Raw genomic sequence first — 42,746 nt, 5'->3', positions numbered from 1 at the left:
CTGTCCAAAACGCTTATTCCTTACAGTTAAGTGCAACTGTTAAAAACTTGTATTTACTGGAAAACTTTTACGATTGGTTCCCTCAGTGGAAGAGAGATATAATATATGATGAGACTAAGGTTGATAACGGACATGTAAAAATTCCTGAGAAACCTGGAATAGGTGTCTCTATAAATGAAAAAGCGATCGAGAGTATGCAAGTAGAGCCTAGAGAATTGGATGTTGTAGATGAACCAGTTTGGGTAGTGAAAGGTACATGGAAGCATTTCAGCTATGCTTTGTGGGCTACTTCAGAATTATACAAAAATTTATAAAAAATAATTACGAGTATTACTCATGGGAAAGAGTAAGTACAAGAGGGATTGGCACAAGTACGACGAGAACGTTATAATGAGATACAAGCTAATGTTCCCCTTCTACGTCTTCGAACACTGGTGGGATTTACTAGCAGAGGAGAATAGACATGCAAAGAAAACCTACAAGGCACCAAAGGAGTTCAACGAATTCCTAGCATTCCTCCACTTGTTCTTACCTTATAGGGCCATAGAAGGAGTATTGAGAGCACTAGAGAGACTGAAAATCATCCCAACAAGCCTGGACTACTCAACAATATGGGAAAGAGTAAGAAACATGAACATAAAATTCCCAGAAGCAAACGACGAGCTGGAAGTAATAGCAGACGCAACGGGAATAAGCACAAACAAGGGAGGACAATACATCATAGCAAAGTGGGGTAAAACCAAGGACTCAAAATTCCTCAAGATCGAAATAGTAATGGATAAAGACCAATTCAACATAATAAACGCCGAAGTAACCACCAACGAGGTTGAGACAGCAGTTAAGACAGTTAAGGATTTACAAGACAAGGGAAAGAAAGTCAAGAAATTTTACGGAGATAAAGCTTATGATGCCAATGAGGTTTACAAGACCGGGGTTGAGGTCGTTGTCCCACCTAGGAAGAACGCTTCTACTAGGCGTGGCCATCCTACTAGGAGAAAGACCGTAAGGGAGTTCAAGAGATTGGGCTATAATCGTTGGAGGGAGGAAAAGGGTTACGGTGTTAGGTGGAGAATTGAATCCTTATTCTCAGCTGTGAAGCGTACTTTTGGGGAATCCGTCAGGGCTACAAGCTTTTTGGGACAAGTGGTTGAGGCTAAGCTCAAGTTCTGGGCTTATGCACGGATGCTCCGCTTGGCTAATTCCTTAGTTGGTAGAGCTCCGGGTATTAGAGTGTAAGCTTGCGAATAACGTTGAAATAAATATTAATTACTGAAAAATTCTCAGTGTATCATATCATGCTTATGAAATAAATTGAAGAGATCAACAAAGCATTTCAGCTAAAAATGTTTTTAAGCTAAAACTGATTTTTCATTTCTTTTACAGTCCGTTTAGTTCATAAATTGTTTTATCCTGACCTATAAATATTCTTTTTATTTCATCTCCATTTATATACAATATTCCCGCAGACTGACCGTGGTATACGCTAGAGAACACTGTTATTATCTTTTTATCTATATCGATCCTAAATCCGTCTACAGCCTCGTGCCCTCTTATAATCCCCTTAAGACCTGTTTGTGACAGGAACTGGTCCACTACTTTTTTCCCGAAGTAGTAAATTCCCTCACCTCTTATGTTTGGCACAAATGTGAGCTCTTCTAATCCTTCTCTTGGATCATTCCAAAGCAACTGCATTGCTATAGTATCCGAAGGTTCAGTATCTGGGTAAGGCAATTTTTTAATATCATCTACGCTATTAATACCTAAGACTAGATTTCCGTCACTATCGACTTTAGACGGTAAACCTCCATGAACACAAAAATATCCGTTAACTACGGCTGCGTAAGGCATGTAAGAGAAGAAGTCTTTGAATTTTTCGTACACATTCTCGTCACCAAACTTTTGCTTCACTTCATCATAGAAGCCGTAATAATAGTTTGTAATTGGGCTCTCGTGATTTCCGCGTAAAACCAGAACCTTTTTACCATCCGTTTGAACCATTTTTTCTAATATAAGTTGTAAATTTTCAACACCTAGAGGCGGGTATCTATCTACATAATCGCCTAGGAATACCATTAGATCTACTTTATCGTAAAAGTTGTCAAAGGCGTATTTAGTAATATCAATTGCACCGTGTGTGTCACCTATGAATACAACTTTTTGTGCTTTAAACTCTCCTAAGAATGTTCCATACTGCTTGAATATGTCCTTAGCTTTTTCAAGCAATTCGAAAATGTTCTCTTGTTCTTCCACTTTTTGTTGTTCGTTTGACATACTATATGATTTGTATTAAGTGTATTTTAAAGGTTTAAGGAGTCTTATTATAGATGGAATAAAAGTCGAAAAATTAATATTTTCCTCAGAAAAACCTTAAGCTATTCTTGCAGTTTGTTTGTATCTCTTTAAGTACTCATCGATTGTCATCAATTCGTTATTATCATCTACTACCAACGTTCCAGGCTTACCGTATCTACCTTTTAAGATATACCATAGTGTTGCTACCGATAGGATAGTTATTAGTGTTGTTGTTTGGAATGTATCAGGTACCTGAACTGATAGACCTATGCCGATCAAGTTAATCAAAGATGAGACCACCGGAATAACAGCTGTAGCTATATTTAGTCTTCCTATGAACCAGTATAGAAGAGGGACACCAAGACCGTCAATTATCCTTCCGCTTAGCCAGAATATACTTGATATAACACTTATTTCGGTGAACGCGTTTTCTGGTGAACCTGTAACAACCAACGGGATTAATGTGAATAAGGCTGATATCAGCCCAACGATCATTATTGCGACAATAGGTTCATTTTCTTTATTGACTTTTTCGAAAACTTTAGGCATTACTTTTTCTCTAGCTAAGTTGAATAGTACTCTAGCTGCTCCTACAGTTGTTCCTATGTTAGATGCTAGCAAGCTGTTTACTGACAACGCAAGTCCAAGCATAACAATAGGTAGTCCGAATCTGAAGAGTTCGTATAAAAGTGGCTGAGGATAATTTGATAGTGAAGAAAAAGAGCCGTTCCATAATGCTACCAAACCATAAGTTCCAGCTAATATTGCTCCTCCTCCTAGTATCAAGGCTAACCATATACCGGCTGTTATGTTCTTTCTGGGTGTCTTAGTTTCTTCTCCCAGATAAGTAGCAGCCCCAGCTCCAGATATACTTACAATAGATAATATCATTGCGGTTCCTATTGTGCCGAACGAAGTACCTGGAGCGGGAATGAAATATGCAGGATTAAATCCTTTCGTAGCTATTGCGTAGGCAAAGAGAGCGTAAAGGAAAATGACCTCTAATGTCGCACTCACACTAACAATATAACTTAGTAACCTTCTGATGTGAATAAGATATGAGGCTATTGTAGGATAAGCTAAACCCACAAATATTGCCAAACCTAGCGCGTAAGGAGGTAAAGTTATGTTTAATAGTTGGAGAATTATGTCAAGAACGAGATATATAGTTAAAGCATTAACTGCGTTTAGACTAGAGTAAGCTATTACCTCAAATATAGCTTCATAATAAGCTACTGTTTTTCGTCTCCACGCTGCCGCTCCATATGTGTAGAAACCACCAGCTGAAGCTAACTGGGTTGAATATCTAGTGAGTGTATAAACCCATAATGCGCTTCCTATTAAAGCGAGGATTGTCGCAAATACTACTGCTTGTCCAGCATACGCTATTGCAGCAGTAGTTGTGGAAACTACACTACCCAATGGTGCTGTAACTGCCATAGCTTGACCGTAAGCTTCTCTAATCGATAGACTTGCCTTAGAAAGGCCCATAAGACTTCCCTATAAGCTTTACTGTCCTAAACTATTTTTAAAATTATCTAATTTTCATCCCTCCCGGATCAGCAAAGCTTATAAGACAATACGTTGAAGAAATGTTTAGTTAGCTTATAGGGGAATTAAAAAAATTTGATATTATTTGGGAATTGATAAGAGACTTTTTTTGTCAAAAGTTAAATAAAACTAAATTATTCCTATTGTTATTTCCCTAGTTCTTCTATTACTTTCTTTATATTTTGCTTAACTTCCTCAAATCTGACTTTAGTGTCAGGTGGAAAAGGCTTCTTAGGATTTATGGAATTTAATAGGTTTAAGGATTCATTAAGTAATTTTACTGCGATATCTGTAGCAGTTAGTTTTTTGTAAGCCTCCTTGACCTTTTTTACCGCCTCATTCCATACCTTAAGGTCTTCTTCCGTGATTGTACCGTCTTTTAATAAATATGTTCTAAAATCGTCATCAGAAAGAGGTATATCGTTATCTATCAGTCTCCACAAGATGTCCTTAGCACTCATTAAACCTAAATAAATATTATGTGATTAAAGAATTAACTGGAGGTACTTTAGGCAATATGATTAGCTAGCATAAAGACTAACTGGGGGTCTGTTGTGAATATCATAATATTACTAATAATAAAGTGTTGAAAACATTTTATATTGTGAGCTAAACAAATTGATTTCGAATGGAAAAACAAGGGAATACCGAGAAAGGTAGAGTAAGACTGGTTTATACTGGGCTGGTCAACTTAAGTCTGAGGTTATTTATGTCACCTTTATCATTCGTTTTCATGTATTTAGTAGCCCACTATTTAAGTAGTCTAAGGAACGGAGTACTGCTCTTCGCTACATGGCAATCAATATTTGTTTTAGTGACGGGCTATTTTACAATTCCGTCTGATATATTTTCCCTTCTAACATCAAGATATACTGCTGAAAATAGACCGGTTGGTGGAGCAATAATAGTAAATTTAGTATCTGGTATTATAGCAACAGCAGTCTATATTCTTCTTATTCCTTATTTCATGTCTACATTAGGGTATTATGATCCTTTTGCTTTCTTAATTTCTTCTCTAGTAATTATTACGTTCTATGTTAATAAAGTGGTCATAGCTATAGCAAGAGGTAGGAAACCTATAGCAATAGGTATAGGCTATAGTTTGTTTCAAATCTCTAGGCTTGGCTTCGTAATTCTAGCTTTTTACTTTTTGCACTTGACAATTATAGGAGTAGCACTAGCATACGTTATAGGATATGTTGCACAAACTTTATATAACATTTCATACGTTGATGCTAACTTAAAAATAGATCTTAAAACGACATTGGTTATAATAAAGAAGTCACTAATTACTATTATTTATTACATCCAGTTAATAGTGGAGGCATCATTAGTTTGGTTGGCTTTAATAATTACTAGAGATGCCGAAATAGTATCTTATTTTGAATCAGCCTTAATTATAGCAAATATTGTAGGATGGTCACAATCAGTTTACGACGGTCTGATAGCAAAACTAGGCGAAACTAAATCTAAAGATGTTGTAGAGACCTCATTAAAGCTTTACTTTGTTACATCTGCGCTTTTTATGGTCTTTACTATTGTCGAGGCTCATGCACTTCTGTATCATATAAGACCTGAGTATGTTATGTCTATCTATACCATCGTACTCCTGTCAATATCTAATTTCGCAAGGAATCTATACACGATCTTTTACTATTCCGTGTTCATGATCGATAAAAGTATGGGAGTCGATGACGATCTTTCATTTAAGGGATATACGGCATCATTAAATAAATCGAATCTTACGTTTTCAATAATTGGAATTGCGGTGTCAACAGCTCTTGTATACTTATTCAAAGGAACTAAACCTTACGAGATCTCGGCTATGATGACGATAGGTCTTCTTATAAACTCCCTCTGGATGCTATTTTCCTCATACAAATTAAGCAAAAGATTATATAACTTCAGCGTTCCCTACAAGGAAATTACGTCCTCAGTTTCGGCGATGGTGATAGTGGTTTTGGCTATGTTGGAATTATCGAAAAACGTGAGTTATGAGTGGATGTTGCTGAATGCCGTGATTTCGACATTTATGTTCATAGGATTACTTTATCTGTTCAACCCTTATGCCCGTTATTTAGTTAAAGCTTCCCTTAGGGAGATAAGAAAAATTCTTATGTCGAGAATTTAATTAAGTGCTATGACCGGTCTTGAAATTAGGATGAGAAAGCTCTTCGAGAAGAACAGAGCTTTTGTGGTAGCGTTAGATCACGGTCTTGTTATGGGTCCCCTAAAAGGCTTGGAAAGAATTGCGGAGACCGTGAGAAAAATATCGGATAAAGGACCTGACGCTCTTCAAATGACGCCAGCTATGGTAAGGATCCTTAAGGAGAACTTTTTCTCGAGATCTTCTCCGATGTTGATAGCAAGGCTTGATACTGCTAACGTTTGGAGACAAAAATACAGAAAATATGAAAGTGGTTATTATTCAGCTGTTTATACTATTAGGGACGCTATAGAGGCGGGAGCAGATGCTGTAGTGACTTACTTAGTTGTAGGATACGGTGAAGATCAAGTTGAGGGTGTAAATGTCGATTATTTGGCGGCTCTGAGGAGAGAGTCTAATGACTACGGGCTGCCATTTATAATTGAGCCTTTATTTGTTGCACCGGATAACCCTGACTCTATAAAAGAGCCTGAGTTGGTAAAATATGTGACGAGACTAGCATCAGAGATAGGTGCCGATATACTGAAAGTGGACTATACGGGGAGCAAGGAATCTTTTAGGGAGGTAGTAAGTTATGCTTTTGCGCCAATCCTTATAAGGGGAGGTCCAAAAACTAATTCTGATGAGGAATTCTTGAAAATGTTAAAGGAAGCATTAGATGCGGGGGCTAAAGGAATTACTGTAGGAAGGAACTTGTGGCAATCTGATAATCCTGATAAACTAGCTCGAGCAATTTCCTACCTAGTTCATGATAACAAAGATCTTGGAGAAATCTTAAAAATGTTAAAATAGACATTTTGCTTAATGCTAAAAGAGTTTATTATAAAGAAATCTAAGTTGCTATCAGAAATCGCCTTAGCGGTAATGATCTTTTTGTATACGTATTTTACCGTAATCACCTTTGCCCCGATTAACGGTTATGTTGGAGATGAAGTGTGGTATCCTTCTGCTGCTTATAATATCCTGAAGTTTATATTTCACATAACTCCTCCTATGTATTATCCTTATCCTCAGGAGTCTAACATTCAGACTTATATTAACCCCGAACATCCTCCTTTAGCGAAGTATATAATGGCGATTTTCATAGGCTTGTTTGGTTATAAACCTTTAGCATGGAGACTAGGAAGTTGGATAATAGGTGACTTAATGATTATAGTCGGCTTCTTATTAGCTAGGAAACTTGTAGGAGGAGAGTTAGGCAATATAGCGGGTCTAGTAGCCGCTATGCTAATAATACTATCCCCTAATTTATGGTTACTGCATGGTATAGCAATGCTAGATATTTACGTAAGCTTCTTCATATTATTATCCATTTACTTTTTGCTCAGTGATAATCTATTACTAGCCTCTATTACTTTAGGTTTAGCATTTGCATCTAAGGAAAGTGCGTTTCCTCTAATCTTTCCCTTTCTCTACTATATTGGAGAATTTAAGAAAAGTCCTATACAGAGGGCCGTATACAGCATGGGAATTCCAGCTACTGTATTTGCAATACTATCAATTCCCATAATGATTTATTTCGATGGTATATCGGGGTGGATTCATAATTCCTTTTTATATATGCTAGGCTGGGATGCTACAAACGGGCATATATCTCTTACAGCTATAGACCAGATATCGACTCCCTGGGATTGGTTTTTGGATATACATCCCTTTTACGCTGGCTATAACTTCTACGCGAGTACTAATCCATTTATAATGTGGGCGTGGGTGGTTACTACACCCCTCGCGTTCATAATACGAGACCTGAAAAGTATTATACTTACGATATCTGCATGGGCAATATGGCTATCGTTTTGTGTTGTATATATTCTAGGTAATCATACGTTGTTTAGTTTTTATGTTACTGACTTCGCCGCAATAATAAATGTTTATGTCCCAGTCTCAATTTTTAAATTCTATAGATGGATCTCTACGAGGAGGTCGGAGAAAGTTAATAATTTTGTAAAACAAGACAATCCTGGGAGTCCTTCTAATGTCAGTTAAGAAAGCTGTAATTACAGCAGCAGGTAAAGGTAGTAGAATGAAATATATAACCTCGGTTTTACCCAAAGCATTATTACCTTTATTTAAAGCCGAGGATGGAAAAATAGTTATGAGACCTATAATAGACTTAATAATGGATTCTCTTCACGCTGCTAGTGTAGAGAAATTCTGTATAGTAGTTGGTAAACATGGTAAACTACTGATGGATTACTTATTCGAGAGGGAGGTGACTTTTGTATTTCAAAAGGAGCCTAAGGGTTTCGGGGATGCAGTTTTAAAGGCCGAAGATTTTGCTGGTCCTGATCCCTTTTTCGTTCACGCAGATGACGGTGTATTAACTGGAGGGTATAAGGAGGCTACTTCACTTTTCAGTGAGATTAGACCTGAAGTTGTTCTCTTACTGAGAGAGGTTAAGAATCCTAAGAGATATGGAGTTGTTACTGTACAAGATAAAGGTATATACATGAATCACAAGTTATTCAAAGTATTAGAAGCAGAAGAAAAGCCAGAAAACCCTAAGTCTAATATAGCTATATCAGCTGTATATATTTTAACTCCTAAAGTGTTCAGGGCGTTGAAGTCTATTACCGTTGAAGAGGGAAAAGAACTGGAATTAACTTACGGAATTCAGGGAGTTATTAATGATGGTGGAGAAGTTTACGGAATACTACTAAAAGATGAGAAGTGGCTTAACGTAGGAGATCCAACAAGTTATTATGAGGCGTTGAGTAGGACTTTTACTTCTTCCACTTAGTTTTAGGAGGAATTACGTGTCTATATCTCTCTAACCTTTCTTTGTAAGGTAGTAAGTCTTTTATCATAATTTTAACTTCTTCAGGTAACCTCTTCTTAGGATAGAAACCTAGTGACGGAAGGATTTTGATCTCTGGGTTATAGTAATGCTCTTCAGCCTCTACTCTGGGATTAGGATAGTTGCCTATCTGAACATTTAAGCCAAGTTCCTCTCCTGCTTTTTTCACAATCTGAGCAATCTGACTAACAGAGTAAACCTCAGCAAACTGGTTAACGAGCCTATATTCTCCTTGTTTAGGAGGATGTTCCAGAAGTAGTGTTAAAGCTTGCATACTATCTTCAAGAGACAGGAAACCTCTGGTTTGACCTCCTTTCCCGTAAACTGTTAGTGGTTGCCCTATTATGGCTTCTACACAAAATCTGTTTACAACAGTCCCCCAAACTTCATCGAAGTCAAAACGTGTCCTTAATGTCTCTTCTATTATCTCTTCAGTCCTTGTACCGTATACTGGTCCCTGCATTATATCTGTTACGGTAAGTTCTCCACTGATCTCGTTAAAGTAAAGGATAAAGTCAGTATCGTGTATCTTAGTAATGTGATATATTGAACCTCCTTTTCTAGGAACTATTATTCTGTCTTTCATTCCGTTCACTATGGCGTCCACGTATATACTTTCTGGTATGTTAAATGAAGGCGTACCGTACTCGCCCATTGTTCCCATTTTAAGGAGATGTATAGTAGGGTCTACTTCGAAAATCGCCTGAATAACCCTAAGGGTTCCGATCTCATTGTTAATTACGGTAAAAACTGAGTGATCCATATCTATCATCGAGTATGGGGCCGACCTCTGCTCGGCGAAATGAACAATAGCGTCAGGCTTATGTTTACTAACTATTTCCTTAAGGAAAGGATAGTCCGTGACGTCTCCTTTATAAAATGTTATATCGATGCCAAGATGTTTCTTCGCTTCTTTAACTCTTTCTTCAGGCTCGGGCAACGGAAAAGCGGAATCTGCCCCTACCTCTTGTGAGAACTTTCTTGTGAAAAGATTATCTATACCTATGACTTCATGACCCCTTCTAGCTAATCGTAAGGCTAATGGCCAACCCAGATATCCATCTATTCCTAGTATTAGAACCTTCATTTACATAATCTTTATGAATAACGTATAATAAGATTATTTCTAATGATAATAGTAGGAGTCGATGCTGGAGGTACTAAGACTAAGGCAGTAGCTTATGACGAGGAAGGTAATCTAATAGGTGAAGGAAATTCTGGCTCAGGAAATTATCACAACGTAGGTTTATCCAAGGCTATTGCCCACATTAAAGAATCAATCTACCAATCCACCCAGGGTAAAGAGCCGGACGTTGTTACAATGGGCGTAGCCGGTCTTGACTCTAGGTATGACTGGGAGAACTTTTCACCCTTAGCTATGAACATAGCTAAGAAAGTAATTATAAAGCACGATGGTGTTATAGCATTATTTGCTGAAACCCTAGGACAACCAGGCGTTGTAGTAATTGCAGGGACTGGAAGTGTAGTAGAAGGATATGATGGAAAGGATTTTTACAGACTGGGTGGAAGAGGTTGGTTCTTATCAGATGATGGGTCTGCGTATTGGGTATCAAGAGAAGCATTAAGAAAGATAATGCGTATGATGGACGGATTAGAAGACAAAACCCCTCTTTTTGACTACGTGACATCGAAAATCGGGGTAAGAGATCTTGACGATTTGGTTCTTTGGGCATACACGAGTAGCTGCCATATAGACATAGTGTCATCGGTTGCGGAGGCAGTAGATAAAGCAGCTAAGGAAGGAGATCATGTAGCGATATCTATCCTAAAACAAGGTGCAGAAATCCTAGCTCATCAGGCAGTGACTCTTGCTAAGAAACTGAGGGTAGACAAGGTTTATCTAAAGGGTGGAATGTTTAAGTCGCCAATCTATTTGTCAGTTTTCAAAAGCTATCTTTCTCTATACAATATTTCTGGGGATATAGGAACTAGATCCCCAGAACTAGGCGCTGTAATATTAGCATTTAAAGAACTCGGCTTAAATCCTTCCAAGTTAGTTAGCAGGTAAGGCTATTCCCTCGCTTCTGGGGTCAGCTACACCTATATATATGTCTTTTTTTCTCTTCAGGGCTTGCACTACCCCTACTTCGTTAGTAAAGAAGTCAAGCTCTTGAAATGGTAGGTTAATTCTTTTTTCATGAGCTATTCTGTCTCCTAAGAATGCGAACCGCGGATAATACACAGCATCATCAATTTCCAATCCGTAGTCTACATAATATTGCAATACCTGCGTGTGGATTTGCGGTCTTAAGTCACCCCCAGCACAACCTATTATTAAACTTTCATCGTCTTTCTCAGCCCTAAGAATAGAGAGTGTGTGAAGGGGCCTCTTTCTAGGCTCAGGTTTGTTGTGCCCTTCAGTGAATCCGTAACCTCTGTTGTTGAACACAATATTTTTGACTGTTATTCCAGAGCCAAATGGAAAGAACAAGCTCTGTATGAACCCGACTTCATTTTCACCATCCGAAACTGCAAAGAAAGTGGTGTCTTTTGTGTTCATTTCCATTCCTGATAACGAGTAACTGGAAAGTCTTCTTTTCAATCTTTCTTCAGATAATAAGTCTTCTTCAGGATAGTAGAACCTCGGATCCGTAACGAACTTGTTTCTATCTTCATAAGCTAATATGAAGATATTAACGAGTTCTTTAACTCTTTTAGGGTCATCAAATCTTAACTTCCACGTTTCTTGAATTTCAGCCATTTTTAATGACTCAAGTGTAGTAATCCCTTGGCTATTAGGAGGTAATTCGTAAAGAGTGTAACCTCTATATGAGGACTTTAAGGGCTTTACAACTTTCCCTCTAAAGTCAACGAAGTCAGACAGTTCAACATTTACACCCTGAGAGTTTAAACCCTCCACTATCTCGTCTGTGAGTTTACTCTCGTAGAAATCTCTTGGGTCTTTTGATATTATCTTTAACACTCCACTAAGTTCGTTGAGTTTTAAAATATCTCCCATTCTTTTTCCTTCAAAAATTTCGCTCCAACTTCTCGGCATATTATTTGATTTTGATATAACTTTAGCTAACTCTCTTCCCACGTAAAACCCATTAGCAGCTAAAGATATTGCGGGTCGTAAGACCTCTGATAAGTCCATCGTCATATATCGTCTGTATACAAAATCCCATAGGTCAACTAAACCTGGTATTACTACTGTAGAAGGATCCCTAACTGAGGGTATCTTTTCGACGTTAAGTCTTTTAGGAGACCAACCTGACGCGTTATAAGCTATTATCCCTTCAGGGGTTTTAGCTAAGAGGAAACCGTCACCTCCTAATCCGCTGGTATGGGGCATAACGACCGATAAGACAGCACTAATGCCGATAGCTGCATCAAAGGCGTTACCACCTTGCTCTAGAATCTTAACCCCTACATGTGTTGCTATATAATTTTGAGTTGAAACAATTTTTTCTCCGAGAGCTGTTTTCATGTTATATTTAATTTTTTTAAATGAGGAAAATAAGACAATAGGTTAATATTGAAATGGATTTGCCTGAGGAAATAAAGAAACAACTTAACGAAGGAGTTTGTATAGTGTGTTATGAAAACGTAGTCATATGTATGAGTAAAGATGTACCTAGACGTTTGGATGTAGAGATAGACCTTGAAGTGGATAGGGAGAGCGGAAGTGTGGTTTTAAGGCATATAATTAAAGACGATCCCGAAAATCCCCTTACATTAGAGTATTCTGTTGATAAGGAGTTTGTTGAGGCTGTAACTCAAAAGAATGGTGAAGTAGTTGTGTATTTTGTAGATGAGCAGTTTAGGGAGGAGATGAATTTTAAAATAAAGATAGACAAAGAAGATCTAAAACTCATTAGGAGGGAAATAGGTCTTGGAAATTAAGTACGTTCAAGAAAAAATGAAGGAAATGTACTTTGAGAAAGACAAGCTGAGAGGTACTTATGGTACTTTTACATGGTTAGTTGAGGAGGTAGGAGAGTTGGCTGAGGCATTATTAAGCGGAAATAGAGATGCAATAGAGGAAGAAATTGCTGACGTTATTGCTTGGACAGTTTCTGTAGCAAATCTTCTAGGTGTAGATGTAGAAGAAGCTTTAAGGAAGAAATATAACATTTAACCGCCGTGGAAAAAGAGCAGTTCTTTCAACTCCTTAAGGAGTCTATAGAGGACAGTAGGGAGAGGTATTACAGAAACCTTGTTTATATTGAAGACGCTGAGAAATACCTCGATTTGGTTAAAGAAGTTCTATTGCTTTACTTGTCGATAAATCCTGAAGCTCAAGTTGCTTATGCATTTCACCCTTGGGTTAAGGGAGCTAAAGACAGAATGAAAGAGATGAGATCGCTATGTAAAAATTTTGTAGATATTGATTACTCAGCTTCAGAGAGGTATTTGGGAGCGACATTTGATGTTGTGATTCTAGATCTAGTGGACAACTTCGAACCAAATTATATAGGAAGGTTGGTGGATTTAGTTAGAGGAGGAGGTATAATAATTCTTTATACTAATTCCTTGACAGAAGGGAAACTTTTCAGAAATTCACTTATTAAGAACGGAAAAGTCAGGGATGTTTACGAGAAAAGATTCAAGAGAAAATTGGAGGAGCATGAAGGTATATTTACAATCGTTAACTCGGTTTATAATGCGAAACCGTTTAAGGGTAAAATCGGAGATAAGCCTAGACCACTCATACCGCCTAATCCAATAATGCCCGAGGCACTTCATAGCTTGTGCTTGAGCCCTGATCAAAATAAGGTCTTAGACTCATTTGTAAACCTTAGAGGATCCAACAGAAGAGTTTTAGTAATTACAGCATCCAGAGGGAGGGGAAAAAGTGCAGTGACAGGTTTAGGTTTAGCTGGCTACCTTTATAGAATCGCAGAGAGAGAAAGAGGGAAAAAGCTTAAAATAGTTATAACCGCTCCCTCGATTTCGAGTACTTCTCAGACGATGGAATTTTTAAAGAAAGGTTTGGAAGTACTAGGTATAAAGCATAGAGAGAAAAGGTCTAACTTGGGTTTTCTTAACTCGATAGAGGGAGAATTCTTTAGAGTTTTCTTTGAAGCACCTGAGGCGATACTTGAGACAGAAGGAGACATATTGGTAGTCGATGAAGCTGCTGCGGTTGGCGTAGGGATTATAGATTCAGCACTTAAGATATGGAGGAAAGTGGTTTTAGTTACTACTGTTCACGGGTATGAAGGATCTGGAAAGGCATTTCTCAGATATTTAACTAGAGTCCTAAAGCAAAGGAAGTCTACCGTTTACTGGCAGGAGATGAGAAGACCGCTAAGATACAGTGAGGGAGATCCCATAGAGAAGTGGTTATACGATGCTCTCTTGTTAGATGCTGAGCCTAAAGAACCGGAAAAAGATAAGTTTACTGTGCTTCAGTTCGAAACGTTAAACCAAGAAGAGTTATTTGCTGATGACGAGAAGTTAAGACAAGTATACGGTATTCTAGTTACTGCTCATTATAGAAATAACCCTAACGACCTGATGATAATGGGAGACGGACTACACCATAGATTAGTATCGTTGAATACTTCCGATGGAATACCCATAGGAGTAGTCCAAATTGCTGAGGAAGGAGGGCTCTCAGAGGAAATGATAGAGTCAGCCCTAAAGGGGGTTACATTCGATGGTGACCTCATCCCTGATAGGCTCATTAAACACGCTAGGTTGAAAGAATTTGGAAGGATGAAAGGTTGGAGAATAGTTAGAATAGCTATAATGCAGGAACTTCAGGGTAAAGGTTTCGGTAGTGAAATGCTAAAGATGGTAATAGAAAGCGGGCAATCTCATGGATTGGACTGGATAGGCTCAGCTTTCATGGGTGATGTAAAAGTAATAAATTTCTGGATCAAGAACGGCTTTAGAATAGTGCATGTATCGCCTAAGAGAAATGAAAAACTTGGCGATTTCCCTGTAGTTGTTATGTATCCTTTAACCGAAGTAGCTGAGAAAGTGGTTGAAATTGCGTCCTACATTTTGAAGGATAAATTGCTGAATACTATCCATGACGTATATTTCGGAATGGATCCTGAAGTTGCTAGACTAGTAATCTATGGGACAAGGGCTCATAAAGACGTAGATATAAACAAGATCTATATAGACAAAGCTGTGGCCTTCATACAAGGAGTTAGCCCTTACGAGTCTTCAGCTGACGGAATTCACATGTTAACTCTCAAGTATTTTTGGGATGCCAGAAGGAATTGGAGCTTAACTCCGGAAGAAGAAATGTTATTAATTGCCAAGGTCCTACAAGGGAGACCGTGGAGGTTTACATCAGCGTCTCTAAGGTCTAACAGAACGCATGTTAATGAAATGTTATATGAAATAGTAGCTCAACTTCTTTACAAGTACTACGGGATAACAGCTGATGTTAAAACTGGGGTCGAACTTAAAGATATAAGTTAATGATGAATTTCACAACTCGGAATCGATGAAGAAGTGCACCTCGACTGATCGATCTTGTATCTAATTTTTTTAATTCTTGCTTAAAAACAATAAGAATGGGAAAAACTATATATCTCGTTATGTAAAAGTTCATGTGAAAAGTAATGCAACTACTACAGCCAGTGAGAATAGCTGGTGAAGCCCTATTAAAATTCCAGGTTTTTCAGGGTTCTTATTTATAGCCTTATAGGTTAATATTCCTATAATGGCTTCAGCAACTCCAAATACTAAAGCTATCCACATCTGGAGGTAAATCAGGGCTACGAAGAATATTAATGCGGCAATACCGTGTATAGCCCAAGCCCACTGAAGTTTATTCTTAGGCCTTCTGACATCTCCGATACTTAATCTCATTCTTCTAGTGCCGGTGACTACTCCTCCCATGAATATGACGAAATATAGAAAGTGAGGTGGTATTATAGCATCTTCTAGGAAGCTTATGAATTGTGAAGCTGGAAATTGGGTAGCTAATAAGAGATAACTTACAAACGTCGTGTAAGCTGCTATGTCATGGAGTCCTTGAAATATAGACGGTAATTTTCCAGCAAGCACATACAAGGTTGCCATGCCTAGAAGTGCCGTAAATATGACGCTGACGAAGCCTATTAGAGTTATCATGTTAAAATCTAGGACCAATAATGTGAGGGAGATCAAACCTACTAATGTTGCTGAAATCCTGTGTATAGCTTCAGGATCTCCTTTTATTGCTACTGACATAATATCTCTGGTGTAAGGCCAATTAGTACCTAAGGACAGACCGTAACCATATCCCTCTACTATTCCGCCCAGTATTATTGTAGTAGCTGCCAAGCCCGAGCCTATATAAGCTAATGTCGGAAAGGTAAAAGCGGGTATCATAGGTAAAAATTTCACATTTAGTTTAAAAAACCTTGCACTGTTAATTAAAACGTCAAGACATTTTCATTATTAGATTTTTGATAAAATGTTAAATATAAGAGAAAAATTATTCAAGATTTTCAAACATATCATCTACAGCTCTAGCTATATCACGTATGGAAATTATACCGGTAAGCTCGCCCTTGTCGTTTACTACCGGTAAATGTCTTATGTTAAATTGTCTCATTAATGCTAATGCTCCAGTAACTGGTGAATCTTCCTTAATTGTTATCAGGGAAGCGGTCATGAACTCCTCAGCTTTTGTGTCTAGCTTTTTTCCTTTACCTATTGCCCTTACAATATCACGTTCAGTAATAATGCCTACTGGTTTACCGTTTTCGACCACGATGACAGATCCTATATTCTTTTCAGTCATTATCTTTGCGATTTCATAAAGAATAGTGTTCTTATCAACTGTGATAACTGAACTTTTCATATATTCTCTTACAATTTCCTCTGCCATAATAATCTCTATCTCTATAGAGATTAATAAAGCTTCTCAGCTTAACTCTCAGTTAAATGTCTTTAATGATAAATTTAAATGATTATAAGTTTAGATAAGAACTATGATATTCTATAGAAAATTTTCGCACTTTATTTTCATAATATCCGTAAGGGATCTCATTTTTGCATAAGGTTTTTAAAAGATTAGACGGATAATAAACGTATGATAAAAGAGTTAACAAAGTTTAGATTAGGGATGATAACTGCAGTAATTGGTACAGTAGTATTAGGTTTTCTACTACTTCTTGGGATTTTAGGCTATTTCTTAGGATTTGGAGAATTTCCTTACATAATGACTGGAGCACTATCAGTTCTTACAGCCATCACATTATTACAGTGGCTTTTTAGCCCCCTTCTCATAAAATCACTCTACAAATTACACGAGGTTACTCCATCAGACCCTAATTATAATTGGCTATATAATATAGTACAAGAGGTTTCTATCTACAATAGGATATCCATTCCTAAAGTTTACATTGCAGATGTTCCTTTTCCGAATGCATTTGCGTTCAGCAGTCCGCTTTACGGTAAGAACGTTGCGGTGACTTTGCCGTTACTTAAAATATTAACTCCTGAAGAAATTAAGGCTGTAGTGGGGCATGAACTTGGTCATCTTAAGCATAGGGACACTGAGCTCTTACTTGCCGTAGGTCTGATACCAACGCTACTTTACTGGCTCGGTTACTCTCTGTGGTGGAGCGGAATTTTAGGAGGAGGAAATGGGAGGAATAATAATGGAGGTTCTCTATTCCTAATAGGTATTGTAATGATCGCTCTGAGTTACCTTTTCAATTTTCTAGTCCTTTTCCTAAATAGGATGAGGGAATCTTATGCGGATGTGAACGCAGCTTTAACAATTCCTCAAGGAGCTAGGAACCTTCAAACAGCATTGGCTAAAATCGTATTATATACTGACCCAAGAGTATTAGAAAAGGCTAAGAAAACAGCAGGAGGCAGTGTAGGTAAGATGCTATTCTTCTCCTCTTTGGAAAGGCCTGAGATAAGCTCATCAGACGTAGAGGAACTGGTACAGCTATGGAAGATGCAGAAAGTAAGTAGACTTAGTGATATATTCAGTGACCATCCTCATCCTGCAAAAAGAATTAAAATGCTGGACAAATTCATAAGCTAAAATAAAAGTTTTTTATCAAAAAGGTATTATTCAAATTCTATTGTAGCAGGAGGCTTAGTAGTTATGTCATAAACCACTTCTTTTATATTCTTGCTAAGTGAAGAGATTTCAGATGCTATCTTCTCGAGGAGCTCCCAGTCAATTTTTGCAAATTCTGCAGTCATAAAATCTTGTGTTAAAACCGCCCTTATGCCTATAGTGTACTTCCCCTCAGGATAACCCTCACCTACTTTTACTGTAACGTGAGTTATATCGTATGAGGTAATTTTTTCCATAACCCTTCTCAATTTTTCATAATCCTTATTATTACACTCAACTTTGGCTATTCTACCATAAGCCCTTACATCTCCCTTTACTCCGGTAGCTTTACTGGTGTAGGTATATACGTCGCAACCAACTCCTTTAGACATTTCAGGTTCGTAACTCGAAGTCGATTCAAAAATAACTGCAAAATATTGAGAGTAATCCATGCTATCTAAGTACTTCTCTACTACCTTTGTTGCTTTCCTCACTAATTCTAGCTTTTCTCTCGTAACTTTCCCTACTACTCTCACTAACAAACCTGGACCTGGGAACGGTTGTCTGTTATAAATTTCCTTAGGTAACCCTAAATACCTAGCTAGGTCTCTCACTTCATTTTTATACAAGTCGGCTAAAGGTTCAACTATTTTAAATCCCCACATTCTTTCAGTGTCTATACCCAATTGAACTAGGACGTTGTGTTGCGTTTTTATTCCTCCTTGGGTTTCCACCCAGTCGGCTGCAATGGTACCTTGGATTAAGTATTTAGCATTGTACTTCTTAACAAGTTCTGATAATGTATTATAGAAAAGTTGTCTAAATTTTTTCCTCTTCTCCTCAGCGTCTGACATTCCTTCTAGTTCAGATATGAAGTTTTCGCTCACATCAACTACCTGTAAAGGCATAAGGTTTTCCACCATCAACTTTACCTTTTCCGCTTCTTTCTCTCTTAGGAATCCGGTATCTATCATTACGGGAATAACCTTATCGCCAAGAATTCTATAGGCCAATGCAGCTGCAGTGGTACTGTCGACTCCGCCACTTACAGCAGCTATAGTTTTTCCATCTACTATTTGTTCTAATTGTGGTTTTACTTCCTCAATGAACTTGACAGGATCAAACAGCATTTATATAAATGAGTAAAATACTTCCTATTAAAACCTACTATTTATTTACTTGCCTAAGTAAATATCCCTTATTTCGTCAAAATGTAAGTATTTTTTCATGACAATAGTCAATTTTTCGACCTCGTCTTTTACTGCGTCTTCGAAACTTTTCGTGTTAATTTTTACGCCGAATTTTTCCCTAAGGAGCTTTTTACCCCCCTCTGAGAACATCGACCCGTGTATGCTGTAACCTAAGTAATTATCTTTTTCAGCTCCGTCCGGTATATTTACCTCCTTCAAACCCCTTTTAGTTATAATAAACAAGGGTTTTCCATAGTCCAAATACTTGATTCTGCCCCTTCTTATTTCGTAACCGTTTACCGACAAGTCGGTTTCTGATAAAGATACGATCTTATCCCTCTCATAAATCGTTTCCACATCAAGTAGTCCGAGCCCATTTACCTCTCCTTCGCTAATCTCCACGTTATATGGGTCTTTCAGCTTCCTTCCCATGATCTGAAATCCACCGCAAATTCCAAGGACTTGTTTTTTCTTGAGGACTTCGACGAAGCCTTTATCCACTAGATACTTTAAGCTTTCTAACGTGTTTTTACTCCCCGGTAAAATTACTAAATCACTTTTAGCAATTTCAGATGGTCTTTTAATGAACCTAACTGTCGCGTTTGAGTCCTTAAGTGCGTAGAATTCGTTGAAATTACTCATATAGGGATAAGATACTATCACAACATCGAGTTCTCCTTCACCTAAATTTCGGACGTTCATAGAATCCTCAGGCATTATAAGGGGCTCATCAAATAACGGGAGGTAGCCCAAATACCTCATTCCAGTTTTTTCTTCCAACCACTTTATAGCAGGTTCGAGGTATTTTTCTTCCCCTCTGAACTTGTTTATAATGAACCCCTTAACCTTTTTTCTTACTTCTTGAGGTAAAGTCAGATAAGCCCCTAATGCTGAGGTAAAAGCTCCTCCTCTATCTATATCTAAGGTTAATATAATTGGGATCTGTAGTTCTTTCGAAAGTTTTACAGCAGTTATGTCCTTTTCGACAAAGTTTGGTTCGATGCCCCCTGCGGATTCAATTACCATCTCATCCCTAACTAACTCCTTCACTTGAATCCAAGCTTTAGGTAGAAAATGTTCGTAATAATAGGACGCGGAGAAGCTACCCAAAGGTTGGCCCATAAAAACTATTTCTATTCCTCTCCCGTCCGGTTTCAGGAGGATGGGGTTCATATATCGTTTGGGACTTAATCCAGAGCCTATAGCTTGGTAAGCTTGAATAAATGCTATTTCCCCGTAGTCTAATGTAGGATAACTGTTCAATGACATATTTTGGGCTTTAAAAGGGATAGCGGAAAACAGTCTTACTAGACCTGCGGTTATAGTAGATTTTCCCGAGTCACTCATCGTAGAAGCAATTATAATAGCCATACTTATCAGATAATCAGGATGAAGGTATTTAAGGCGATTCTGGCTCAACTTTCCTTTTTCACAATTATCCCTTCTATTTCAGCTCCCTTGGAAGAGATCGCGGGGTTTTCATTTACCGCACCACTAATTGTAGGGGCATTCACTGGTATTCTGGACTTTATATTTCTCTACATTTCCCATTTCTTTTTGGGAAATACGGCGTTCCTTCTCCTGATACCCTTTGTAGAGATAATAAGGGGTTTTCATCATCTTGACGGGCTCTTGGATTACGGCGATGCTCTAATGGTTAAAGACTACCAAAAGAAACTCAAGGTGTTACATGACGTTCAAACTGGATCCGGAGCAATAGGTCTTCTTTTAGTTTATGTGACAATCTTTGTAGTAGCCACATTAAACCTAAAACTTTCTGTTTTTACCCTTTTATCAGCAGAAGTCCTAAGTAGAGCGTCTGCTATATCCATTTTAGCGTTATTACCACCAATTGAAGGCAGCTTTTTAGCTAAGGTCTTTTACGATAAGTTAAACGGTAAATGGTGGAAGTTTATACTCATTCAATTAGAGGCTTTACTCTTTTCCTCTTTACCTCTACTCCTTGCTTATTTATTATTGACAGTCTTCTTCTTCGTTCTGTGTAAGAGGACACTGAAAGGGTCTTCTGGTGATTACGTGGGTTTCGTTATAACTTTATCTTTTCCCATTTACTTATTAGTTGCGGAGAAGATTTGTTGCCAATTCTCTATCTTGCAATTGCTCTTGATCTTGCACTAGGTGAACCGCCCCTTTGGCTTCATCCCGTAGTATGGAGTGGAAAAATTTCTGAAAGATTAATCGTTCCTTATAAAGGTAAAGCTTACGGAATTTTACTTTGGTTCGTATCAGTAATGCCAATACTTGTTATGCTTTCCTTGGTTTTTTTAATTCCAATACCGAGTGTAAAGTTAATTTTGGCTATAATCTTCTTAAAGACTACTTTTTCTATTAAAATGCTCTACACACTTGTCAAAAAGTCAGCTCCAGTCAACGAGGAGTCCAGAAAATATACACAGCAGTTAGTAAGAAGAAATGTATACGAGCTCGATGACGGACACGTTATTTCAGCCGCGATAGAGTCCCTATTTGAAAGCCTTGTAGATGGAATAACTTCTCCCCTATTCTGGTTTCTTTTTCTGGGATTCCCGGGTGCATTGTTACAGCGACTTTCTAATACTATGGATTCTATGGTTGGATATAAAACGCCTGAACTGATTAAACAAGGTTGGTTCTCAGCTAAGGTCGATACATTGCTCAACTACATACCTGCCAGACTTACGTCTCTATTCATGGTTATCTCGGCGTATCTCATGGGGATCAAAGTCAATGGAGTTTTTAAGGAAATCAGAAGAAGTGAAATAGAGAGTATTAATGCCAAATATCCAATAACAGCAGCCGCAATAATCCTGGGCGTAAAACTAGAGAAACCCGGACATTATACAGTGGGAAAGGGTAACTTGCCTACTGAGAACGATCTAAAAAGGGCTCTTAAATTGTTCAAGTTGACTTTGTCTCTTTATCTCTTGATTATCTCAATCGTATATTATTATCTTTACGGCCTCGCCCTCTTTAGCTATCCTTACGGCCTCGTTGAACTGATCAAGTGGTAATCTATGAGTGATCAGTTTCGTCACATCAACTTTCTTTTGGGCTATTAACTCTAACGCTTTCTTCGTATCCTCTTCTACTGCTGCGTTACTTGATATTATTGAGATCTCGCTGTTTAACAATTCACTTATATCGTAATTCAGAACCGTCCCCTTATAAGGAACACCGAAGAGTAGTACGTATCCCCCTTTTCTTACGGCAAAGAGACCGGTAAGTATGGCCTGAGGTGCTCCAGAGGCTATTATAGCGATGTCAGCACCTCTTCCGTCAGTCAACTTCTTGACTTCAGAGACCACATCACCTTTCCTAGAATTTAGTGAATAATCTGCCCCCACTTTACTTGCATACTCGACTCTATAATCGCTTATGTCAGAAGCTATCACTGTTCCTGCCCCTTGTGCCTTAGCCATCATTACGTGAAGTAATCCCATGGGTCCCGCTCCTATCACCAGTACGCTATCTCCCTTGTTAATCCTTACTCTGTTCTGAGCCCTTACCACTGTAGCTAACGGCTCTATAAACGCCCCTTCATCAAAGCTCACATTATCTGGTAAGACTAATATTCCCCCCCTTACTACGTTCCATGCAGGGACTCTGAAGAACTCTGCAAATCCACCGGGATCGAGGTTTGTCTTTCTGTAATAGGGGCACATGGTGGGGCTTCCGTGCGTGCAATAGTAACATTCATAACAAGGGACGTGGTGATGTGCAAAAACCCTCTGTCCCTTACGTAAAAAATCTACGGAAGATTCCTCTATTATTCCTGAAGGTTCGTGTCCCAAAATGGGCTGGGAAGCGGTGTATTGCCCGCATATTTTTTCCACGTCTGTCCCGCAAAGACCGCAAGCTTTCATCTCTACTATGACGTCTCCCTTCTCCTTTATCGTAGGTTTCGGTAGTTCTTTTATTACAGCTTTTCCGTTTTCGAGGACTACAGCCTTCATTAATGATGCTATCGTAAAAGAGATATTAAACCCATCGTTTAGATTTAGTCAAGTTGCAACATAATTCTGAAATTTTCATATATGTAAAAATATTAATAGTAATACCGCGGATCAAAGGTTAAAAATGATTATTTTCGCTTTACTCCCTCTGTTATTATTGTCAGAGAGATTACCGTTACTGGGTTCCAAGTACGTATTTACTGTTAGTGGAATTAAGGTGTATGTAAAAAACTCCGACCTGATAAACGCGTTTATCTTAGGTAAAGATAAGCTAGTAATAACGTCTAAAATTCTAGAAATAGCTCCAAATGAGATAAGAGCGGTACTAGCGCATGAACTCGCACACATGGAGTTGAGGCATTACTTAATAAATAGGGTTTTGTTAGTAGTAACAGTCACAGGAGGGACTATACTAGGCATTTTAAACCAATTTCCCCTTCTCGTGATTTTCCTAATGAGTAGTTTATTAATACAAAGGTATGTACAAAGGAAATTAGAACTACAAGCTGACAAGTTGGCAAGTAAAGTTGTGGGAGTTAACGAGATGAGGAGTCTTCTCCTAAGATACGGAGATAAGTCTTCTAATATATTTTCTACTCATCCATCCGTTGTTGCAAGGGTTTCTAACTTGTCTAGTTAGGCAATAGGTTTTCCGAATAATTCGTCGTTTTTCTCCTCTAAGCTTTCTTCAGTTATCGTCTTTATTAACCTAAAGGACTTCCTCCTCGATAAAACCTTATTGTTGTTTCCGCAAAACGGGCTGTAAATGCATTTAGGACAACCGTCCTCGCAATCGCAACTACCCGTAATATCTTTAGCCACTGAGTACGCCTCTTCTAGCCTTTCGAATAGTAGCTTAGCTACACCACTTCCTCCAACTACAGAGTCGTAAATGACTACGTGACCACTAGGGTAACTTATTCCCGATAAGTCCGTCATACCAGCTCCAGCTACGACTTTAGCAGCTGATATCAGAACGTGCTCTGTTGCGTGGAATGCTTCCATGGCGTCAATTTCATTGAATTCTGGTAGGATAGGGTGTTTTATTAGTAGTCCTTTAGTCTCGTAAGTGAAAGTTATAGGTTCCTTATAATAGATCTCCTCTCTAGGTTTATCCTTCCTTCCCATTAGGTCGTAGATGGCGTAGCCCTCAACTATTTCCATGATCCTTACATTCCCGTACTTTACGGGTAAACCGTATACTTTCCGTTCCTCAAGAGTCTCGATGGACATTAGGTGAGAAGAATAGATAGGCTTAGTATAATAGTCTAAGTCATCTCTTACTCTTTTAACCACAGCCTTGAGCTTATCTAAATCAATTGACTCTACTACATAGTTATGCTTGGAAATTAAGTAGATCGCTCTTGGATAAAGGTCGAATAATGCGACCGGTAATTCTCTCTCTCCGATAGCTTTTCCGCTCTCGTCGTAGATTCTTATGATAGGTCCGGTAGTCCTTATACGTGAAGATCTCACGAAGGGAAGAAGCCTTTGGGTAGGTAAAATAACCTCTCCTTTAATTATCAATACACCCTCCCTTTCCAATAGTTTGAACGCTTTAAGCCAGTTAGACGGTATGGAGCTCACTGATAATTTACCCTTCTCGAGTAGATATGCTGCCGCGTGGACTTTCAGTACTTCGATATTTGTAGGGTCGAAAGTGAGTGGTATTAATTTTCTCTCGAAGAACTCTTTAGGTCTTCTCAAGTAATAGGAGTCTATCGGGTCATCACCAAGTAAGGTAAAAATGTAACCTATTCTGTTTCTTCTACCTGCCCTACCAGCTCTCTGCAAGTATTTTGTGTAACTGGGAGGATTTTGTGCCATAATAACAGCATCAAGGTCTCCTATATCTATTCCTAACTCCAACGTGGAAGTAGCTACAATTCCCTTAATTCTTCCCTTCTTGATTCCGTCCTCTACAGCTCTCCTTTCCTCCTTACTGATTCCAGCCCTGTGAACCATTATGTCAGCACCGAACCTAGACGCTATCTTTGCGACCAGCTCAGCCATTTGTTGGGAATCTGTAAAAACTAAAACCTTTAATCCTTCTTTTATTAGAAATGAAGCTAAGAATGCTGAGATCGTCCACCTGCTTGCTGAACCTATGTTAAGTAAAGCGTGGATCGCTACCCCCTTTCTCCTGAGGGTTCCCTTTACTATTTCCCCTTCTATCCCAAACAACTCAGAAAACAGATATGGAGAAGCGTCAATAGTCCCGCTAGAACTTACAATCTGAATATCGCCGAACTCTCTCAACCTATCGCTTATCATCCTTATATGTGCTCCTAATACCCCTTCGTAAGCATGTACCTCGTCGAATACGAGCAAGTCCGCACCTCTTACCAAGCTTCTAAACCTATAACTCAAGGAAAGTCCAATGTGTATCATGTCTGGGTTTGTAATTAGTATATCAGGAGGGTCTGTATACATCTTGTCCCTCTCTTTATCGGTAGTGTCTCCGTCGAATACCCCTACATTAATTCCCAAGTCTTTTGAAAACTTCATAATCCTATCTAGTTGGTCTCTCGCTAACGCCTTTGTAGGGTAGATAAAGACGCTTCGCTTACCGTTTAGTGCGAACTGTAACGCTGGGATAAGGAAAGATTCGGTTTTACCCGTTCCAGTCCCAGAAATAATTAAGATACTCTTTCCCTCTAGGATCTTTTTTATCGCTTCCTCTTGAAATTTGTAAAGTTTCTTTATTCCTTTTTTCTTCAGTTCTTCTATTAGTTGGGTGTCTAAGTAAGTTAATTGTTCTACTTCGCTTCCCAAGTCGGGCTCTAGAGCTGTTTCTGTATATACGTGTGCAATTTTTATGTTGAAGTAACTAAGCCTTTCCTCGACACGTGATAATAAATAGTCTTGTGACATTTTTCTCACTAACTTTATAAATACCTATAAGCTAAGTGCCTTTAATGTGTAGTGTATCAGGAGTACTTATACTTAAACATGAGAACTACAAGGAGATCGAAGCTAAGCTTATAGAGATTTTGAAGAAAGCTGAAGATAGAGGAAGGGATAGTTTCGGAGTTGCAGTAATTCAGATTGACGGTAAGACTAAGGTAGTAAAGTCAGTCGGAAGACCTTCGTTAAATGAGGAGAAGTTAAAAGGGGTTTTAGATGAAAACAGCAGAGTTGTCATAGCAAATAATAGGGCTGAACCCACAACCGAATATGTAAAGGATAAGAACTATAACGAGATTCAGCCATTTGAAGGAGAACGGTATATCGTTACTCATAACGGCATAATTGCTAATGACTCAGAACTCGAAAAGAAGTACAAAGTCAGGAAGCAAAGTAAGATAGATAGCAGTGTTATTCCTCCCATCTTGGATAAGGCATGGAACGGAGACCTTGAAGTCTTGAAAACGATTCTTCAAGATGTAAAGGGCAGCTTTGCTTTCATAATAGGTGACAAGTCAGATCCCAACACGATTTACGTCGCTCAAAACTTTAAACCTGTTTATATGATGTACGATAAAGAATTAGGGGCTATATTCTTTACCTCTTTAGACGAATATTTCAGTATTAGGCCCTTAGACAGTGTCTTTGTCAGGAAGCTAAATCCCTACTCGATTGTTAAAGTATCAAACAATATGGGAATAAAGGAAATCCCGTTGTTAGATGAGAAACCAAGGAAGAAGGCTTTAGTGATAGCTAGTGGAGGGCTTGACTCGACTGTTGCAGCTACCTATTTACTTAAGAATGGATATGAGGTGACTTTACTCCACTTCAATTACCACCACAAAGCCGAGGAAAAAGAGAAAGAGGCAGTGAAGAAGATCGCTGAATTTTTGCAAGTCCCTTACATGATGATAGACACGGATCTTTTCAAGATTGTTGGACACTCGACACTTCTTAAGGGTGGAGGAGAAATAGTGAAGGACAGAAGAGGTGAAGAAGGAGCAGAGTTCGCACACGAGTGGGTTCCCGCTAGAAACCTAGTATTCTTTTCCGTAGCATTGGCTATTGCTGAGGCACATGGATATGATGCAATAGCCTCGGGAATAAATCTCGAGGAAGCAGGAGCTTATCCTGATAACGAGATGGAATTCGTGAGACTTTTCGCTAAACTATCACCTTATGCTACTGGTCCTAACAAGAAAGTTGACGTGTTAATGCCCGTAGGGAATTTAGTAAAACATGAAATAGTTAAGTTAGGTGTAGAGATAGGTGCACCGTTACATTTAACGTGGAGTTGTTATGAGGGTGGCGAAAAACATTGCGGTAGATGTGGCCCATGTTACATGAGGAAAAAAGCGTTCGAAATTAACGGATTAAAAGACCCAGTAGAATATGAGGGTTAAGTGACGGGATTTTTTCTCTTTATAAGAAACATAGTTATGTAGGTTAGGGGAAACACGTAAAATGACAACACCATTAAGATGTCTAAAATAGACAAGTATAATGTTGTGCCAAACTCGTTCAGTGCTCTCAAATGAACTGGATCAGTAGAATTACCTAGAATTTGAATTATACTTAAGACAAATCCCAGAACATCCGAATATTTTATGCCCTTATAAATTAGGTAAGCGGCAATGGTAAGCAAAACTATGTCTATTATACTACCAACAGTGATTAAAAAAGGGACTTTATTGAGCAAGAGTATTGTACCTAAAATTATTGTTACGTCTGAAGCCAGTATAGGAAAATAGAGCTTCATAATTGTTTAACATCTATGCAAGCTCTGTTTTATGTGTATTTTTTAACTGTTGTTACTTCTTTAGCTTAGCATGAGTTCAGTGAAAGATGAAGTGGAGAGACTAATGAAAGAGAAGGGGTGGATAACCTTTAACGAGCTACTGAAGTTAGTGAACAGACCAGCACCAGAGGTAAACGATGCCCTAATACAGTTAATGAAGGAAAATAAAATAACCAGACATGGTAGGTACTTTCATTATGTTCAAAATTCTTTGAATTAATCGCACTTTCGTTAACTTACTTTAATGCTAGAGTTTTTAATTTACTGACATTTAAAAATATGATATGTACGTTGGTAAACCAATAAAGAGAGTTGAAGATGTAAGGTTAATTACGGGTAAAGGAGTCTACGTAGATGATATCGAATTTCCAGGGATGTTATTTGTTGCCTTTCTTAGGAGCACAGTCCCTCATGCTAGGATAAGGGTTAGGAAAACTCAAGGTGTGTATACTGGTGAGGACATAAATCCTGGAAAGGACTTTCCGATAGCTTCACAAGAGGTTACTTACGTGGGTCAGCCTATTGCGGCAGTAATTGCTAAGGACAGATATGAAGCATATGACATGTTGGAGAGTATTGAAGTTGAGTATGAGCCTCTTCAATATGTCTTGGATCCAGAAGAGGCTTTAAAGGATCATGTAAAAGTGTACTCTAAGTTAGAGAGTAACATTGCTTATAAAGAAACATGGAAAGGTGGAGATGTTGAGAAAGCCTTTAGGGAGGCTGACAAGGTAATATCTGGAAGACTTTACAATCAGAGGGTAATCGCTTCTCCTTTAGAAACAAGGGGTGCCGTAGCATATTATGACGGTACCAAGTTAACCTTCTACTCTTCTACACAATCTGCTCATTACTTGAGGCGTAATTTAGTAAGCTTCTTAGGAATGGAAAACATCCGAGTTATCCAACCTGACGTCGGAGGTGCTTTCGGAAGCAAGATCATTGCTCATCCAGAAGAATATGCTTTAGCCAAGTTAGCGATCATTACTAGAAAACCCTTAAAGTGGATCCCTACAAGGACTGAGGAAATGATATCTGCAGGTCATGGGAGAGACAAGTTCCTTGATTTCCAAGTTGCCGTTAAGAAGGATGGAACAATCTTAGGTATAAAGGGAAGATTAGTAGGAAACCTAGGTGCACCGTATTATGATGCGAACGACGATGAGCTAGGTAATGTAAAGAGCTCAGTTAGAATGCTTCCGGGTTTATATAAGCTGATCGGAGCCGAGATTGACGCTTACGCGGTTCACACAAACATAACTCCCACTCAGTCTTACCGCGGTGCAGGTAGACCCGAAGGTACTTACTTTATAGAGAGAATAGTGAATATAGTTGCAAACGAACTCGGAATAGACCAATACGAAATCAGGTTAAAGAACGTAATAGACTCGTTGCCTTACAAAAACGTTTTCGGCATTACTTACGATAGTGGTGATGTTAAGAAACTTCTTGAGATTGGAAAGAGTTATTACGAAAAGTTGAAGAATGAGGGCGATGGATGTGTAGGTGTTTCTACATATGTTGAAATCACGGCTTTCGGGCCTTGGGAAGTAGCAAGAATATATGTCAAGAGTGATGGCAAAGTGACTCTTGTAACTGGAACCGGTCCTCATGGTCAAGGAGATCCTACCGCTTTTGTTCAGATTGCCGCAGATGTCCTTCAGTTACCTATGGAAAAAATAGAGATAAGATGGGGTGATACAGAGATTATTGAAGACGGAATAGGTACTTGGGGAAGCAGAACGGTGACAATTGGCGGTTCGGCAGTTATTTTAGCTAGTGAAAAGTTGAAGGCTAAACTAATTGAAATAGGGTCCAAACTTCTCAACGCGGATGTAGAAGAGGTAGAATACACTGAAGGGAAAGTTAGACATAAGAAAGACGGTAGAGAGGTTAAATTTAATGATATAGTCCGGAACGCGTATTCAATGGGTGAAAGTCTCGACTTTACAGCTGTATATAAAGTTAACACACCACCTACAACGCCTTATGGTGTCCATTTAGCTAAGGTAACCGTTGACGAGACGGGTAAGGTAAAGATAACAAAGTATATAGCTATTGATGATGTAGGTGTGGTAATAAATCCCTTGCTAGCAGAGGGTCAGGCTATTGGTGGTATATTGCAAGGAATTTCTCAGGCTATACTTGAAGGGGTTGTGTTTAACGATAATGGGGTTCAGATAAACTCTAACTTTACAGAGTATCCTTTACCTACAGCCGTGGAAGTCCCTGAGATTGAGTGGCATTATATTACCTTCGGTAAGTCTCCGCATCCAACTGGTAGTAAAGGAATAGGTGAGGCTGGAGCGGTAGCTGCGACTCCAGCAATTATTAATGCAATTGAACAATGTATAGGCAAGTATATATACAAAATGCCCGTAAAATTTGAGGATCTGGTGAAGTAAGTCTTGCAGAAGCATATGTTGTCTGAAAAGGATAAGAGGGAGTTTTTATCTAGGGTCAAAGAAAAGTATGGTTGGGAATTGGACGGTAAAGTGGAAATAGGTAAGGAAAAAAAGGAAGTATATTATTTCATAGATGGTTTACTATCTTTCTTCTCAGAGGAACTCATTCCTACAATATGTTTGATACAGAAGTTTAAGTTGAATATATCTTCTGTGACTATTGACGAAGGAGCGGTGAAGCATGTGGTTAAAGGTGCTGACTTGTTTGCCCCTGGAATTGTAAGTTACGATTGTGAATGTAAAGAGGGGGATATAGTCTTGGTAAAGACAAAAACCGGTTTACCCGTATCCATAATAAAAGTGGTAATGTCAAAGGAGAAAGCTATGGCTGAAAGGAAAGGAAAGTTTGGAATAAATTTACATTATGTAAGTGACAAAATATGGGAAATGTGTAATGTACGGAGTAGTAGTCCCAACGTATAATGAAGCTGACAACATTAAGGTGTTGATAAAGGAAATCAGGGAGAGGGTAAAGGATGTAGTAGTAATTGTAGTTGATGATAATAGTGGGGATAATACTGCAGAAATAGCTAAGCAGATGGGTGCAGTAGTGTTTGTAAGAACGAACGAGAGAGGTCTAGGAAGTGCCTTGAGGTTTGGGTTAAGAAAGGCTGTTGAGATGGGGCTGTCACATATCGCTACTATGGACGCAGACCTCAGTCACGATCCCTCTTTCTTACCTTCAATGTTTAACGCCAGTTTGAACACTGATCTAGTTATAGGCTCTAGGTACATACAAGGCGGAAAGATCGAAAACTGGCCTTTGAAAAGAAAAATCATAAGTAAGGGGGCGAATTTGATCACTAGGATACTTCTTCGTTCTCCAGTTCAGGATAACACTTCGGGTTATAGAGTCTATAGTGCTAAAGCTGTTGAAGTCGTTTCATCTTGCCAGAACGCTGGTGGTTATGAGTTTCAAATTTGTGCTATATACAAAGTGTTGAGGAATAATTTACGGATTGTTGAAGTTCCGATAATATTCCGAGATAGAGAAAAAGGGAATAGTAAGCTTGATAACGGAAAAATGTTAAGATGGCTTTCTTATGTCATGAAACTATCCTTAGGGCTTACTTCTTAGGGGCTTTTTTAAGTCTTGTTATTTCCTCTTTTAGTTGTTCAATTTCTTTCTTGAGTAAAGCTATTTCATTATCGTGGATCTCGACAGTCTTCTTTAGATGTTCTACACTATCAGGGTTCTCGTTCTTCAACTTTAGGTTATCATTTTCATCTATTTCTACAAAACCAAGCCGATACAATTCCCTTGCGTAACCCTTAGCTGTCTTTGGAGATATTTTAAGTTCTAGGGCTAGATCTTTTAGATTTACGGTTCCCCTTTCTTTTAAAATTGAGATAATATCTTGTAACCTCGGGGTTAATTCCATAATTGAAAAATTATATTAGTTTTACTTTTAAGCAGAAAGGCATAAGATAATAGGGACTAAATGGCATTACTGCTCCGAGAGAATGACGTTGAAAAGGTGTTAAACTATAGGGAAGTTTATGATTCACTAGTCAGAGCTTTTAAACAATTGAATTCTGGTCTCGCCGCTAATACGAAAAGGGTGAGAACGTCGTATCACGGTAGTGTACTAACTTATCAAGCGGGTGGCATAGACAGTTATTTAGGCTTTAAAGTATTTCTCAAAGGTTCTTTCATTTCTATGCTCTTTGACGAGAACGGGGAGTTATTGTTAATAACTGAGGCGGATCTTCTGACCAGAATTAGAACGGGAGTTATTTCAGTAATTGCAGCTGACTATCTAGCAAAACCAAGTTATTCTCACATTACGGTTATAGGTCTCGGGAGACAAGGTCAATTCCAAGTTAGAGCATTTCATGAACTGAAGAAAGGTGTTACTATTAAAGTGTTTAGCAAAGAGAAGCTAGAGTTAGAAGTGAAACAGTTGCTTAAGGACGGCTTTAACGTGATAAAAGCCAAGGATTACAAAGATGCGTGTAAAGATGCAGAAGTGATAGTCACCGTGACGAATTCAAAGGATCCTTTTCTCAAATCTGAATTTCTAGAGAAAGGTGTTCACATTAACGCAATGGGATCTAATTTACCAGAAAGGGTGGAATTGTTTCCAGAAGTCCTCAAAGTAGCATCTTTGATAGTTGTTGAAGATCTACAACAAGCTAAGGAAGAGGCGGGAGACCTAATTTTAGCAGATAAAATGAAGATGTTAGACTGGGATAAAGTTGTACCGATTTCTTCCGTTATAGATGGGCAAATAAAGAGGAAAAGCGAGGACGAAATAACAGTTTTTAAATCCTTAGGGATAGGGCTGGAAGACGTAGCGGTTATGAAAGTATTATATGAAAAAGCTAAGAAAATAGGCTTGGGTACAGAAATAGTGGTGAGGGGTAGATGGTCTCCAGAATCGGAAAAGAAATAGAATTGTCGCCGGTAGAATTAGGCTCACAAACAGCTAAGAAGGTTGAAATAAACTTAGCTAGTGGGACGCCAGATCCAAGAGTTATGCCTCTGAAGGAAATAAAGGAAGCTTATGAAGAAGTAATTGATGAATACGGAAGTAAAGTTCTCTTTTACCCTGGTGCTGGTGGTCAAGAGGAGTTAATAAAGGAAATAAAAAACATCTTATTACCGTCTCTCGACTTATCAGCCAAAGAAAGCGAAATAGTAGTTACGAGCGGAGCTCAACATGCTATGGAGTTATTAGCTAAGTACTTCCTCGAAAACGACACAATAGCTGTAGAAAACCCTACTTTTGTCGAAACCTTTACTCCTCTTAAGCTGAGAAGTAATGTAGTAGTTCCAATTTCTTTAGACTCAAACGGAATTAATGTCGATGAACTTGAGATGTTATTGAAGATAGTGAAGATAAAGCTCCTTTATGTTATACCAAATTGTCATAATCCTGCAGGAGTTAACTTATGTGAGGAGAGAAGGAAAAAGTTAGTGGAGCTGGCAAGTAAATACGATTTTTATATCCTTGAGGATGATCCTTATAAGCCCATAGCTGGAAGTACTCCAAAACCTATCAAGTATTTCGATAAAGAAGGTAGGGTTATTTACATCAGTTCTTTCAGTAAAATAATAGCCCCTGGATTAAGGATAGGGTTTGTTATAGCTAGGGAGGATATATCACAAAAACTGGCTTTACTGGAGCAAATGGACTTCTCAACTTCTACGATAAATCAATACGTTGTAGCTAGGCTTATAAGAAAAGGTATCGTGACAAGTAGGATGAAATCGTTATCGGAGCATTACAGAAAGAAGATGAGTGTCCTTACAGATTCGCTTCAAAACGAAGGTTTTAAAGACTTTAACCCTCCAAAATGCGGGTTCTTTCTACTATTAGACTTAAAGAAGGACTCATGGAAAGTGTTTTTAGAAGCGGTGAAACTAGGGCTCAGCTTCGTTCCGGCAAGGACTTTCTTCTTAAGAGGCGGTGAGACGATGGCTAGGTTAAGCGTATCTGTAGCTACAGAGGAACAAATAGTTGAAGGTGTAAAGAGACTTAAAAAAGCATGGTTATACGCTTAGATCCTAAATATCTCTTTCTCGAGCTCATTCATGATTACAGACTTTCCGTTTTTAATGTAAACCATATCTTCAATCCTTATGCCGAACTTTCCAGGAAGGTATATCCCAGGCTCGATAGTGAACGTCATGTTATTTTGTAAGTTTCTCTTGTTGTCGGGAGATATATAAGGTTCTTCATGAACGTCTATTCCTATGCCGTGGCCAGTTCTATGAATAAATTTGTCTCCATATCCGTAGTAAGATATTAGTCCTCTAGCAATCTTGTCAACTTCGCAAGCTTTTATACCTTCTCTTGTGGATTCTTCAGCTTTCGCTTGAGCTTCCTTGACTACCTCATAAATCTTCTTTACTTCCTCGGTAGGAGTTCCTAAAAAGGCGACTCTCGTAGTATCTGTTGAGTATCCTTTGTATTTCACGCCAAAGTCGAATATTATAACCTCACCGTTTCTAACTTTCTTACTGGTAGAACGGAGGTGGGGCATCGATGTATTACTCCCGGAAGTTATGATAGGTTCGAATGAATATCCGTCAGCTCCGTTTTCGATAAACCTGTGTACTAAGTATGTAGAGATTTCTCTCTCCGTCACTCCCTCTTTTGCCATTTCTAATGTCTCAAGGAAGGACTTTTCGGCGATCTTAAGTCCCTCTTTCATAATGGCGATCTCCTCATCATCTTTAATTATTCTTACCTCTCTCATTATATTACTAGCCTTTATTAGGCGAGAAGGAGAAAACGAATCTAAAATGTCTATGGTGAAGGCAGACCATAGCGTGTCGTCAATAGCTATACTTTTACCTTTCTCTATATTCAGCTTTTTGTAGGGGTTTTCTCCATCGTTATAAGAAACCACGTTAAAGTTCAGTTTTTCAAGCTGTTCCTCGTAAATTTTCGGAGCTAAAAAGTAAGTGTCCCATTGACTAATGATAAGAAATAAAGGTCTTTCCATCTGTTCTTCTGAGAACCCACTTAAATAGAACATATTACTTCCGGGACCTAGCAACATGTAGTCAACGTTGTTTTTAACCATTAACTCCTTTACTTTTGCCACTCTATTCATACACTTTTATTCTCAGGGAGAAAGTATTAAAGTAAATGAAAATACCACTAGTTTACTCCGAGACATATCTTCTTCATCAACATCCCTCTAGTCACGCTGAGAATCCCGAAAGATTAAAGACTGTGTTGTCAGTCCTGAAAGAGAATCCTATTATCTCTCCAGATCAAGTAGGTGAGGACGAGCCAAAAGTCGTTCATGACGATAACTACGTAAATCTAGTAAAATTATCTTCCAAGAGAGGAGAATGGTTAGACGCCGATACATATACTAACGAACACACGTGGAATTCTGCATTGTTAGCGTTAGGCGGAGCGTTAACAGCATATAAAAATAAGGGTTTTGCTTTAGTTCGCCCTCCGGGTCATCACGCGGGTAAATCAGGTAGAGCTTTAGGAGCACCTACTTTAGGTTTTTGTATCTTTAACAACATAGCTTACCCCATCTTGAAATTGAAGTTGAAAAGAGTAGCTATCATAGACTTTGACGTTCATTATGGCAACGGTACACAAGAAATCTTCTGGGAAAACCCAGATGTCGTGCACATAGATATTCATCAAGATCCTCATACCCTTTACCCTGGGACCGGTTTTCCTGACATGATAGGTGGGGGAGAAGCTAAAGGTACAAAGGTTAATCTCCTTTTACCACCACTGGCTGGGGATGATTTATATGAGGATTTATTCCCTATAATCCAATCAATATTAGACGACTTTAAACCGACACTCATAGCATTTTCAGCCGGTTTTGACGCCTTCGAAGATGACGGATTGGCTAGTATTAGGGCTACCGAAAGGACTTATAATGCGTTAGGCATTTTAGGACATAGAAACAAGTTTTACGCCGTATTAGAGGGTGGGTATAGCGTAGGTTTGAAGAGGGGCATAAAGGCTTTTGTAGAGGGGTTAGAGGGTGAGAAAAAGGACTATGCGGGTACTAAAAGTGCTGATAGAACGAGAAGTAAATTTGCGGAATTCCTCTCTACAGAAAAAAGGATCTTAAGGGAGTACTGGAAGATCTAGCATTGGTAGTAGCACTGAAGAGCTAGATTATAAGCTGCGTTATAATCTCTTTCGGACTTAAATCCGCAGGCAGGACATACAAATAAAGGTCCCATTATTTCTCCTTTCTTATATCCGCACTTAGAGCAGATCTTGCTTGTATTAAACGGAGATAACCTCCTATACCTAATTCCAGCATTGTACAGTCTTTCTTCCAACATCTCCTCAACTACTCTTAGGGCTTGACCTGCCTTACCTTCAAATAGTTTTAAGTCTTCTAATGCCACGACTTTTGGCTCAAGTTCATCTATAAACTTTACTGCCTCATCTACGATTCCTTTTATTTTCGATCTCATGTTTTTAAGTTCTGGCAAACCTTGTGGATCTCCTAAAATTTTAATCATTTCGTTTATTATGACTTCATTACCCCAGTACCTTACTTTCCAAGGTGTCGTCCCCCTGATTGCCACGATAGTAAACAAATGTCTTACACCGATATCCACACCCACGACTGTCTTTGGCTTTTCATAAGCAAGGTATACTTTGATTCCGTCTGTGAAATCCACTATAGCGTAGAGAGGTATTCCTTCTCTATCGGACTTAACTAGAGCGTTAACTTCAGCTATCTTGATTAAATTTCCGTTGTTTATCACCTTCAGCGGTCCATATCTTATTTCATTAGACTGTAGAGCTTGATAGTACAATTCCTTAGGTATATCCCTAGGAGGTGGTCCGTCTTTCACTATTTTAGCATAAGCTCTGGCGAATTGGATTGAGCTATATATTGTTTTTAGCTTACCATAGTCTAAAATTTTAGCTTCAACTATCTCTTCTTTTGGCATAAAATAAATTTCTCATCTAGTTTATTTAAATTCTTTAATCATTTAACAATCTGATTACTCTTCCCAATTCAACACTTTCGACGTCTCTATTAAGATAATATCCTACCGTAGAAGAGAAGACGTAATTTCCGTACTTGTACACTTTATAATATTCTTCCATCTCTTTAATCCTCTCCTTATTATAGTAGTGAGCGAAGTAGACTACCGGTCCCTCTATTTCATTAAAAGTAAGGAGAGCCGAATTTAAGCTTGAAGAGAACTTACTTAAATTATCTATTACTTGTTTGTAAACTCTTTCTATCCCTTGTTGAGAGCTCTCTAAGGCCTTAACTAACTCCAGAAAGAATAGATAGCTATCCGTACTAGGGTAATCTGGCTGGCTGAAAGCCTTCCTGTTTATTGAACCGTTATGAGCGAAGTAAAGGTCATGGGTCTTAGTTTTCATGTGGTAGGGGTGGTTATGCCTTAACCCTATAAGGAATTCTTTCCCAGCCTTTCTAGCGTGGATTATACCGGTAACCCTATCACCTTTTAGTAAGTTAACAATATTGTAAAAGAACTCATCCTCGTATATTGGTTCCGGAGATTTATAATAGACTAGCTTGTGTTTACCGTTTATTTCAATTATCGCCGATATTCCCCAACCGTGAGAATGTGAGATATATTTAAAATAAATGTCATTTTTAGTAGCATTTACGAAGGCCTTAATCACTTCTAGCTCGACTTTCTCTTTTACGTCGAATGCCAGTAATCTACACATCCATTATAAAACCATCAAAAGCTATATTATATCCTTTAGCCAATTTTCTAATTTCATCTTCTATTTGAGCGGGAATGTGAGTGAGAATTAGTTTCTCTCTCGGAAAAAGCTCCATGAGTTGTTTAAGGGACGTATGCCCCCATTTTGAACAATCGTCTATACAACTGCTCTCGTGGATTACTAAGTCTACTTTTTCGGACTCTTTAAGAATGTCTTCACAAGGTTCAGCTGTGTCTCCAGTGTAAAGTATTTTCTTCTTACCGTCGGAAATTACATACGCTACATCATATATGCTATGACATCCTTTTATAGAGTAAACTTGAAGTTCACCTACTTCCGCCGAAGGCAAATCAGATTCTATTACTTCAGCGTATATGTTATTTCCGCTTTTTATATACGTGTTAAGGACTTCCGTGAGCCCCTTAGGGGAATATATCCTCAAGGTCTGTAATCCCTTCAGTTTTCTCTGGACTAGATGGTCGAAAATTCCGTTAAAGTGATCGATGTGTAAGTGTGTAATGAATAATGTCGAAAAGTCCAGTAATCCCATATCTTCTAACTTAAAATTAGCTCCAGTACCCATGTCTAAGACTACGGAATTTTTTTCTCCCTTTACGTAAATACCCGCTTTCATTCTCTTGCTCCCGAAGGTGGCTCCAGCACCAGTCCCTAAGAATATGATCTTCATTTCACATCATCTCGTTCTTCAATACTTACCAAATCATCACAACATAAACCTATACACTTGTGCCCTTCTTCTTTTTCTTCGGTTTTCTTGATTCTAAGCTTCTTCCTCAATTAAACTTTTCACCTCCTCTAACCTAGGACCTAAAGCTCCAATCTTAGTGGTCGAATACGCTGCAATTATGTTAGCTATTCTTACTGCCCTCTCAATTTCATAACCTTTTTCTAAATACACAGCCAACGTCGCGTTAAATACATCACCAGCACCAGTTGTGTCAATAGCGTTAACCTTCATTGTTTCCACTCTTATTCTCTTATTCCTCATCCCTATTAATGCACCTTTTTCTCCTAATGTTATTATTACAGCCTTTTTTACTTTTTTTAACAACACTTCGATACCGTAATCTAGATCGTCAGCACCACTCAACTCTTTAAATTCCACTTCATTGGGAGTGAGGATGTCTACATAGTCCAAGATTGAAATATCGTTAAGAGTCGCAGGAGCTGGATTTAAAATTCTCAATCCGTTAAACTCTCTCAAAGCCTTTTTCACAGTGTCTTCCCTTATTTCTAACTGCGTTAGCACTACTTCACCTTTTAATTCACTGTTTAAGTCTTCAGGTAAAAGAAAGATATTCGCACCTCTGTTTACCACTATCATATTCTGACCGTTCTCGTTTACAATAATATATGCTGAGCCGGTAGGTGCATTCTTTATTTTAACATATCCCACGTCTATCTTTTCGTCTTCCCAAAAGCTTATTGCCCTTCTGCCGTACTCATCATTACCTACAGCCGCAATCAATTTAACTTTAGCTCCTAATCTTGATGCCGAGACAGCTTGGTTAGATCCCTTACCGCCGTGGCTTATATAAATGTCTTTGATGAAGACAGTCTCTCCTTCTTCAGGGAATTTATCTACCTTTAAGATGAAGTCCACGTTATAACTTCCAACGACAGTTATCATTTTGTCAAAGCCCTCAATTTGCCTATTAATTCCTCGCAACTATAAGCTGTCAGATAAGCTCTTCCACCTTCAATTATCACATCCCCGGTCTTACCACTGGTAGTAGGTATTATTTTTCCTTCTTCAGCTTTTTTCAATAGTCGATCTGTAACTGTTAAGGATAATACTATCTTTTTGTTATACTTTCTAGCTACTTCAGTAACTTTATTGTTTATATTAACTAATATCGGTCCGTCAAGTTTTAGCTTATCAAGGTATCTGATTATCCCTCCAGCAAGGCTCGCAATATCTCCGTAACTTGTTGCTACTGCAAGATTCGACTTATCCTCCTCATCTAATAAAGTAGTAATTAACTCTGGTTCCTTTTCAATGTTCCATAGTATTTTCTCAATAGTACTTCTTGCTTGTTCTCTCTCTACTATTCTTTCTATAGGGGCGAAGGGATCTACCGGACCGTGCCCTTTTCCTAGGGATAGGGAGAACTTTATGCTTTCATTAACATAATTTTTAGCTAGCCTCACGGCGTTCTCTAAGGTCTCTCCTTTAGCCAGATAGGCTGTAATTGCGGCTGAGAACACGTCTCCGCTTCCATGTGTGTTAGTAGTATTTACCTCTTCTCCCCTTAGGGTTATTACGTTTCCGTTAATTATAGCAGCATCAATTCCCCCTAAAGTAGATCCTCCTTTAACAACAACGTTCACGCCTTGTTCCTCATAGATTTTTTTCGCTGCTTTCATCAAATCTTCCATACTATTTATCTTCTGGGACGTGAGCTTCTCGGCTTCAAACTTGTTAGGTGTCGTAATAAGGGAATGTTTCATAAGGCTTTTCAAAGCCTCAACGGTGTCCTCAGTTACGAGTTGATCTCCGCTCTTGGCTACCATCACTGGGTCTAAAACTAGTTTTATTGAATACTCCAAGATTTTTTTCTCTACTAGTTTAACTATTGATGAGTTAGCTAGCATACCTGTCTTGGCAAATTGAGGTGAAAGATCTTTCATTACTACGTCAAACTGTGCTTCTATGAAATCTAAAGGTACCTCTAAGACTTTATAGACTCCTTGAGTGTTTTGAGCTGTCAGTCCAGTAATAATTGTAGTTCCGAAAACTCCTAAAGAAGTGAAGGTTTTTAGATCTGCTTGTAACCCAGCCCCTCCACCAGAATCGCTTCCAGCTATAGTCATTACGGTAGGTCTTTTTCTGGTTTCCATATTGTGTAAAAACTCTGGCAATCAAAATATAAAATAATAACAGACGTTTTCACTTGTTTTTCCTAGACTCTGGGCATATTACGTTAAAGATGCAATAACTGCATTCCCAGTTATATCGGGGGGTTTTCAGCAATTTGATTGTCTCCTCTACAAGTCTTATCACTTCGTCGTCCTCAGCCTTATTACGGATACTGTATTCCGTTACTCTATCCGGGGTAATGTAGACTAGGATCCCTTCATTGGCGTCGAAAAGCCACAAGTATAACCTCAACTGCTGTTTATGATGTTCTAACGGTAAGCCTTTATCAGCTCTAGCTGTTTTAATTTCTATAACTATTTTCTTTTCTCCCTCAATGATCGCGTCTGCTCTGCCTTTTATTTTGTACACGTCTTGAGCTAATGTAACTTGCTTCTCACTTTCTACTTCCAACTTTGCATTAAATTTCTCAGCTAGGAATTTCTCCAGCCCTTCATGGACTAAATCCCCGAGAATTGCAGACGGTTTAATCGACTCTGCTAAGGAAAGTTCCTTATATTTTTCTTCGTATTTTATCTTAAGAGCACATCTAACTAGATCTGTGACGTATAATACTTTATCCTCACGCTTATGTGATAATGTGTCAATGATTTTTGAATTAACTAACTCATCTATTATCATCTCTAGACCTCCGATGTTATTTTTCCACTCCTCTCCGTCTTTATCCAGACCTTAGGTGCTCTGACGATTTCCATAAATAGTGCTGTTAAATTTAAGAGAACAACGAAATTCATGTAAATGAGTGATAATATTGAGTAATAGGATTCAATAAGATGTTTTCTTGAAATAGTGACGGTTACTATGAAGGAGATAAACGAGGCTGCTGAAACGAAGGATGCAGCTATAACAAACAGAGATGTGGAGTAGATTAACACTAATGAATAATTAACTAAATTCAATACCATTAATAAAGGCGTACCTATGAGTAAGAATCCGTCTATTATTTTAGGGTCTAGTTTTTTGCCTTGGGGCAATCTTATCGTTACTTCGAAATGTCCCCTATACCATCTTAACCTTTGTTTGACCAACCATCTTAGGCTGGATGGTACTTCTCGCCAGGCTATTATCATAGGGTCATATTTTATTTGAAAACCTTGAGAGATTAAGGATATACTTAAGTCGAGGTCCTCGGTTAAGGTGAACTCATTCCACCCTCCTATTTTCTCCAGCGTTTCTTTCCTTATGAAAGTACAAGTCCCTTCAAGGGGCACAAATAAGCCCAAGCGTGCCCTACCGGCAATAGAGTATTCATGGAAGAGTTCTTCAATACTCGCAAACCTTGTCACAATATTTTCCGTTACGTTAATCGGTATTAGTTTCCCTTGTACAGCAACCACCTCATTCTTATCAAACCAAGAAGATGCTTGGTTTAAGACATCTAATTTCGGAACTGTATCGGCATCAAAAATTCCTATAATTTCATTATTGGCTATTTTTAATGCATAATTCAGAGCCCTACTTTTCCCGTTAGGTACTTTAGGCTGATCTAACTTAAGACATTTTATGAAATCTCTACTGTAAGTTTCTTCGTATTGTTTACATACTTCATACGTTTTGTCAGTAGAACCGTCCTCAACTACTATTATTTCGTATTTGGACTTATCGTACTCTTGGTTTATCAACCTATCTAGAAGTCGCGGTAGGACTTTTTCCTCGTTTTTAGCGGGTATAATAATAGAAAATGTCTTGCCAGAATAGTTCGTGTGTTTTGTAGGAGACCATGTGAAACCATACATCGCTAAAAGTGAATTATAAACACTCCAGCCTGAGACTAAGATACTGAATATGGCAATGATGTCATCTAGCATTAATTAAACACTGTCTTATCTTGTTTAAAATTCTTTTGTGAGGTAATACACATGGGTCTTATTACGTTAAAATACCTTGATACGATGCGTTCTCCTTTAAATCGTTTCTCCACACAGATCATAAGTATGAAAAACACGTTTAAAGAGATATTAGGAGATTATGAAGTAAAGGGAGGAACAGTCCAAGCTGTAGGGAAATTTATCGCCTTCGGACTCGACGATCCTTTTCACATAACTACTATCTCTGGATTTGCAATCTACGGAATAGGAAAGTTAATGGAAAGACGCACTAACTACGGGCTCAGAATGGCGTACAGAGATATTCAAGAGCTGAAAAGATCCTTAAGGGAAGCAATAATGGACATAACCACAATGAGATTTTAATCCTTGAGAGAAGAGTAAAGTTATGGAAGTTAAACCGCTAGCCTTCGAAAGCTTAGGGGTAAGATCTCAAGCTACACTTATAGAGACTAATGACGTAAGAATTCTGGTAGATCCTGCTGTTTCACTTGCTCCGAGGAGGTATAATTTACCCCCTCATCAATTAGAAGTTGACAGACTAGGCGAGCTAGCTAAAAAAATCTTTGAGGTTTCTAATGATGTTGATGTAATCATTGTTACTCATTACCATTATGACCATCATGATCCAGGGTACGTAATTCCTATTGATATTTACGACAAAAAAGTACTTTTTATCAAAGACCCTCAGAATAACATAAACCCTAGCCAAAAGTTCAGAAGAGCTCCTAGATTTCTAA

Annotated in this window: 45 protein-coding genes; 24 read left to right on the top strand and 21 right to left on the bottom strand. The window is 38.4% G+C overall.

What is annotated here, in order from left to right:
- Positions 1 to 314: enolase C-terminal domain-like protein (locus WIW89_RS03880; RefSeq protein ID WP_337719823.1), on the top strand; the 314-nt coding region annotated here is incomplete at its 5' end.
- A 22-nt stretch (positions 315 to 336) separates the two neighbouring features.
- Positions 337 to 1,236 carry an IS5 family transposase gene (locus tag WIW89_RS03875; RefSeq protein WP_337719822.1) on the top strand — a complete coding sequence of 300 codons (900 nt, stop codon included), beginning with the start codon at positions 337 to 339 and terminating at the stop codon, positions 1,234 to 1,236.
- A gap of 141 nt (positions 1,237 to 1,377) precedes the next feature.
- Here the strand turns inward: WIW89_RS03875 and WIW89_RS03870 are convergent, their stop codons facing one another.
- The 3 genes from WIW89_RS03870 to WIW89_RS03860 form a co-directional block, all read right to left on the bottom strand.
- Positions 1,378 to 2,271, bottom strand: coding sequence for a metallophosphoesterase (locus tag WIW89_RS03870; RefSeq protein ID WP_337719821.1), 894 nt, complete (start codon positions 2,269 to 2,271; stop codon positions 1,378 to 1,380).
- A gap of 96 nt (positions 2,272 to 2,367) precedes the next feature.
- A complete protein-coding gene (locus tag WIW89_RS03865; RefSeq protein ID WP_337719820.1) occupies positions 2,368 to 3,783 on the bottom strand; it encodes an APC family permease in 1,416 nt (471 codons plus the stop codon).
- A gap of 206 nt (positions 3,784 to 3,989) precedes the next feature.
- A complete protein-coding gene (locus WIW89_RS03860) occupies positions 3,990 to 4,304 on the bottom strand; it encodes a hypothetical protein (RefSeq protein WP_337700132.1) in 315 nt (104 codons plus the stop codon).
- Between the two features lie 167 nt (positions 4,305 to 4,471).
- On the opposite strand from WIW89_RS03860, the gene WIW89_RS03855 reads away from it, so the two are divergent.
- Genes WIW89_RS03855 through WIW89_RS03840 form a run of 4 tightly spaced genes read left to right on the top strand, consistent with a single transcriptional unit; the run spans position 4,472 to position 8,750 of the window.
- Positions 4,472 to 5,974, top strand: coding sequence for a hypothetical protein (locus WIW89_RS03855; RefSeq protein WP_337700134.1), 1,503 nt, complete (start codon positions 4,472 to 4,474; stop codon positions 5,972 to 5,974).
- A 9-nt stretch (positions 5,975 to 5,983) separates the two neighbouring features.
- Complete coding sequence (locus WIW89_RS03850; protein WP_337700135.1) at positions 5,984 to 6,802, top strand: class I fructose-bisphosphate aldolase; 819 nt, start codon at positions 5,984 to 5,986, stop codon at positions 6,800 to 6,802.
- Positions 6,803 to 6,814: 12 nt separating this feature from the next.
- Complete coding sequence (locus WIW89_RS03845) at positions 6,815 to 7,996, top strand: glycosyltransferase family 39 protein (RefSeq protein WP_337719819.1); 1,182 nt, start codon at positions 6,815 to 6,817, stop codon at positions 7,994 to 7,996.
- Positions 7,986 to 8,750 carry a nucleotidyltransferase family protein gene (locus WIW89_RS03840; RefSeq protein ID WP_337700139.1) on the top strand — a complete coding sequence of 255 codons (765 nt, stop codon included), beginning with the start codon at positions 7,986 to 7,988 and terminating at the stop codon, positions 8,748 to 8,750. Before WIW89_RS03845 ends, WIW89_RS03840 begins: the two co-directional genes overlap by 11 nt.
- Here the strand turns inward: WIW89_RS03840 and agl3 are convergent.
- Complete coding sequence (gene agl3 / locus WIW89_RS03835) at positions 8,734 to 9,894, bottom strand: UDP-sulfoquinovose synthase (RefSeq protein WP_337700141.1); 1,161 nt, start codon at positions 9,892 to 9,894, stop codon at positions 8,734 to 8,736. The genes WIW89_RS03840 and agl3 overlap by 17 nt on opposite strands.
- A 42-nt stretch (positions 9,895 to 9,936) precedes the next feature.
- Here agl3 and WIW89_RS03830 point away from each other — a divergent pair, with 42 nt between their 5' ends.
- The gene (locus tag WIW89_RS03830) at positions 9,937 to 10,836 is read left to right on the top strand and encodes a BadF/BadG/BcrA/BcrD ATPase family protein (RefSeq protein ID WP_337700142.1); all 900 of its coding nucleotides are present in this window, start codon (positions 9,937 to 9,939) and stop codon (positions 10,834 to 10,836) included.
- Here WIW89_RS03830 and WIW89_RS03825 read toward each other — a convergent pair.
- The gene (locus tag WIW89_RS03825; protein WP_337719818.1) at positions 10,822 to 12,258 is read right to left on the bottom strand and encodes a gamma-glutamyltransferase family protein; all 1,437 of its coding nucleotides are present in this window, start codon (positions 12,256 to 12,258) and stop codon (positions 10,822 to 10,824) included. The two genes, WIW89_RS03830 and WIW89_RS03825, sit on opposite strands and share 15 nt — an antisense overlap.
- A gap of 53 nt (positions 12,259 to 12,311) precedes the next feature.
- On the opposite strand from WIW89_RS03825, the gene WIW89_RS03820 reads away from it, so the two are divergent.
- Genes WIW89_RS03820 through WIW89_RS03810 form a run of 3 tightly spaced genes read left to right on the top strand, consistent with a single transcriptional unit; the run spans position 12,312 to position 15,212 of the window.
- The gene (locus tag WIW89_RS03820; protein ID WP_337708600.1) at positions 12,312 to 12,674 is read left to right on the top strand and encodes a hypothetical protein; all 363 of its coding nucleotides are present in this window, start codon (positions 12,312 to 12,314) and stop codon (positions 12,672 to 12,674) included.
- The gene (locus tag WIW89_RS03815) at positions 12,664 to 12,909 is read left to right on the top strand and encodes a MazG nucleotide pyrophosphohydrolase domain-containing protein (RefSeq protein WP_337708599.1); all 246 of its coding nucleotides are present in this window, start codon (positions 12,664 to 12,666) and stop codon (positions 12,907 to 12,909) included. The genes WIW89_RS03820 and WIW89_RS03815 overlap by 11 nt, the downstream gene beginning before the upstream one ends.
- Positions 12,910 to 12,914: 5 nt before the next feature.
- Positions 12,915 to 15,212, top strand: a complete 2,298-nt coding sequence (locus WIW89_RS03810) for a tRNA(Met) cytidine acetyltransferase TmcA (protein ID WP_337719817.1) — start codon at positions 12,915 to 12,917, stop codon at positions 15,210 to 15,212.
- A gap of 129 nt (positions 15,213 to 15,341) precedes the next feature.
- Here the strand turns inward: WIW89_RS03810 and WIW89_RS03805 are convergent, their stop codons facing one another.
- Both WIW89_RS03805 and WIW89_RS03800 read right to left on the bottom strand, forming a co-directional pair.
- Positions 15,342 to 16,109 (bottom strand): cytochrome C oxidase assembly protein, encoded by a 768-nt coding sequence (locus tag WIW89_RS03805; RefSeq protein ID WP_337719816.1) that lies wholly within the window; start codon positions 16,107 to 16,109, stop codon positions 15,342 to 15,344.
- Positions 16,110 to 16,215: 106 nt separating this feature from the next.
- A complete protein-coding gene (locus WIW89_RS03800; protein ID WP_337700154.1) occupies positions 16,216 to 16,611 on the bottom strand; it encodes a CBS domain-containing protein in 396 nt (131 codons plus the stop codon).
- A 204-nt stretch (positions 16,612 to 16,815) separates the two neighbouring features.
- Here WIW89_RS03800 and htpX point away from each other — a divergent pair, with 204 nt between their 5' ends.
- Positions 16,816 to 17,784: a zinc metalloprotease HtpX gene (gene htpX, locus WIW89_RS03795; protein ID WP_337719815.1), complete on the top strand. Its 969-nt coding sequence runs from the start codon at positions 16,816 to 16,818 to the stop codon at positions 17,782 to 17,784.
- A gap of 26 nt (positions 17,785 to 17,810) precedes the next feature.
- On the opposite strand, the gene WIW89_RS03790 is transcribed toward htpX, so the two are convergent.
- Positions 17,811 to 18,929: a GMP synthase (glutamine-hydrolyzing) gene (locus WIW89_RS03790; RefSeq protein WP_337719824.1), complete on the bottom strand. Its 1,119-nt coding sequence runs from the start codon at positions 18,927 to 18,929 to the stop codon at positions 17,811 to 17,813.
- 48 nt (positions 18,930 to 18,977) lie between these two features.
- Positions 18,978 to 20,363, bottom strand: a complete 1,386-nt coding sequence (locus WIW89_RS03785) for a cobyric acid synthase (RefSeq protein ID WP_337719814.1) — start codon at positions 20,361 to 20,363, stop codon at positions 18,978 to 18,980.
- An 18-nt stretch (positions 20,364 to 20,381) separates the two neighbouring features.
- Here WIW89_RS03785 and WIW89_RS03780 point away from each other — a divergent pair, with 18 nt between their 5' ends.
- On the top strand, positions 20,382 to 21,131 hold the full coding sequence (locus WIW89_RS03780) for an adenosylcobinamide-GDP ribazoletransferase (RefSeq protein ID WP_337719813.1): 750 nt from the start codon (positions 20,382 to 20,384) through the stop codon (positions 21,129 to 21,131).
- The gene (locus tag WIW89_RS03775) at positions 21,086 to 22,003 is read left to right on the top strand and encodes a cobalamin biosynthesis protein (protein ID WP_337719812.1); all 918 of its coding nucleotides are present in this window, start codon (positions 21,086 to 21,088) and stop codon (positions 22,001 to 22,003) included. The genes WIW89_RS03780 and WIW89_RS03775 overlap by 46 nt, the downstream gene beginning before the upstream one ends.
- On the opposite strand, the gene WIW89_RS03770 is transcribed toward WIW89_RS03775, so the two are convergent.
- On the bottom strand, positions 21,926 to 22,945 hold the full coding sequence (locus WIW89_RS03770) for a zinc-dependent dehydrogenase (protein WP_337719811.1): 1,020 nt from the start codon (positions 22,943 to 22,945) through the stop codon (positions 21,926 to 21,928). The two genes, WIW89_RS03775 and WIW89_RS03770, sit on opposite strands and share 78 nt — an antisense overlap.
- 157 nt (positions 22,946 to 23,102) lie before the next feature.
- On the opposite strand from WIW89_RS03770, the gene WIW89_RS03765 reads away from it, so the two are divergent.
- Positions 23,103 to 23,585, top strand: coding sequence for a M48 family metallopeptidase (locus WIW89_RS03765; RefSeq protein ID WP_337719810.1), 483 nt, complete (start codon positions 23,103 to 23,105; stop codon positions 23,583 to 23,585).
- Here WIW89_RS03765 and WIW89_RS03760 read toward each other — a convergent pair.
- Positions 23,582 to 25,819, bottom strand: coding sequence for a DEAD/DEAH box helicase (locus WIW89_RS03760; protein ID WP_337719809.1), 2,238 nt, complete (start codon positions 25,817 to 25,819; stop codon positions 23,582 to 23,584). The genes WIW89_RS03765 and WIW89_RS03760 overlap by 4 nt on opposite strands.
- 44 nt (positions 25,820 to 25,863) lie before the next feature.
- Between WIW89_RS03760 and queC the strand changes: the two genes are divergently transcribed.
- Positions 25,864 to 27,255 carry a 7-cyano-7-deazaguanine synthase QueC gene (gene queC, locus WIW89_RS03755; RefSeq protein WP_337719808.1) on the top strand — a complete coding sequence of 464 codons (1,392 nt, stop codon included), beginning with the start codon at positions 25,864 to 25,866 and terminating at the stop codon, positions 27,253 to 27,255.
- Here the strand turns inward: queC and WIW89_RS03750 are convergent.
- Complete coding sequence (locus WIW89_RS03750) at positions 27,252 to 27,611, bottom strand: hypothetical protein (RefSeq protein ID WP_337700170.1); 360 nt, start codon at positions 27,609 to 27,611, stop codon at positions 27,252 to 27,254. The two genes, queC and WIW89_RS03750, sit on opposite strands and share 4 nt — an antisense overlap.
- 70 nt (positions 27,612 to 27,681) lie before the next feature.
- Here WIW89_RS03750 and sul7s point away from each other — a divergent pair, with 70 nt between their 5' ends.
- The 4 genes from sul7s to WIW89_RS03730 all read left to right on the top strand — a co-directional run bounded on the left by sul7s (position 27,682) and on the right by WIW89_RS03730 (position 31,193).
- The gene (gene sul7s / locus WIW89_RS03745) at positions 27,682 to 27,870 is read left to right on the top strand and encodes a winged-helix single-stranded DNA-binding protein Sul7s (RefSeq protein ID WP_337700172.1); all 189 of its coding nucleotides are present in this window, start codon (positions 27,682 to 27,684) and stop codon (positions 27,868 to 27,870) included.
- Between the two features lie 64 nt (positions 27,871 to 27,934).
- Positions 27,935 to 30,055, top strand: a complete 2,121-nt coding sequence (locus WIW89_RS03740; RefSeq protein WP_337719807.1) for a xanthine dehydrogenase family protein molybdopterin-binding subunit — start codon at positions 27,935 to 27,937, stop codon at positions 30,053 to 30,055.
- A 3-nt stretch (positions 30,056 to 30,058) separates the two neighbouring features.
- A complete protein-coding gene (locus tag WIW89_RS03735; protein WP_337719806.1) occupies positions 30,059 to 30,538 on the top strand; it encodes an RNA-binding protein in 480 nt (159 codons plus the stop codon).
- Positions 30,510 to 31,193 (top strand): polyprenol monophosphomannose synthase, encoded by a 684-nt coding sequence (locus tag WIW89_RS03730; RefSeq protein ID WP_337719805.1) that lies wholly within the window; start codon positions 30,510 to 30,512, stop codon positions 31,191 to 31,193. Before WIW89_RS03735 ends, WIW89_RS03730 begins: the two co-directional genes overlap by 29 nt.
- Here the strand turns inward: WIW89_RS03730 and WIW89_RS03725 are convergent.
- Positions 31,183 to 31,497: a winged helix-turn-helix transcriptional regulator gene (locus WIW89_RS03725; protein WP_337700180.1), complete on the bottom strand. Its 315-nt coding sequence runs from the start codon at positions 31,495 to 31,497 to the stop codon at positions 31,183 to 31,185. The genes WIW89_RS03730 and WIW89_RS03725 overlap by 11 nt on opposite strands.
- A 60-nt stretch (positions 31,498 to 31,557) precedes the next feature.
- Here WIW89_RS03725 and WIW89_RS03720 point away from each other — a divergent pair, with 60 nt between their 5' ends.
- Together WIW89_RS03720 and WIW89_RS03715 are read left to right on the top strand one after the other, a co-directional pair.
- Positions 31,558 to 32,511, top strand: a complete 954-nt coding sequence (locus WIW89_RS03720; RefSeq protein WP_337719804.1) for an ornithine cyclodeaminase family protein — start codon at positions 31,558 to 31,560, stop codon at positions 32,509 to 32,511.
- Positions 32,484 to 33,623 carry an aminotransferase-like domain-containing protein gene (locus WIW89_RS03715; RefSeq protein ID WP_337719803.1) on the top strand — a complete coding sequence of 380 codons (1,140 nt, stop codon included), beginning with the start codon at positions 32,484 to 32,486 and terminating at the stop codon, positions 33,621 to 33,623. The genes WIW89_RS03720 and WIW89_RS03715 overlap by 28 nt, the downstream gene beginning before the upstream one ends.
- Here WIW89_RS03715 and WIW89_RS03710 read toward each other — a convergent pair.
- Positions 33,620 to 34,681 (bottom strand): M24 family metallopeptidase, encoded by a 1,062-nt coding sequence (locus WIW89_RS03710; RefSeq protein ID WP_337719802.1) that lies wholly within the window; start codon positions 34,679 to 34,681, stop codon positions 33,620 to 33,622. The genes WIW89_RS03715 and WIW89_RS03710 overlap by 4 nt on opposite strands.
- 35 nt (positions 34,682 to 34,716) lie before the next feature.
- Between WIW89_RS03710 and WIW89_RS03705 the strand changes: the two genes are divergently transcribed.
- The gene (locus WIW89_RS03705) at positions 34,717 to 35,700 is read left to right on the top strand and encodes a histone deacetylase family protein (protein WP_337719801.1); all 984 of its coding nucleotides are present in this window, start codon (positions 34,717 to 34,719) and stop codon (positions 35,698 to 35,700) included.
- Here the strand turns inward: WIW89_RS03705 and WIW89_RS03700 are convergent.
- The 7 genes from WIW89_RS03700 to WIW89_RS03670 form a co-directional block, all read right to left on the bottom strand.
- Positions 35,697 to 36,521, bottom strand: coding sequence for a zinc ribbon domain-containing protein (locus WIW89_RS03700; protein ID WP_337719800.1), 825 nt, complete (start codon positions 36,519 to 36,521; stop codon positions 35,697 to 35,699). The genes WIW89_RS03705 and WIW89_RS03700 overlap by 4 nt on opposite strands.
- 34 nt (positions 36,522 to 36,555) lie before the next feature.
- Entirely contained in the window at positions 36,556 to 37,281 is a 726-nt protein-coding gene (locus WIW89_RS03695) for a class II glutamine amidotransferase (RefSeq protein ID WP_337719799.1), read from the bottom strand.
- Positions 37,274 to 37,969 (bottom strand): MBL fold metallo-hydrolase, encoded by a 696-nt coding sequence (locus WIW89_RS03690; protein WP_337700194.1) that lies wholly within the window; start codon positions 37,967 to 37,969, stop codon positions 37,274 to 37,276. Before WIW89_RS03690 ends, WIW89_RS03695 begins: the two co-directional genes overlap by 8 nt.
- A gap of 93 nt (positions 37,970 to 38,062) precedes the next feature.
- Positions 38,063 to 38,932, bottom strand: a complete 870-nt coding sequence (locus WIW89_RS03685) for a ribokinase (RefSeq protein WP_337719798.1) — start codon at positions 38,930 to 38,932, stop codon at positions 38,063 to 38,065.
- Complete coding sequence (thiD, locus tag WIW89_RS03680; protein WP_337700198.1) at positions 38,929 to 40,143, bottom strand: bifunctional hydroxymethylpyrimidine kinase/phosphomethylpyrimidine kinase; 1,215 nt, start codon at positions 40,141 to 40,143, stop codon at positions 38,929 to 38,931. The genes WIW89_RS03685 and thiD overlap by 4 nt, the downstream gene beginning before the upstream one ends.
- Before the next feature lie 49 nt (positions 40,144 to 40,192).
- On the bottom strand, positions 40,193 to 40,801 hold the full coding sequence (gene cas4 / locus WIW89_RS03675; protein ID WP_337719797.1) for a CRISPR-associated protein Cas4: 609 nt from the start codon (positions 40,799 to 40,801) through the stop codon (positions 40,193 to 40,195).
- Between the two features lie 2 nt (positions 40,802 to 40,803).
- A complete protein-coding gene (locus WIW89_RS03670; RefSeq protein ID WP_337719796.1) occupies positions 40,804 to 41,988 on the bottom strand; it encodes a glycosyltransferase in 1,185 nt (394 codons plus the stop codon).
- Between the two features lie 126 nt (positions 41,989 to 42,114).
- On the opposite strand from WIW89_RS03670, the gene WIW89_RS03665 reads away from it, so the two are divergent.
- Together WIW89_RS03665 and WIW89_RS03660 are read left to right on the top strand one after the other, a co-directional pair.
- Complete coding sequence (locus tag WIW89_RS03665) at positions 42,115 to 42,372, top strand: hypothetical protein (protein WP_337719795.1); 258 nt, start codon at positions 42,115 to 42,117, stop codon at positions 42,370 to 42,372.
- Positions 42,373 to 42,394: 22 nt separating this feature from the next.
- On the top strand, positions 42,395 to 42,746 hold a 352-nt coding region (locus WIW89_RS03660), incomplete at its 3' end, for an MBL fold metallo-hydrolase (RefSeq protein WP_337719794.1).

Source organism: Stygiolobus sp. CP850M (assembly GCF_037389425.1).
Taxonomy (GTDB): Archaea; Thermoproteota; Thermoprotei_A; order Sulfolobales; family Sulfolobaceae; genus Stygiolobus.
Note: the sequence above shows the minus strand (reverse complement) of the source record. Positions and strands in the feature narration are given on the sequence as shown.

What these genes read in the sequence shown, in the direction of transcription:
- WIW89_RS03875 (WP_337719822.1), top strand. Translation starts at nt 337, where the DNA reads ATGGGAAAGAGTAAGTACAAGAGGGATTGGCACAAGTACGACGAGAAC.
- WIW89_RS03870 (WP_337719821.1), bottom strand. Translation starts at nt 2,271, where the DNA reads ATGTCAAACGAACAACAAAAAGTGGAAGAACAAGAGAACATTTTCGAA.
- WIW89_RS03865 (WP_337719820.1), bottom strand. Translation starts at nt 3,783, where the DNA reads ATGGGCCTTTCTAAGGCAAGTCTATCGATTAGAGAAGCTTACGGTCAA.
- WIW89_RS03860 (WP_337700132.1), bottom strand. Translation starts at nt 4,304, where the DNA reads ATGAGTGCTAAGGACATCTTGTGGAGACTGATAGATAACGATATACCT.
- WIW89_RS03855 (WP_337700134.1), top strand. Translation starts at nt 4,472, where the DNA reads ATGGAAAAACAAGGGAATACCGAGAAAGGTAGAGTAAGACTGGTTTAT.
- WIW89_RS03850 (WP_337700135.1), top strand. Translation starts at nt 5,984, where the DNA reads ATGACCGGTCTTGAAATTAGGATGAGAAAGCTCTTCGAGAAGAACAGA.
- WIW89_RS03845 (WP_337719819.1), top strand. Translation starts at nt 6,815, where the DNA reads ATGCTAAAAGAGTTTATTATAAAGAAATCTAAGTTGCTATCAGAAATC.
- WIW89_RS03840 (WP_337700139.1), top strand. Translation starts at nt 7,986, where the DNA reads ATGTCAGTTAAGAAAGCTGTAATTACAGCAGCAGGTAAAGGTAGTAGA.
- agl3 (WP_337700141.1), bottom strand. Translation starts at nt 9,894, where the DNA reads ATGAAGGTTCTAATACTAGGAATAGATGGATATCTGGGTTGGCCATTA.
- WIW89_RS03830 (WP_337700142.1), top strand. Translation starts at nt 9,937, where the DNA reads ATGATAATAGTAGGAGTCGATGCTGGAGGTACTAAGACTAAGGCAGTA.
- WIW89_RS03825 (WP_337719818.1), bottom strand. Translation starts at nt 12,258, where the DNA reads ATGAAAACAGCTCTCGGAGAAAAAATTGTTTCAACTCAAAATTATATA.
- WIW89_RS03820 (WP_337708600.1), top strand. Translation starts at nt 12,312, where the DNA reads ATGGATTTGCCTGAGGAAATAAAGAAACAACTTAACGAAGGAGTTTGT.
- WIW89_RS03805 (WP_337719816.1), bottom strand. Translation starts at nt 16,109, where the DNA reads ATGATACCCGCTTTTACCTTTCCGACATTAGCTTATATAGGCTCGGGC.
- WIW89_RS03800 (WP_337700154.1), bottom strand. Translation starts at nt 16,611, where the DNA reads ATGGCAGAGGAAATTGTAAGAGAATATATGAAAAGTTCAGTTATCACA.
- htpX (WP_337719815.1), top strand. Translation starts at nt 16,816, where the DNA reads ATGATAAAAGAGTTAACAAAGTTTAGATTAGGGATGATAACTGCAGTA.
- WIW89_RS03785 (WP_337719814.1), bottom strand. Translation starts at nt 20,363, where the DNA reads ATGGCTATTATAATTGCTTCTACGATGAGTGACTCGGGAAAATCTACT.
- WIW89_RS03780 (WP_337719813.1), top strand. Translation starts at nt 20,382, where the DNA reads ATGAAGGTATTTAAGGCGATTCTGGCTCAACTTTCCTTTTTCACAATT.
- WIW89_RS03770 (WP_337719811.1), bottom strand. Translation starts at nt 22,945, where the DNA reads ATGAAGGCTGTAGTCCTCGAAAACGGAAAAGCTGTAATAAAAGAACTA.
- WIW89_RS03760 (WP_337719809.1), bottom strand. Translation starts at nt 25,819, where the DNA reads ATGTCACAAGACTATTTATTATCACGTGTCGAGGAAAGGCTTAGTTAC.
- queC (WP_337719808.1), top strand. Translation starts at nt 25,864, where the DNA reads ATGTGTAGTGTATCAGGAGTACTTATACTTAAACATGAGAACTACAAG.
- WIW89_RS03750 (WP_337700170.1), bottom strand. Translation starts at nt 27,611, where the DNA reads ATGAAGCTCTATTTTCCTATACTGGCTTCAGACGTAACAATAATTTTA.
- sul7s (WP_337700172.1), top strand. Translation starts at nt 27,682, where the DNA reads ATGAGTTCAGTGAAAGATGAAGTGGAGAGACTAATGAAAGAGAAGGGG.
- WIW89_RS03740 (WP_337719807.1), top strand. Translation starts at nt 27,935, where the DNA reads ATGTACGTTGGTAAACCAATAAAGAGAGTTGAAGATGTAAGGTTAATT.
- WIW89_RS03730 (WP_337719805.1), top strand. Translation starts at nt 30,510, where the DNA reads ATGTACGGAGTAGTAGTCCCAACGTATAATGAAGCTGACAACATTAAG.
- WIW89_RS03725 (WP_337700180.1), bottom strand. Translation starts at nt 31,497, where the DNA reads ATGGAATTAACCCCGAGGTTACAAGATATTATCTCAATTTTAAAAGAA.
- WIW89_RS03720 (WP_337719804.1), top strand. Translation starts at nt 31,558, where the DNA reads ATGGCATTACTGCTCCGAGAGAATGACGTTGAAAAGGTGTTAAACTAT.
- WIW89_RS03715 (WP_337719803.1), top strand. Translation starts at nt 32,484, where the DNA reads ATGGTCTCCAGAATCGGAAAAGAAATAGAATTGTCGCCGGTAGAATTA.
- WIW89_RS03710 (WP_337719802.1), bottom strand. Translation starts at nt 34,681, where the DNA reads ATGAATAGAGTGGCAAAAGTAAAGGAGTTAATGGTTAAAAACAACGTT.
- WIW89_RS03705 (WP_337719801.1), top strand. Translation starts at nt 34,717, where the DNA reads ATGAAAATACCACTAGTTTACTCCGAGACATATCTTCTTCATCAACAT.
- WIW89_RS03700 (WP_337719800.1), bottom strand. Translation starts at nt 36,521, where the DNA reads ATGCCAAAAGAAGAGATAGTTGAAGCTAAAATTTTAGACTATGGTAAG.
- WIW89_RS03695 (WP_337719799.1), bottom strand. Translation starts at nt 37,281, where the DNA reads ATGTGTAGATTACTGGCATTCGACGTAAAAGAGAAAGTCGAGCTAGAA.
- WIW89_RS03690 (WP_337700194.1), bottom strand. Translation starts at nt 37,969, where the DNA reads ATGAAGATCATATTCTTAGGGACTGGTGCTGGAGCCACCTTCGGGAGC.
- WIW89_RS03685 (WP_337719798.1), bottom strand. Translation starts at nt 38,932, where the DNA reads ATGATAACTGTCGTTGGAAGTTATAACGTGGACTTCATCTTAAAGGTA.
- thiD (WP_337700198.1), bottom strand. Translation starts at nt 40,143, where the DNA reads ATGGAAACCAGAAAAAGACCTACCGTAATGACTATAGCTGGAAGCGAT.
- cas4 (WP_337719797.1), bottom strand. Translation starts at nt 40,801, where the DNA reads ATGATAATAGATGAGTTAGTTAATTCAAAAATCATTGACACATTATCA.
- WIW89_RS03670 (WP_337719796.1), bottom strand. Translation starts at nt 41,988, where the DNA reads ATGCTAGATGACATCATTGCCATATTCAGTATCTTAGTCTCAGGCTGG.
- WIW89_RS03665 (WP_337719795.1), top strand. Translation starts at nt 42,115, where the DNA reads ATGAAAAACACGTTTAAAGAGATATTAGGAGATTATGAAGTAAAGGGA.